Origin of the sequence: Streptomyces sp. NPDC048516 (assembly GCF_043199875.1) — a bacterium.
Taxonomy (GTDB): Bacteria; Actinomycetota; Actinomycetes; order Streptomycetales; family Streptomycetaceae; genus Streptomyces.
The window spans coordinates 112934-153763 of record NZ_JBICWS010000017.1; the positions used below are offsets into that span (position 1 = coordinate 112934).

31 protein-coding genes (1 of these 31 running past the window's edge) are annotated in these 40830 nt (G+C 72.8%); 17 read left to right on the top strand and 14 right to left on the bottom strand.

What is annotated here, in order from left to right; genetic code table 11:
• Positions 1-185 carry the 5' portion of an LCP family protein gene (locus tag ACGFR7_RS29050; protein ID WP_393324983.1) on the bottom strand. 1105 nt of this gene lie to the left of the window's left edge, so only the first 185 of its 1290 coding nucleotides appear in the window; its start codon is at positions 183-185; its stop codon lies off the left edge, out of view.
• A gap of 272 nt (positions 186-457) precedes the next feature.
• Between ACGFR7_RS29050 and ACGFR7_RS29055 the strand changes: the two genes are divergently transcribed.
• Positions 458-1012, top strand: a complete 555-nt coding sequence (locus ACGFR7_RS29055) for an acyl-CoA thioesterase (protein ID WP_350251275.1) — start codon at positions 458-460, stop codon at positions 1010-1012.
• On the opposite strand, the gene ACGFR7_RS29060 is transcribed toward ACGFR7_RS29055, so the two are convergent.
• From ACGFR7_RS29060 to ACGFR7_RS29070, 3 genes are all read right to left on the bottom strand, one after another.
• Positions 963-1544, bottom strand: a complete 582-nt coding sequence (locus ACGFR7_RS29060) for a VanZ family protein (protein ID WP_393324985.1) — start codon at positions 1542-1544, stop codon at positions 963-965. The two genes, ACGFR7_RS29055 and ACGFR7_RS29060, sit on opposite strands and share 50 nt — an antisense overlap.
• Positions 1545-1573: 29 nt before the next feature.
• A complete protein-coding gene (locus ACGFR7_RS29065) occupies positions 1574-2032 on the bottom strand; it encodes a hypothetical protein (RefSeq protein WP_393324986.1) in 459 nt (152 codons plus the stop codon).
• A 73-nt stretch (positions 2033-2105) separates the two neighbouring features.
• Entirely contained in the window at positions 2106-3569 is a 1464-nt protein-coding gene (locus ACGFR7_RS29070) for an LCP family protein (protein WP_393324987.1), read from the bottom strand.
• Positions 3570-3872: 303 nt separating this feature from the next.
• Here ACGFR7_RS29070 and ACGFR7_RS29075 point away from each other — a divergent pair, with 303 nt between their 5' ends.
• Positions 3873-4922 carry a glycosyltransferase family 2 protein gene (locus ACGFR7_RS29075; RefSeq protein ID WP_393324988.1) on the top strand — a complete coding sequence of 350 codons (1050 nt, stop codon included), beginning with the start codon at positions 3873-3875 and terminating at the stop codon, positions 4920-4922.
• 213 nt (positions 4923-5135) lie between these two features.
• Here the strand turns inward: ACGFR7_RS29075 and ACGFR7_RS29080 are convergent, their stop codons facing one another.
• The 4 genes from ACGFR7_RS29080 to ACGFR7_RS29095 all read right to left on the bottom strand — a co-directional run bounded on the left by ACGFR7_RS29080 (position 5136) and on the right by ACGFR7_RS29095 (position 11200).
• A complete protein-coding gene (locus ACGFR7_RS29080; protein WP_393324990.1) occupies positions 5136-6866 on the bottom strand; it encodes an LCP family protein in 1731 nt (576 codons plus the stop codon).
• 71 nt (positions 6867-6937) lie between these two features.
• Positions 6938-8692: an LCP family protein gene (locus ACGFR7_RS29085; RefSeq protein ID WP_393324991.1), complete on the bottom strand. Its 1755-nt coding sequence runs from the start codon at positions 8690-8692 to the stop codon at positions 6938-6940.
• A gap of 227 nt (positions 8693-8919) precedes the next feature.
• The gene (locus tag ACGFR7_RS29090) at positions 8920-10158 is read right to left on the bottom strand and encodes an LCP family protein (protein ID WP_393324993.1); all 1239 of its coding nucleotides are present in this window, start codon (positions 10156-10158) and stop codon (positions 8920-8922) included.
• A gap of 280 nt (positions 10159-10438) precedes the next feature.
• Positions 10439-11200 carry a TIGR03089 family protein gene (locus ACGFR7_RS29095; protein ID WP_393324994.1) on the bottom strand — a complete coding sequence of 254 codons (762 nt, stop codon included), beginning with the start codon at positions 11198-11200 and terminating at the stop codon, positions 10439-10441.
• 128 nt (positions 11201-11328) lie between these two features.
• Between ACGFR7_RS29095 and ACGFR7_RS29100 the strand changes: the two genes are divergently transcribed.
• The 3 genes from ACGFR7_RS29100 (at position 11329) to ACGFR7_RS29110 (ending at position 15381) form a co-directional block, all read left to right on the top strand.
• Positions 11329-12687, top strand: a complete 1359-nt coding sequence (locus ACGFR7_RS29100) for a peptidoglycan recognition protein (RefSeq protein ID WP_393324996.1) — start codon at positions 11329-11331, stop codon at positions 12685-12687.
• Between the two features lie 522 nt (positions 12688-13209).
• Positions 13210-14292, top strand: coding sequence for a sugar phosphate nucleotidyltransferase (locus ACGFR7_RS29105; protein WP_393324998.1), 1083 nt, complete (start codon positions 13210-13212; stop codon positions 14290-14292).
• A gap of 183 nt (positions 14293-14475) precedes the next feature.
• Positions 14476-15381, top strand: a complete 906-nt coding sequence (locus tag ACGFR7_RS29110) for a DNA-3-methyladenine glycosylase family protein (protein ID WP_393325000.1) — start codon at positions 14476-14478, stop codon at positions 15379-15381.
• Positions 15382-15456: 75 nt separating this feature from the next.
• Here ACGFR7_RS29110 and ACGFR7_RS29115 read toward each other — a convergent pair whose 3' ends face one another.
• The 3 genes from ACGFR7_RS29115 to ACGFR7_RS29125 are packed head-to-tail and all read right to left on the bottom strand — an operon-like array spanning position 15457 to position 18284.
• The gene (locus ACGFR7_RS29115; RefSeq protein ID WP_393325001.1) at positions 15457-16788 is read right to left on the bottom strand and encodes a coenzyme F420-0:L-glutamate ligase; all 1332 of its coding nucleotides are present in this window, start codon (positions 16786-16788) and stop codon (positions 15457-15459) included.
• Positions 16785-17741, bottom strand: coding sequence for a 2-phospho-L-lactate transferase (gene cofD / locus ACGFR7_RS29120; protein WP_393325003.1), 957 nt, complete (start codon positions 17739-17741; stop codon positions 16785-16787). The genes ACGFR7_RS29115 and cofD overlap by 4 nt, the downstream gene beginning before the upstream one ends.
• A gap of 33 nt (positions 17742-17774) precedes the next feature.
• On the bottom strand, positions 17775-18284 hold the full coding sequence (locus ACGFR7_RS29125) for a cysteine dioxygenase (RefSeq protein WP_393325005.1): 510 nt from the start codon (positions 18282-18284) through the stop codon (positions 17775-17777).
• Between the two features lie 701 nt (positions 18285-18985).
• Here ACGFR7_RS29125 and ACGFR7_RS29130 point away from each other — a divergent pair.
• From ACGFR7_RS29130 to ACGFR7_RS29140, 3 genes are all read left to right on the top strand, one after another.
• The gene (locus ACGFR7_RS29130) at positions 18986-19249 is read left to right on the top strand and encodes a WhiB family transcriptional regulator (protein WP_003983763.1); all 264 of its coding nucleotides are present in this window, start codon (positions 18986-18988) and stop codon (positions 19247-19249) included.
• 327 nt (positions 19250-19576) lie between these two features.
• On the top strand, positions 19577-23443 hold the full coding sequence (locus ACGFR7_RS29135) for a glycosyltransferase (RefSeq protein WP_393325006.1): 3867 nt from the start codon (positions 19577-19579) through the stop codon (positions 23441-23443).
• Positions 23440-25041: a DUF5719 family protein gene (locus ACGFR7_RS29140; RefSeq protein WP_393325008.1), complete on the top strand. Its 1602-nt coding sequence runs from the start codon at positions 23440-23442 to the stop codon at positions 25039-25041. Before ACGFR7_RS29135 ends, ACGFR7_RS29140 begins: the two co-directional genes overlap by 4 nt.
• Before the next feature lie 33 nt (positions 25042-25074).
• Here the strand turns inward: ACGFR7_RS29140 and ACGFR7_RS29145 are convergent, their stop codons facing one another.
• Positions 25075-25533: a metallopeptidase family protein gene (locus ACGFR7_RS29145; RefSeq protein ID WP_393325010.1), complete on the bottom strand. Its 459-nt coding sequence runs from the start codon at positions 25531-25533 to the stop codon at positions 25075-25077.
• 259 nt (positions 25534-25792) lie between these two features.
• Here ACGFR7_RS29145 and ACGFR7_RS29150 point away from each other — a divergent pair, with 259 nt between their 5' ends.
• From ACGFR7_RS29150 to ACGFR7_RS29175, 6 genes are all read left to right on the top strand, one after another.
• Positions 25793-26239, top strand: coding sequence for a DUF3499 domain-containing protein (locus ACGFR7_RS29150; protein WP_393325011.1), 447 nt, complete (start codon positions 25793-25795; stop codon positions 26237-26239).
• 119 nt (positions 26240-26358) lie between these two features.
• The gene (locus ACGFR7_RS29155; RefSeq protein WP_393325013.1) at positions 26359-27717 is read left to right on the top strand and encodes a phosphomannomutase/phosphoglucomutase; all 1359 of its coding nucleotides are present in this window, start codon (positions 26359-26361) and stop codon (positions 27715-27717) included.
• 256 nt (positions 27718-27973) lie between these two features.
• Positions 27974-28180 (top strand): Trm112 family protein, encoded by a 207-nt coding sequence (locus tag ACGFR7_RS29160; protein WP_393325014.1) that lies wholly within the window; start codon positions 27974-27976, stop codon positions 28178-28180.
• Between the two features lie 76 nt (positions 28181-28256).
• Positions 28257-29393, top strand: a complete 1137-nt coding sequence (locus ACGFR7_RS29165) for an SIS domain-containing protein (RefSeq protein WP_393325015.1) — start codon at positions 28257-28259, stop codon at positions 29391-29393.
• 79 nt (positions 29394-29472) lie between these two features.
• Positions 29473-30690 (top strand): mannose-6-phosphate isomerase, class I, encoded by a 1218-nt coding sequence (manA, locus tag ACGFR7_RS29170; protein WP_393325017.1) that lies wholly within the window; start codon positions 29473-29475, stop codon positions 30688-30690.
• 214 nt (positions 30691-30904) lie between these two features.
• A complete protein-coding gene (locus ACGFR7_RS29175) occupies positions 30905-31864 on the top strand; it encodes a cation diffusion facilitator family transporter (RefSeq protein ID WP_393325019.1) in 960 nt (319 codons plus the stop codon).
• 437 nt (positions 31865-32301) lie between these two features.
• On the opposite strand, the gene ACGFR7_RS29180 is transcribed toward ACGFR7_RS29175, so the two are convergent.
• The gene (locus tag ACGFR7_RS29180; protein ID WP_393325039.1) at positions 32302-34785 is read right to left on the bottom strand and encodes a fructose-specific PTS transporter subunit EIIC; all 2484 of its coding nucleotides are present in this window, start codon (positions 34783-34785) and stop codon (positions 32302-32304) included.
• A 525-nt stretch (positions 34786-35310) separates the two neighbouring features.
• Here ACGFR7_RS29180 and ahcY point away from each other — a divergent pair.
• Together ahcY and ACGFR7_RS29190 are read left to right on the top strand one after the other, a co-directional pair.
• On the top strand, positions 35311-36768 hold the full coding sequence (ahcY, locus tag ACGFR7_RS29185) for an adenosylhomocysteinase (RefSeq protein ID WP_393325021.1): 1458 nt from the start codon (positions 35311-35313) through the stop codon (positions 36766-36768).
• A 178-nt stretch (positions 36769-36946) separates the two neighbouring features.
• Positions 36947-37561, top strand: a complete 615-nt coding sequence (locus ACGFR7_RS29190; RefSeq protein WP_393325023.1) for a hypothetical protein — start codon at positions 36947-36949, stop codon at positions 37559-37561.
• A gap of 270 nt (positions 37562-37831) precedes the next feature.
• Here the strand turns inward: ACGFR7_RS29190 and ACGFR7_RS29195 are convergent, their stop codons facing one another.
• Positions 37832-39103 carry an RDD family protein gene (locus ACGFR7_RS29195; RefSeq protein ID WP_393325025.1) on the bottom strand — a complete coding sequence of 424 codons (1272 nt, stop codon included), beginning with the start codon at positions 39101-39103 and terminating at the stop codon, positions 37832-37834.
• Positions 39104-39215: 112 nt separating this feature from the next.
• Between ACGFR7_RS29195 and ACGFR7_RS29200 the strand changes: the two genes are divergently transcribed.
• The gene (locus ACGFR7_RS29200; RefSeq protein WP_393325026.1) at positions 39216-40223 is read left to right on the top strand and encodes a stage II sporulation protein M; all 1008 of its coding nucleotides are present in this window, start codon (positions 39216-39218) and stop codon (positions 40221-40223) included.
• Positions 40224-40830 lie beyond the last annotated feature (607 nt).

Consider the following 40830-nt stretch of genomic DNA (forward strand, 5'->3'; position numbering starts at 1 on the left):
ACGGCCGCGCCCCGGCGCGGGGACATCGACGGCGGCAGCGGAGGCTCGTGCCGCTGATAGCCGGGGCCCGCGTCGCGACGCACCTGTGGCATCGCGCGCGCACCCTCGGGCTCGGCACTGCCGCTGCCGTGTCCGTACCGGTTGCCGCTCTGGTCGCCGGACCACCCATTGGGCCACTCATTCATACGGGGAAGTGTGCATGCCCCGCGGGGGTCCTCCATAGAGCGGGTGCCGGATCGGGCCAGTGCTGTTGCAGAGCTGATGCAAAGCTACGGCGGCAGTCGGCCGCATACCGCACGGGCCCATGACCATTCCGACCTGCACGAATGGAAGCAACCATTCCGGATGGTTTCCGGCGAGGGCGAGGAGATGCGTGTCACGGACCTGCGCAAAGGGCGAGACCAGTCTCACGATCCGCGTGGGGCGGGGCCGTACGGGCGCCGCTTAGGCTGGCTGTATGACCGAACTCGTCACCGACAGCGCCGAGGACGAGATCGTGGGCAAGCCCACGTCCGTGTCCCGCATCACACTCAGCCACATCATGACGGCCGGCGACACCAACCTCCTCGGAACGGTGCACGGCGGCGTGATCATGAAGCTCGTCGACGACGCGGCGGGCGCCGTGGCAGGGCGCCACTCCGGCGGGCCCGCCGTCACCGCCTCGATGGACGAGATGGCCTTCCTCGAACCGGTCAGGATCGGCGACCTCATCCACGTCCGCGCCCAGGTCAACTGGACCGGCCGCTCCTCGATGGAGGTCGGCGTACGGGTGCTGGCCGAGCGCTGGAACGAATCCAGCCCGCCCCAGCAGGTCGGCTCCGCCTACCTGGTCTTCGCCGCCGTCGACGAGCAGGGCAAGCCGCGCCGGGTGCCGCCGGTGCTCCCCGAGACCGAGCGCGACCGGCGCCGCTACCAGGAGGCACAGATCCGCCGGACGCACCGCCTCGCCCGGCGTCGCGCGATCATGGAGCTGCGCGAACGGCGCGCCGCGGAAGGACTCGACGACGCATAGCGGCGACCGCCAGCTGCCCGAGCAGCGCCAGCCCCGCGCCGGTCACGGTGCCTGCCGCCGCACAGATCACGTCGTCGATATCGGCGATCCGCCCGGCCCGCATCAGCAGCTGCGCCGTCTCGATGACCAGGCACAGCCCCACGCCCAGCAGGAACGCCGCGGCCGCCGAGGTGCGCGGCGCCGCAAACCTCAGCAGCAGCGACGCGGGCACGAACAGCGCGGCAGTGGCGATCTGCCGCCGCACCAGCGTCGTCAGCTCCCCGGGCTCCAGCTGCGCCCCCAGATCGAACAGCCCCTCACCGGGCCGCCACCACACCGTCGCGTCCCCGGAGCCGATCGGCTGGCTCGGCGTGAGCGTCGCCACCAGGAACAGCAGCAGCCAGCCGGCCAGCAGCAGCCGGGCCGTGGTGCGCGGCGCGGTGCTGCCGGGGGTGAGCGCCGTCCACAGGGCGAAAGCCATGGCCCCCGCCAGCGCCAGGACCAGGAAGAGCGTCACCGTGCCGGGGGTGACGTCCAGCACTACCTGCCACACGATGCGCCCCTCTCAGGCCGTCCAGGACATCAGCTGCAGCTCCACTTCGTGACATAGACCGTCTCGCCACGCTCCATGACGCCCCGGATGCATTCGTCCGCGAGCATCTCCACCCGGCCGCTCAGCACGACCGCGCCGCCCTGCGTCCGCCGGGTGCCGAACCACCCGGGGAAGGCGGTGATCCGGTCGTTCTTGCGCTGGTAGCCGAGCCGCACGATGATCTCGTCCCGGCCGCTCGCCGCCCCGAGCCGCCGGTAGGCCGCGGTGTACGTGCCGGCGGCCCCCACCGGACCGCGCAGACACAGCTGGCCGCGCACCAGATCCCCGCAGCCGGTCGGTTCCGGCGGCGCCGACGGCGCCGCGGCGGCGGTGGCCGCGACCAGGCACAGTGCCGCGACGGCCACCACGGTCCGGCGCGCGTCGCGCCGGGCGTCCGGACGGCGCGCGGGCGGCCGGGCGGCGGTGCGGCGGGGCGCGGGGACGCTCATGCCGGCACCTCGCTCCGCTCGGCCCCGCATACGCGTGGCGCGCACCTTTCGGCGAGGGGCTCCCGGCGCTCGCTCATGTGCACACCGCCTCGTCACCGGTGATCGCCGCGATGCCGCCCGGCTTCTGCGGCGGCTCCTCGGCCCGTACCCGCTGCACCGCCGGGTGGTCCCGGCCGACCGTCACCTGCATCACCGGCCCCCGCCCGGCCACCGGGCGCAGCTCGGCGCCCGGCAGCGCGGCGGCCAGCGAGCGGGCCGAGCGGTCCCAGCGCGGGTCGTAGGCGATGACCGTGCGCGGCGCCCTGCCGAGGGGGGAGGCGCCGGGCGCGCCGGTGGTGGCGAACCCGGTGGCATGCAGTTCCCTGGCCACCGCGGCGTCCGGTCCCGGGCGGTCGCTGCCGTCGCCGACCCGCACCTGGACCTGTCCCGGCGGTACGTCCACGACCCTGGCCCGCGGCTCCTTGCGGTCCCGGTGCACCGCGAGCGGCTTGTCCTCGCGGATCGCCTGGAAGAGTCTCGGCGCCTGCACCGGATCCCACCGCACGGTCGAACCGACGCCGGGCACCGGCTGGGCCACATTGCGCAGCGGCACGGAGGTGAACTCCGACGACGAGGGGGTGAAACCGCGCATCGCCTGCCCGAGATCGACCAGGTCGCCCGCCGCGAAGCCCGAGTCGGCGCGTACGGATCCCAGCATCGTGTCCGCGACGTCCCGGAAGCGGATCGGGTTCAACAGCACCCCGGAGGAGGTGATCTTGTGGATGAGGGAGGCCAGGAAGCGCTGCTGGCGCTGCATCCGGCCGAGGTCGGCGGAGCCGTCGACATGCCGGGAGCGCACGTACTGCAGTGCCTGGCCGCCGCTCAGCCGCGACTTTCCGACCGGCAGATCCAGGCCCGTATAGCTGTCGCGCAGCGGCCGTACGGTGCAGATCTCCACCCCGCCGACCGCGTCCACGCTGCGCATGAAGCTGGTGAAGTCGACCTCCAGATAGTGGTCGATGTGCACCCCCGTCATGTGCTCGACGGTCCGCACGGTGAGGCTGGGGCCGCCCTCGGCATAGGCCGCGTTCAGCTTGATGGCGTGCTGGGGGCGCTGCCGGCCGGTGACCGCGTCCGTGTGCGCGGGGACCTCGGCATAGGAGTCACGGGGGAGGCTGACCACGCTGGCGCGGTCCCGGTCGGCGGAGAGATGCACCAGCATCAGGGTGTCGGTGCAGTGGCAGGGCGCGCCGCCGAGGTGGTACTTCCGTTTCTCGCCGGGGGTGAGCTTGTCGCGCCCGTCCGTGCCGACGACCAGGAAGTTCAGCCCGTCGCCGCCGCCGGGCCGGTTGCTCATGCCCGTGAAGGCGTCCACCCGGCCGATGCCGCTCTCCACGCCGGTGACCACGGCGTGCCCGACCCCGCTCGCGGCCAGCAGCAGCACGGACGTGACCGCACCGATCCGCAGCCCCCAGCGCGGGCCGGGCGGGCGCCGGCGCGGGTTCGGCCGGGCGGCCCGGCGCCTGGCCGGACGGGGGGAGCGGAACGGCGCGGTCACGGGGGACACCTCCGCGGCAGGACGGGCGGGGGGAGGAGTGAGGGGAAGAGCGGGGGCGGGGAGGAGGAGCAGAGGGATGAGCGGAGGGAGGAACATAGGGAGGAATGGGGTAAATCCGGCTAGAGCACCGTAGGTCCATATGATCGGATGCGCGGCGCCACACGCCGGGCACCCGCCGCCCGGCCACCCGGCTGCGTCCGGCGCCGTCCCCCATTCGCGGTAACGTGAGGCGCGATACTGCAGTCTCCCGGCGGGCGCTGCCGTCGCTGGCGGCTCCACCGCGGGCCGTACCCCTGAGGAACCATGCCGCAGCAGCAGCCCCCGGCCGTCTCCGTGATCATGCCGGTGCTCAATGAGGAACGTCACCTGCGCAATTCGGTCCGGCACATCCTGGAGCAGGAGTACGCCGGTGAGATGGAGGTGGTGATCGCCCTCGGCCCGTCCACGGACCGTACGGACGAGATCGCCGCCGAGCTCGTCGCCGAAGACCCGCGGGTGCACACCGTGCCGAACCCGACCGGGCGTACCCCCGCCGCGCTGAACGCCGCGATCAAGGCGTCCCGGCACCCGGTCGTGGTCCGCGTCGACGGCCACGGGATGCTCTCGCCGAACTACGTCGCCACCGCCGTGCGCCTCCTGGAGGAGACCGGCGCCGCGAACGTCGGCGGCATCATGCACGCCGAGGGGGAGAACGCCTGGGAGGACGCGGTTGCCGCCGCGATGACCTCCAAGATCGGTGTGGGCAACGCCGCCTTCCACACGGGAGGGCAGGCCGGCCCCGCCGAGACCGTCTTCCTCGGCGTCTTCCGGCGCGAGGTGCTGGAGCAGCAGGGCGGCTACAACGAGGAGTTCATCCGCGCCCAGGACTGGGAGCTGAACTTCCGTATCCGTGAGGCCGGCGGGCAGATCTGGTTCTCGCCCGAGCTGCGGGTGCAGTACCGCCCGCGGCCGAGCGTCAAGGCGCTGGCCAAGCAGTACAAGGACTACGGCAAGTGGCGCCATGTCGTCGCCCGCTACCACGCCGGTTCGATCAATCTGCGCTACCTCGCGCCGCCGACCGCGGTGTGCGCCATCGCGGCGGGCCTGGTGGCCGGCGCGACGGTGACACCCTGGGCGCTGATCGTCCCGGGCGGCTATCTCGCGGCGATCGCCGCGGGGTCGGTGCCCGCCGGCAAGGGGCTGTCGCTCAAGGCGCGCGCCCAGATCCCCCTCGCCCTGGCCACCATGCACATGGCCTGGGGCGTCGGCTTCCTGACCAGCCCCCGCTCGCTCGCCAAGAGGGTCATCGCCAGCCGCCGCCCGGCGGTCATGGCCCCGGCGGCCGGAGCGGCGGGGCCGGCCGGCGCGGAGTAGGCCGGGGCCGGTCCGCCGGGAAGACTTCACACCCGCCTTCGGGAAACCTCCCCTCCACACCCGCCCACCCCCCGAAGGGGGGTGGGCGGCGGGGAAAAACCATAGGTGGGGGGAACGTCCCAGGGTCCGCCCCATAGGTGGGGAAAAAGTCCCAGGGTCCCCCCCATGGGTGGGGGGAAAGCCCCAGGCTCCGCCGGCAGCCCCGGAAGGCGCCTAGAAGCTGTACTGCGGGTTCACCTTCATGCAGGCCTTGGAGTCCTCGCCGTTGAGCGCATCGGCGCTGTCCGGTGCCTTGTCGGCGCCCTTCTCCTCGCCCGACTGCTTCGGGTACGCCGAGCCGCCTCGCCAGTCGCTGCCGATCACCAGCCGCATCCCGGTGGCCGAACTCGACTCCCGGACCGCGCCCTTGGGCAGTCCCAGCGCCTTCGCCAGCGCCAGCGCGTCGCCCCGCTGCCCCTTGTCCCGGTACGTGACGGTGGTGTCGGCCTGGGTGGTGAGCGCGGAGTCGGTGCTTGCCGCGGTGTAGCCGAGGCCGGACAGCCGCTGCTGGATGACCGCCGCGCGGCCGGAGACCGGGCCGTTCACCGTGCTGTTGGTGCCGTTCTGCACCACAACCTTCAGCTGCCCCTTGGGAGTTGACGGCTTCGGGTCCGGCGCCGCCCTCTTCTTCTTGTCCTTGCCGTCCAGCGCGGTGTCGTTGCGCAGCAGCGCGAAGGTCGCGTCCGCGTCGCCGGGCTTGGGCATGACATACGACTCGTCGGGGCTGTACTGCCAGGGCATGGTGACCATCGTCAGGCGCTTGGTCGGCACCCGGTTGAGGTCGCTGCCCAGGTCGTAGAGCTTCTTGACGGTGTCGAGGCTGTCGTCGACGGTCAGCGCCTTGGTCGCGGCCTCGGCCAGGTCACGCAGCTGCCCCGGGTCGGTGAGCTTGGTGCCCTTCTTCAGCTGGCGGACCATCGAGTTCATGTACATGTGCTGGGCCTTGGCCCGGCCGATGTCGGTGTTGTCCTCGAAGCCGTAGCGGGTGCGCAGCCACTGCAGGGCCTGGACGCCCTTGACGGCGTGGGTGCCCTTGGTGAGCCTGAGCCCGCTGCCGTGGCCCTTGCTGTCGTGCGAGTAGACGTTGTTGTCGACACAGACCGGGACGCCGCCGATGGCATCCGCCATGTCCACCACGCCGGAGAAGTCGACCATCATGAAGTGGTCGATGTAGATGCCGGTCAGTTCCTGCCAGGTGGCGAGCGTGCAGCCCGGGCCGCCGTGCTGGAGCGACTGGTTGATGGCCGCGGAGGTCTGCGGATAGACCTTGTGGGTCTTGGGGTCGGTGCACTGCGGGATCGTCACCCGGGTGTCGCGCGGGATGGAGATCACCGACATATTGCTGCGGTCCGCGGAGACATGCAGCAGCATCTGCACATCGGCGAGCGGCTTGCGGTCCGCGTCCTGCCGGGCGCCGCCGAGTTCGATGTTCTTCTTGCTGTTCCGGCCGTCCGAGCCCAGCAGCAGGATGTTCAGCGGACTCTGCCCGAAGGCGTTGGGATCCGGCTTCTTCAGACCGTCCCCGGCCAGGGACCGCGGGGCCTTGCGGAGGTTCGCGTTGAGGTGCTCGTAGTACCAGTACCCGGCGCCCGCGCCGCCCACTATGAGGACGGCGAGGGTCAGGGAGGTCCAGCGCAGCACCTTGCGGCCCTTGCCGCGGCGCGGCCGGCCCCCCTTGCGGTGGCCGCCGTCCTCCGCGGGTCCGTCCCCGTCCCCGTCGCCGAAGGACGCGTCCCCGCCCGAGGAGGGCCCGTCCGCGCCCGCGGAGGGCGTCCAGCCGGGAGCGTCCGGCGGCAGGCCCTTGTCCGCGTACAGCCCGTCGTCCCAGCCCAGCTCCTGTGCATCCGGCGCATCCGGCCGGCGCCGCCGGCGTGATCGGTCACCGCGCACACTGCTCTGCCGCATTGGGCCCTCTCCCCGTTATGAGTCCGATGGTGCGTTCGGCGCCTCGGTGGGGCGGCCGGAGCCCGCTCAGGTCACTTCGCGCAGACGTTCTTGTCATCTGCATTGACGTTCTGCACCCCGTCCGGGGTTTCGGTCGGCGCGTCGATCGGTGTGCCCGGCGCCTTGAAGTCCTTGCCGAGGGTGAGCTTCATCGGCACCCGGTCACCGGCGTTGTGCGACGACTTCTTCAGCGCGCTCTTGGGCAGCCCCATCCAGTCGGCCAGAGTGGCGGCCTGGTCGGCCTGGTTGGGCCCGTATTCGAGGCGGGTGGTGGCCAGCTTCGACGGCGCGTTGCCGGCGTTGGTGGAGAGCTTGGCGGCCTTGGAGTTCTGCAGCCAGTCCACGGTCTCCTGCGCCGAACCGATCGGCCCGCCACCGTTGGTGACGTCGACCCGCACCTGCTCGGGCGGGGCCTTCTTCACCGGAGCGGACTTCTTGCCCTTGCCCTTCTTGCCCTTGGCCAGGGTGTGGTCCGCCCGGACCATCGCGAACAGCGGGTCCGCCGCGGTCTTGTTGAGGATGACGGTGGCCGGGTCGTCGGGGTTGTCCAGCACCGGCACCGTGGCGAAGGTGACCTTGTCGATGTCGACCTTCTTGAGGTCGGTCCCGAAGTCCAGCAGCTTGTTCGCGGTACCGATGCCGGTGTCGACGGTGAGCGCCTTGGTCGCCGCCTGGCTGACGTCGTAGAGCTTGCCGGGGCTGCTGAAGGCGCTCGACTTCAGCTTGCGGATCAGCGAGCTGAGGAACTGCTGCTGCATCTTGATCCGGTCCAGGTCGCTGCCGAACCCGATGGCGTGCCGGGTACGGACGAACGCCAGCGCCTGCTCGCCCTTGACGATGTGCCGGCCGGCCTTCAACTTCAGGTGCGACTTGGGGTCGTTGAGGTCCTTGGCCGCACACACCTCGACGCCGTCGACCGCGGTGGACAGCGACTTGACCGCGTTGAAGTCGGCCATCATGAAGTGATTTATCTTCAGCCCGGTCATCTTCTCGACGGTGCGCCAGGTGCAGCCCGGGTCCCGGCCCTCCTGGCCCAGGCTGGTGTTGAAGCGCACCCCGTGCTCGCCGGGGATGTTCTTCGTCGAGCCGTCCTTCTGCTTCGTCGGGCAGCTCGGGATGTCGGTGATCATGTCGCGCGGAATGCTCAGCGCGGTGGCGTTCGTCCGGTCCTTGGAGATGTGCATCAGGATCGTGGTGTCCGCGTGCCCCACGCTGCCGGCGTCGCCGTAGCCGGAGTTGCCCTTCCCGGAGCGGGCGTCCGTCCCGATGATGAGGACGTTGACCGGGCCTTCGGAGACCGCGTCGTTCTCCACGCCGACGTCGACCTTGGAGATGTTGCCGTTCAGCTGCTGGTAGAGGTAGAACGCACCACCGCAGCCGGCGACGAGGACGAAGCCCACCACACCGGCCGTCCAGTACAGCGCCTTCTTCTTCCCTGATGCCTTCGGCTTGCGTTTGCGGCGGCTCGCCGGGCCCGCCGCGGCCGCGGACGCCGTGCGGCCGCCCGCCGCCCGCCGGGCCGCCCGCCCGCCGCCGGCGGGCTCGTCGCCCCCGGCGTCCTCGCCCCGGCGGCCGCGCTGGGTCGGCAGCGGCCGGGTGTCGGTGTCGCCGCCCGACTTGCCCGCGGCACGTCTCGAGCCGGCCGGCTTGCGGTCGGCGGGCCGAGCGTCGGCTTGACCGGCATGGTCAAGTCGCAGCTCGTAGTTGCCGGTGTTCGGGTCGAACACCCACTGATCGGCGGGATCGACGTTGTTGTCGCCCGCCCGCCCACGGCCTTGCGCGTCCACGGTGCCTTGAGTCCTCCGTCGGTGCCACGCGGCGCCATCCCCTCAAGGCGCTCGGTCGGTCGATCGGTCGTGTATTGCATGGTCATCGGTCAGCTGGTCCTGCGACCGGATCGCTCACACTATCCGCCCAGTTCAGCGCCCCGCGACGCCCGTGACAAATTCCACTTGCCTACAACTGGGCAATCCGCCCAATCCATTCGCGTCACCAGGCGTACTTTGCGGCATCTTTATTCACAGACCCCGTGTCCCGCTGTCGTCCCGGGAAAGAACGTGCCCGGACCCGCCGGCGGCGAGGCGGCTTTGCCCGTCCGGACTGCCGGTGCTCCGGCTCCCGTGCGGACCGGCTTCTCCCCGGTGCCGGGCGGGGGTTTCACGGTCACCGGAAGATCGCTGTGCAGCTGCCCGAAGAGCCGGCCGGCGTCCGGCTGGACCAGCTCGTCGCGATTGGGATCGTAGCGGTACTCCCGGCGCGGCACGGTCATGAACTGGACCCGGCCGGTGGGAATGCTACGGGTACTGCGCACCAATTCGTACAGCCCCTTCAGAGAAGCCAGCGCGGCGTCCGTGGTCAGTGAACTCGTCGCGGCATCCAGCACCGGATACAGCCGGGTCGGATTGAGCAGCACACCATTGCTCTGCACTTTCTTCACGAGAGCGCCAAGAAAGTCTTGTTGTCGCTGCATCCGCTGGGTGTCGCTGCCGTTGCCCAGGCTCTTGCGGGCCCGTACGAATCCGAGCGCGGCCTCACCGTGCAGGGTCTGCCGGCCCGCGGGCAGGGTGAGATGTGCCGCGGGGTCGCGGACCGGCCGGGGCAGACAGATCTCGACGCCGTCCACCGCATCCACCATCTTCTTGAAGCCCACGAAGTCGATGATCAAGTAGTGGTCGATGCGGATACCGGTCAGCTTCTCGACCGTACGGATCATGCAGGCCGGGCCGCCGAGCGCGAACGCCCCGTTGAACTGGGTCTTTTGCGGTGCGGTTTCCGTGCCGTCCGGGCGCTTGCAGTGCGGCATCTCCACCATCAGGTCGCGCGGGATGCTCACCGCGGTGGCGCTCTTCCGGTCCGCCGCCAGGTGCAGCAGCATGGTGGTGTCCGAGCGCTGGCCGCCGTCGCGGCCGTACTGGCGGTTGTCGCCGCTACGGCTGTCGGAGCCGATCAGCAGCACGTTCACGGCGTTCGGCGGACCCGCCGGGGGCCGTTCGGACTCCCACTTCCGCAGCTCCCTCTCGGTGGCGCTGTCGGTGCGGATATTGCTGTTGAGCTTGGCGAAGACCGCCCAGCCGCTGCCGGCCCCGGCCAGCATGACCCCGGTGATCCCCAGCGCGGCCCAGCCCCGCCAGCCCCGCGGGCGGCGCGGGGCGCGCCAGGGCCCCGGCGGGTGTGACCCCAGCCCCCCGGCCGGGCGTTCGTCCCAGCCGGTGAACCGGGGAGGCTCGGGGGTCTCGGTCACCTGTGCGTCCATCCCTCACGGAGTCGGCGTCGCGCCCGCACGAGGGCCCGGACGGAACAAGAGACGGACGAACCCCGCGCATGGTTGTACGTACTCAAGATCCTGGACCGAAACGGGCGAACCGGCCCGTCACGGGCGCCACCGGTCCGCCGGACGGGGGAGGACCGCGAGGTACGGCGACGGGCCTTGCCCTCGGTGCGGTGACGGCGGCGTGGGCCCGGTGCAGGGAACGTGCCCGGTGCTCGGTGCGGTGACGGCGACGTGGGCCCGGTGCAGGCAACGTGGCCGGTGCTCAGTGCGGTGACGGCGCCTTGTGCGTGATCTTCTCGCTGGCCTCCCGGGTGGCCGCGGCCTCCGCGCCCGCCTGGTCAGGGTGCCGGCACAGCACCACGGAACCGCCGGTCGCCAGCGGGGCGTAGAGCCCGTACGACAGGCCCTGCCAGGTGTCGTACGGCAGCCCCGACAGCACCCGCGGCGCCTGCGGCATCCCGGCCGCCGCCGCGTCGGCCAGGGCGCGCGCCCCGATGCCCGCGCCGGTCAGCTCCTCGCCGCCCACCACCAGGGCCACGTCCGCCGGGTCCACCGGCGCGAACGGCGCGAACCGGTCGCCCTGGCCCGGCGCCTCGACGGCGAAGTCCGCGAAGCCCGCGGGCGGCTGCGGGAAACGGCCGCCCAGCGGGCGCAGTGCCAGCGCCACCCGCTCCCCGGAGCAGGCACGCGCGGCCTCCAGGCGGTCGGGCCCGGCGACGACGAGGTCGGCCGCGGCCGGATCGCCGTCCACCTCGGCGACCACACCCACCGAGGAGCAGGCCAGCAGCCAGACGGCGGTCTGCCAGTGCGCGGGCAGCAGCAGCGCGAGCCGGTCGCCGGGCCCGGCGGCCAGATCGCCCTGGAGGTAGTTGGCGGTCTTCGCCACCCAATTGGCGAAGGTCGCGACGGACAGTTCCACGCGCTCGCCGGTGGCGTCGTCGTAGAAGGTCACCAGCGGGCGGGCCGGCTCCGCGGCGAGCGCGGAACTCAGCAGGTCGGCGGGGGTGCGATCGGTGGCGTTCATCGCGGCCAGGGTACGCGCGGCGGCGGCCGGCGGCGGGGCGGGCGCAGCTCTTCCGGCCACCGGATCGGCCGATGCCCCGTCAGGTCACCGTTGGCGCGTTCGGTACGGACATGTCCAGGATTTTATTCATGCGCCCTTTCCTCGTGACCTGCCTCGGCGCCGTGTGCACCGCCGCCCTCGCCCTGTCCTCCGCGCCGGCGGCCGGTGCGCATGCCGTCCCCGCCCCGGCCGCAGCGCCGCGCGCCACGAGCACCCCCGAGCCGCCCGGCAGCACCCAGTCCCTTCCGGTGCCGACGCCCGGCGCGGCAGCCCCCGACGCCACCGACCGTGACGCCGCCACGGTGCCCGCGCCCAGGACGCTCGGCCTGCCGGCCCGCACCGTGCACCCGTTCTCCCTCCTCGGGGTGGTCTGGGAAGACGCCGCCTCCGAACTGCACGGCCGGGTCCAGGTCCGCACCCGCGCCACCGGCACCACCCGGTGGTCCGACTGGCAGGACGTCCAGGTCCACAACGACGACGCCCCCGACCTCGGCTCCGCCGAACGGCACGGCAGCGACGTCAGGGGCAGCACCTCTCCGCTGTGGGTCGGCGACTCCGATGCCGTCCAACTACGGATCACCCCCGAGAGCAGCGACCGCGCACCGGCCACCGTCCCGGCCGGGCTGCGGCTGGAACTCGTCGACCCCGGCAGGACCCCGCGCGGCCTCCGCGGGGCGCACGCCGGCCCGCCGGGCCCGGTCGGCACCGGGGCGGCCACGGCCGCGGCCTCCGCCGCCAACGCCCTGCTCGCCCCGCTCGGCGCCACCGAGATCCCGGCCCTCGACCAGGTCGCCTCCCTGGCCGATATCGCCGCTGCGGGCCTGCTGTCCCCGGAGCGTGCCTACGTCGGAGCGCGCCCCCGGATCGTCACCCGGGCAGGCTGGGGCGCCGACGAGGAACTGCGGGAGAAGGCCTTCATCTATACCGACACCGTCCGCGCCGCCTTCGTCCACCACAGCGGCTCGGGCAACGACTACAGCTGCGACGAGGCCCCCGCGCTGATCCGCGCCATGTACCGCTTCCACGTCAAGAGCAACCACTGGCGGGACATCGGCTACAACTTCCTCATCGACAAGTGCGGCACGGTCTACGAGGGCCGGGCGGGCGGCGTCGCCAAGCCCGTCATGGGGGCCCACACCCTCGGCTTCAACGCCGACAGCACCGGAATCGCCGTCCTCGGCACCTTCACCGACGACGAGCCGCCGCGGCGCGCCGTGGACGCCATCGCCCGTCTGGCGGCCTGGAAGCTCGGCCTGTACGGCGTCGATCCGCGCAAGATGACGAAGCTGCTGTCCGCCGGCGGCAACCGCTTCCCCAAGGGTTCCAAGGTCCCGCTGCACGTCATTTCCGGCCACCGCGACGGCTTCACCACCGACTGCCCGGGCTTGCACCTCTACAACAAGCTCGGTGCCGCCCGGGCCGCCGCCGCGGGGCTCCAGGGCCGCTGACCCGCCGCGGTGAATCGGGTGATCATGCGCGGTTTTGCGGGCGTTCGGCATGGTGTGAAGTGCAGGATCCACTGAACCGTCCCGGCCGTTGACGCGTCCTCACGACCACGGCGTCCGCGCCCCGGCTCCGTGCCGCCCGGTGGCCTGAACAGCACGGGGCCACCCCCACCGCCGGGGGCGGCCGGGACGCCCGTCTGCCTACACTGGTCCGCCGATCGGCCGACCCCAGCAGGAAGCAGAGAAGCCACCGTGAGCGTCGCACGTGCAGCCGCCGGGCTGCGGTCGACGACGAGAGCCGCACCGCTGCGCTGCGCGGGCGGAGATGCGCACAGAGGACACCGTGAGCGTCGCACGTGCAGCCGCCGGGCTGCGGTCGACGACGAGAGCCGCACCGCTGCGCTGCGCGGGCGGAGAAGCGAACAGAGGACACAGTGAGCGTCGCACGTGCAGCCGCCGGGCTGCGGTCGACGACGAGAGCCGCACCGCTGCGCTGCGCGGGCGGAGAAGCGAACAGAGGACACAGTGACTGAAGCGATCCTCCTGGTCGGCGGCAAGGGCACACGGCTGCGGCCGCTGACGGTGCATACGCCCAAGCCCATGGTCCCGGCGGCCGGCGTGCCGTTCCTCACCCATCAGCTGGCCCGCGCCCGGGCCGCCGGCGTCGAGCACATCGTCCTCGCCACCTCCTACCTCGCCGAGGTCTTCGAGCCGTACTTCGGCGACGGGTCGGCGCTGGGCCTGCACCTGGAGTACGTCACCGAGCACGAGCCGCTGGGCACCGGCGGCGCCATCCGCAATGTCGCCGAGCGGCTGCACTCCGCCCCCGACGAGCCGGTACTGATCTTCAACGGCGACATCCTCACCGGCCTGGACATCGCGGCCCTGGTCGGCACCCACCGCACCTCGGGTGCCGATGTCTCGCTGCACCTCACCCGGGTCGAGGACCCGCGCGCCTTCGGCCTGGTCCCCACCGACGACACCGGGCGGGTCACCGCCTTCCTGGAGAAGCCGCAGACCCCCGAAGAGATCGTCACCGACCAGATCAACGCCGGCGCCTATGTCTTCAACCGGTCGGTCATCGACACCATCCCGGCAGGACGCCCGGTCTCCGTCGAACGCGAGACCTTCCCCGGCCTGCTCGCCGAGGGCGCCCACCTCCAGGGCATGGTCGACTCCACGTACTGGCTCGACCTCGGCACCCCGCAGGCCTTCGTCCGAGGCTCCGCCGACCTGGTCCTCGGCCGCGCCCCGTCCCCGGCGGTGCCCGGCCGCCGCGGGGACCGCCTGGTCCTGGAGACCGCCGAGGTCGCCCCGGACGCCAAACTCACCGGCGGCACCGTCGCCGGCGCCCGCACGGTCATCGGCTCCGGCGCCCGGGTCGACGGCAGCGCGGTCCTGGACGGCGCGGTCATCGAGGAGGGCGCCCAGATCCGCGACTCGCTGATCGGTGCCGGTGCGCGCATCGGGGCCCGTACGGTCCTGGACGGTGCGGTCATCGGCGACGGCGCGCGGATCGGCGCCGACAACGAGCTGCGCGGCGGCATCCGCATCTGGTGCGACGCCGACATCCCGGCCGCATCGGTGCGCTTCTCCTCCGACCAGTAGCGGGCCGGACAGGAGCCGGTGGGCCGGAAGGCGGCGGGCCGGTAGACGTGGGCCGGCAGCCCGGCAGCCCGGCAGCCCGGCAGCCCGGCAGCCCGGCAGCCCGGTGGACCGCTCACCGGGGCCCGGCCCGTCGTTGTCCACAGGCCCCGGCGCCGTCCCGGCCGTATCGCCTAGCCTGGCCGCATGCCCGCCCGCACCTGGCTCCCGCCCGGCCCGCTCGACCTGCACCGCACACTGGGTGTGCTGCAGCGCGGCCCCGGCGACCCCGCGTTCGCGGTGCGCGGCGGCGAGCTGTGGCGGGCCTGCCGTACGCCGCAGGGCCCCGGCACGCTGCGGCTCGCGGCCCGCCCGTCCGCCGGCGGCATCGAGGCCGAGGCCTGGGGCCCGGGCGCCGACTGGCTGCTGGACCGGCTGCCCGACCTGCTGGGGGCGGGTGACGACCCGGCGGAACTCACCGCCCGGCACCGCATCGTCCACGAGGCCCGCCGCCGCCACCCCGGCGTCCGGCTCGCGAGGACCGGTCTGGTCCTGGAGTCGCTGATCCCCTCGATCCTGGAGCAGAAGGTCACCAGCGACGAGGCCTACCGCGCCTGGCGGCTCCTGCTCCAGCGGCACGGCGAGGCCGCCCCCGGCCCCTGGGACCGGATGCGGGTGATGCCGGACCCGCGCGGCTGGGCGCTGATCCCCTCCTGGGAGTGGCACCGCGCGGGCGTCGACGCCAAGCGCTCGGCCACGATCCTGCGCGCGGTGCGGGCCGCCCGCCGCATGGAGGAGGCCGCGCGGATGGAGCTCGCGGACGCCACCCGGCGGCTGACGGCCCTGCCGGGCATCGGCCCCTGGACCGCCGCCGAAACCCTCCAGCGCACCCTCGGCGCACCGGACGCGATCACGGTCGGCGACCTGCATCTGCCGAAGATCATCGGCTACGCCCTCACCGGCCGCCGTGGCACCACCGACGAGCAGATGCTCGAACTCCTCGCCCCCTACGAGGGCCAGCGGCACCGCGCGGCCCGGCTGATCCTGCTGTCCGGCCGCGTCCCGCCGCGCCGCGCCCCGCGCTTCCCCGTGGGGGACATCGCCCGGCTCTGACCCCGGAGCGAGCGCGCAGGTCAGCGTATGACGGCATCAGCGCATGACGGCATCAGCGCACGGCGCACGATGACATCAGCGCACGACGACGAAATCGTCGGCGGTCCGCGCCGGACGGGGCGCCGGTGCCGCCGCCGGATGTCCGATGGCCACCGCCCCCATCGGCTCCCAGTTACCGGGGAGCCCCAGCACCTCGCGGACCACGTCCCGGCAGAACATCGTCGACGAGATCCAGGCGGAGCCGAGGCGTTCGCCCGCCAGTGCGACCAGGAAGTTCTGGATGCCCGCGCCATGGGCCACCACGAACATCTCGCGCTCCGCGGCGCTCCGCCGCGCGTCGGGGTAGTCGTGCGCGCCGTCCGTCACCATGCACGGCACCGCCAGATACGGCGCGTTGCGCAGCACATCGCCCCGCCGCACCCGCTTGGCGATGGACTCCTGCGTCTTGCCGTCCGCGCGCAGATCCGCGATCCAGGCGTCCCGCATCGCGTCCAGCAGCCGCTCCCGCGCCTGCGGCGACTCCAGGAGGACGAACCGCCACGGCGTGGTGTGATGCGGCGCCGGGGCGGTGAGCGCCGCCGCCACCGCGCGCCGGACCGCCCCCGGATCGACCGGCTCGTCACGGAAGGCGCGGACCGTACGCCGCGCCGTCACCGCTTCGCGTACGGCCTCCGAGGTGCCCAGCCGGAACATGTCGTCCTCGGTGCCGCGCACCATGGCGCGTGCCCCGGCGCCGTCGTCCGCCTCCTCGACGACATGGGGGAGTCCGCGCACCACCGCGACCGGCAGCCCGGCGGCCTTGCCCTTCACCAGGTCGCCCGCGGCGGCCAGTTCGTCGGCGGTGGCCACCACCGTCGCGCTGAGCGGATTGCCGTACGCGTCGGTGCCGCCGCGCAGATCGTCCAGCACCCGCACCCCGGCGGCCCCGATGGCGACATCGGTGAGGCCGGTGCGCCACGGCCGCCCGAAGGTGTCGCTGATGACGACGCCGACCTCGACGCCGAGCTCGGTACGCAGGCCCGCCCGCAGGGCGCGTGCCGAGGCGTCCGGATCCTCCGGCAGCAACAGCACCGTTCCCGCGGGCGTGTTGGAGGCGTCCACCCCGGCCGCGGCCATCACCAGGCCCTGCCGGTTCTGCACGATCCGCAGGGTGCCGCGACGGGCCACCACCCGCACCGTCTCCCGGTCGATCGCCGCCTCGCGGTCGGTGGCCTCGACCACCCGGCCCTCGGCCTTGCTGACGATCTTCGAGGTCACCAACAGCACGTCGCCGTCGGCGAGTTGCGGCATGCCCTCGGCCGTCGCCGCCGAGGCGATCAGCTTGACGAGATCATCGCCCGGCCGCACCTCGGGCACTCCCGGCAGCGCCCACACCCGGTACCCGGGCACCCCCTCGGGGTCGTTCACGCCCGGACCTCCTCGGCCATGGCCAGCGCCTCGCGCACCATCGCGGCCGTGGCGTCCAGGTCGGTCATCATCAGCGGCACGGCCCGGCAGCGGATCCCGGCCGCCTCGACCCCGGCCACCGCGTCCGCGTCCACGGAGTCCACCAGCCAGCCGTCCAGCAGCCCGGAGCCGTAGTGGCGGGCGACGGCCGCGGCGGTCGACTCCACGCCCACCGCCGCCAGCACCTTGTCGGCCATCCCGCGCACGGGGGCGTCGCCGACGATGGGGGAGAGGCCGATCACCGGCACCCCGGCGTCCGCGATGGCCTCCCGGATGCCCGGCACCGCCAGGATCGTCCCGATGCTGACCACCGGGTTGGACGGCGGGAACAGCACCACATCCGCGTCGGCGATGGCCTCCAGCACGCCCGGTGCGGGCTTGGCCTGGTCCGCGCCGACCGGCACCACGGCATGCGCCGGCACCGAGGCGCGCAGCCGTACCCAGTACTCCTGGAAGTGGATCGCCTTGCGTTCCCCGTCCTCGTCGATCGCGACATGCGTCTCGACCCGGTCGTCGGACATCGGCAGCAGCCGTACGCCGGGCTTCCAGCGCGCGCACAGCGCCTCGGTGACGGCGCTGAGCGGATATCCGGCACCCAGCATCTGGGTCCGCACGATGTGGGTGGCGAAGTCCCGGTCACCGAGCCCGAACCACTCCGGGCCGACGCCGTAGGCGGCCAACTCCTCCTTCACCCGGAAGGTTTCGTCGGTGCGTCCCCAGCCCTGCTCCTCGTTGATGCCACCGCCGAGGGTGTACATCACGGTGTCGAGGTCGGGGCACACCTTGAGCCCGAACAGATGGATGTCGTCACCGGTGTTGCCGATGACGGTGAGGTCCGCGTCCGGAGCCGCTGCCTTCAGTCCCCGCAGAAAGCGGGCGCCGCCGATACCGCCGGCCAGAACCACGATTCGCATGGCCCCAGCATGGCAGGGGCCGGCGGGTGGGTGTCAGGGGGCCAGCACCTCGGACGGGGCGGCCGCGCCACCGACGGCCGTGGCCTGGCTGGGGTGCATCGGCATGTCGGTCAGGCCCGGGAAGTAGACGTGCAGGCTGACCGCGGGGGTCAGGGCGTCGTTGACGACCTCGTGGACGTAGCCCGGGGCGAACACCCGCTGGGCGCCGGCCGCGAGCGTGCGGGGCCCGGTCGCGGTGTGCTCGGTCAACTCGCCTTCCAGGACGGTCAGCACCCCGGAGGACGCCCCGTGGTCGTGCCGGCCACTGCCCTGCCCCGGCACCCAGCTCAGCAGCCAGACCTCGTAACCAGGGGCCGTGCGCAGCCGGTGGTACCAGCGGGTGGTGGTGTCGTAGCGGACGAGCGGCGCCCAGGCGGCGCGGTCGGCGGCGATCGAGCGGGCCAGTCCCGCGAAGCCGGCGACGGTGGTGGGGTGCGAGGGAACGGGCGGCAGCAGGTGGGGGATGGCGAGCGGGTCGCCGGCGATCTGGACGTCGCTGTTCATGGGATTTCGGGTTCCTCGGCAAGGTGCTGGGGTCCCAGCCGTAGCTGGGGGAGGGCTGCGGCACGGCGCGGGCTCTCCCTGTGGGGGGCGCGGCGCGGCGACGCGGAGCAGGGGTGCTGCGGGGTGGTGCGAGCGAAAAGCTGGAGCTCAGTGGCTTCGACAGCTGGAACAGCGACAGCGGGCCTGCGCAGCGCAGAGCGACCCGTAGGCACGGGTCAGTCGGAGCGCGGAGGTCGCTGGCATGCGGTCCAGGAGACCGGGTTCACGCGACGATGTCAACTTGATGACTGGTTTGCCGTAAATCTTTCACCTCATCCGGTTACTCCGCCCGGAGAAAGGTTTGTGCAGTCGTTGGCACGGAGACATCGACCGGCAACCGCACCTTCAAACGCCGCTGCGGCCCCGTGATCCGTCTGTGATCTCCCCCGCTTCGGCGCGCGGGGTGCAACGTGAATGCCGCCTGATCGCGTCTTGGTGAGTGACTGAGGATGTGCCGGGTGGCACGCCCGGGGAAGTGTCCTGGTTTTTACTGATTTGAACACTTTCCGCATACGCTTGGTTCCGCCGAGTGAATAAGAGGCCCAATAGCAGATCTCGGCTTGACTGGCCCGGATCACCACACTTGTAATTTCACTCGTGTCGTTCAGCCGAAATCGATCACGGCTTGATCACGGGGACGTAAAGACAGACGAGGGGCGCACATGACCGAGCTGTTCCAGGAATTGCTGGTCGAGGAGGCGGACGAGGAGCTCGGCTGGCAGGAGCGCGCACTGTGCGCCCAGACCGACCCCGAGTCCTTCTTCCCGGAGAAGGGTGGCTCCACCCGCGAGGCCAAGAAGGTCTGTCTCGCCTGCGAAGTCCGATCCGAATGCCTGGAGTACGCGCTCGCCAATGACGAGCGCTTCGGCATTTGGGGCGGCCTGTCCGAGCGCGAGCGGCGCCGGCTGAAGAAGGCCGCCGTCTGACGATGACAGCGCAGCCGGCCGGACCGACCGGGCGCGGCCTCACGGACCACGCCGCCCTGCCACCTCAACTCCCCATATCCCCCTATAGCGAACACTCCGCCTCCAGCGACTCGTGCGCCGGGGGCGGACTGCTGTGTGCTGCTTCGTACGCGCCCGGTCGGGGTACCGGCGCGAACCATTAGTGTGGGGCCCCGTCCGAGATGCGCCGCCGCCCTGCCGGGCGCGCGCGTCGCCTCGTAGTCCGTCGCAGTGTCTTCCGGGGGCGGGGCCTTAGCGCGACTTCGCCGCGGGCCTTCGAACTCCCGGGTCCGGAGGGCCCGTACCTCGATGTCCGTGCACAGCCAGCCGGCGGCCCAGGCCGCCTCATACGCAGCCGCCACCCCAGAGTTCCCGAGGCACGTCGTCACCGCCGTGATCGTCTCCCATGACGGTGCCCGCTGGCTGCCCGACGCGCTCACCGGCCTGCTCGGCCAGGAGCGCCCGGTGCAGAACGTCATCGGCGCCGACACCGGCAGCGCGGACCACTCCGCCCAGCTGCTCGCCGAGGCCATCGGGGACCAGCGGGTGCTGCACCTCGCCCGCCGCTCCGGATTCGGCACCGCCGTCGACGAAGCCGTCCGCACGGCCCCCGAACTCACCCCCGACGACCTGCCGTACCTGCGCCGCCCCAGCGGCTGGGACCCGGTCAGCCGCACCTGGCGCGACGAGGCGTACGACATGCCGGAGCTGCCGCACGGCGAACCGGTCCAGTGGCTGTGGCTGCTGCACGACGACTGCGCGCCCGAGCCGGACGCGCTCGCGGAGCTGCTGCGGGTCGCCGACGCCAGCCCCTCCACCGTGATCGTCGGCCCCAAGCTGCGCAGCTGGTACGACCGCCGGCAGCTGCTCGAAGCGGGCGTCAGCATCGCCCGCAGCGGTCGCCGTTGGACCGGCCTGGACCGCCGCGAACAGGACCAGGGCCAGCACGACCAGGTGCGCCCCGTGCTCTCCGTCTCCACCGCCGGCATGCTCATCCGCCGTGACGTCTACGAGGAGTTGGGCGGCTTCGACCGCCGGCTGCCCCTGATGCGCGACGACGTCGACCTGTGCTGGCGCGCCCAGGCCGCGGGACACCAGGTCCTGGTCGCACCGGACGCGATCCTGCGGCACGCCGAGGCCGCGGCCCGCGAGCGCCGCCCCATCGACTGCGTCGGCCGCTTCGTCGCCAACCCGCACCGCGTCGACAAGGCCGGCGCCGTCTACACCCTGCTCTCCAACACCCGCGGCGCGATCCTCCCGTACGTCCTGCTGCGGCTGCTGATCGGCACCTTCCTGCGGGTGATCGCCTACCTCGTCGGCAAGGTCCCGGGCCAGGCGCTCGACGAACTCGCCGGACTCTTCGGCACCCTGCTGCGGCCCGGCAAGATCCTCGCCGCACGGAAGAAGAGAGGCCGCCCCGCGGTCGATACCGGCGAACTGCGGCCGCTCTTCCCGCCACCCGGCGCGACCGTGCGGGCCACCGTCGAACAGGTCGCCGGCAACCTCGCCGGGCGGGCCGCACCGGATGTGGCCTCGGCCGGCCGGCACGGTGCGGTCGAGTCCGGGCCCGGCGGCGACGACGCCGACTTCCTGGAGGTCGAGCAGTTCGCCCGGCTCAAGCGGATCGCCCGCAAGCCCGCACCGGTCCTCTTCCTCGTCCTGCTGCTGGTCTCGCTGATCGCCTGCCGCGACCTGCTCGGCTCCGGCGCGCTGACCGGCGGAGCGATGCTGCCCGCACCCGGCAGCGTGTCCGATCTGTGGTCGGCGTACCTCGACAGCTGGCATGCGGTCGGGGTCGGCGGCAGCGCCTCCGCGCCGCCCTACCTGGCCGTCGTCGCCCTGGTGTCGAGCATCTTCCTCGGCAGCACCGGCTTCGCCGTCACCCTGCTGCTGGTCTGCTCCGTCCCGCTGGCCGGCCTCACCGCCTACTTCGCCTCCCGCCCGCTGGTCGCCTCCCGGCTGCTGCGGGCCTGGGCGAGCATCGCGTACGCCTTCCTGCCCGCGGCCGCCGGTGCGCTGGCCGGTGGCCGGCTGGGGACCGCGGTGCTCGCCATCCTGCTGCCGCTGATGGCGCGAGCCGCCGTCGCGGCGAGCGGACTGCGGCTGCCCGCGGGCACCCGGCCCAGCTGGCGCGCCACCTGGGCGTATGCGCTGCTGATCACCTTCACCATGGCCTTCACCCCGGTCGTCTGGCCGATCGCGGTGCTGCTCGGCACCGGGCTGCTGGTGCTGCGCTTCCTCGGTGGCCACCGCGACCACCTGGGCGCCTACGGGCTGCGCTTCCTGGTCGTGCTCCTCGCGCCGCTCGTCGTGCTCGCCCCCTGGTCCCTGTCGCTGCTGACCCAGCCGTCCCGCTTCTTCCAGGAGGCCGGCCTCGGCTACGGCGCGGGATCCGCCTCCGTGCTCGACCTCATCGGGCTCAGCCCCGGCGGCCCCAAGGCCGTCGGCGGGGTGCTGCTCTTCGGCATCGTGGCGGCCGCGCTCGCCGCGACGCTGCGCGACGAGCGGCAGCGCGCGATCCGCATCGCCTGGGCGGTGGCCCTGGCCGGCCTGCTGTTCGCGGCGCTGGGCAACGGCTCCGGATGGACCGGGCCCGCGATGCTCGTCTACGGGCTGGCGCTGCTGTGCGCCGCCGCGATCGGCGCCGAGGGCATCCGCACCCGGATGGCCAGCCTCGGCTTCGGCTGGAAGCAGCCGGTCGCCGTGCTGATCGCGCTGGCGTCCGTGCTCGCCCCGCTCTACGCCGCGGTCAGCTGGATGATCACCGGTGCCGCCGGTCCGCTGGAGCGGCGCAACCCGGAGCAGGTCCCGGCCTTCGTCGCCGAGGAGGCCGGCACCTCCGACCGGGCCCGCACCCTGGTCCTCGACGGCACGCCGGGCCATGTCGACTACTCCCTCGTCCGCGGCTCCGGAGCCGCGCTCGGTGACGCCGACCTGGCCGCCGCGGCGGGCGAGGACAAGCGGCTCGGCGGCATCGTCGCCCACCTGGTGGCCGGCTCCGGCGCCGACCAGACCAACCAGCTCGGCGGCTACGCGGTCCGCTACATCCTGGTCAGGGGCGGGGCACCGCGCGAGATGGGCCGGGTGCTGGACTCGACGCCGGGGCTGACCCGGCTCAGCCAGGACGACGGCAGCGCCCTGTGGCGCGTCGACCGCCGGGTCTCGCGGCTCTCGATCGTCGCGGGCGAGGCCAAGGACGGCACCAGCGCCGGCGAGGCCGCCGCGCCCATCCCCGTCCCCTCCGGCCCCGTCGAGGCGCACACCAAGGTGCCCGGCGGCGCCGACGGCCGGGTGCTGCGTCTCGCGGACGCCGCCGACGAGGGCTGGCAGGCCACGCTCAACGGCGCTCCGCTCAAGCCGCGGACCGTCGACGGCTGGGCCCAGGGCTTCGCGCTCCCCGCGGGCGGCGGCACCCTCGACCTCACCCACGAGAACCCCGTCGGCCACACCCTCTGGCTGTGGGCGCAGGGCCTGCTCGCCGTCGTCCTTGTGGTCCTGGCGCTGCCGGGCCGCCGCCGGGAGATCGACGACGACCTGCCCGAGGACACGGCCGCCGAGCTGGCCGCCGCGGCGACCGGCGACGGCCGCCGGGCCCGGCGCCTGCGGGCCCAGGCCGAGGCCGCCGGCGCCCCCGAGGCGGCCGGTCCCGGCGTCCCCGGGGCCCGGGCGGGAGAGGCGGGGGAGCAGCCGCTCGACCCGGCCGCCGACCCGATGGCCGCCGCCGCCCCGATGGACCCGATGGCTGACCCGATGGCCGCCGCGGCCGCCGCCCAGGCCGCGGACGGCATGCCAGGGGCCGCTGGTCCCATGGGGGACGCCGGCCCGTACGGCGCCGTGCCGCAGCAGCAGTCGTACGACGCCTGGCAGGCCGCCCAGCAGGGCGAGCCCGGCATGCCGGGCCACCCCGGCGAACAGCAGCCCTACGCCCCCGCCGACCCCTACCAGGCCGGGCAGTACGGCCGGCCGCCCTACCCGCCGGGCGACCCCTACCAGGACGCAGGCCCGTACGCCGCGGACCCCTACCAGGCGGGCGCCTACGACCCGTACGGGTACGGGCAGCAGCAGTACGGCGACGGCGGGCCGCAGCACCAGCAGCCCTACGACGACGGCACCGAGTACCCGGGGTACTCCGGCTCCTACCCCGAGCCGCGCCGTGACGGGAGCGACCAGCAGTGAAGCGCACCATGATGTCCCTGATCGGCGTGACCGTGGCGCTGGCCGCCGTCACCGGCGTCGCCGCCGTGGCCGGGCCGGGCGGCGGCGCCCCCGACGCACCCCGCGGCGGCACCCGGCTGCCCGTCCAGCGCTCCGCGCTGCTGTGCCCGGCCCCGACCTCCTCCGAGGTCGGCGAGACCGCCTACACCGCCTTCGCGCCCCGGGGAGCCGCCACCGGCGCGGACGGCAAGAAGGGCACCGCCCAGCTGCTGCCCGCCGGCACCGTCAAGGACACCGGCGGCGCGGACGACGGCAAGACCAAGGGCAAGGACAAGGGCAAGAAGAACACCAAGGGGGGCGCGGGCGGCGCCGCGGACCCCGCCGCCGGGCAGGCCGTCCCGCCCCGCGACACCAAGCCCGTGGTGCCCCTCCGGCAGGCAGGCCGGCCGGTCACCACGACCACCGACCGCCCCGACGCCCCCGCCCTCGTGGGCACGGCGGACGGCACCCTCGCCCCCGGCTGGACCGTCCAGCAGACCACCTCGGTCGCCGCCGGCTCCGGCCGCGGCCTCCTGGGCCTGGGCTGCACCACCCCCGACACCACGTTCTGGTTCCCCGGCGTCAGCACCGCCACCGACCGCCAGGACTACGTCCACCTCACCAACCCCGACTCGACCCCGGCCGTCGTCGACCTCGAACTGCACGGCAAGGACGGGGCGTTGGCGGGCTCGGCCGGCGAGGACATCTCCGTCCCGCCGCACACCACGGTCCCCGTCCTGCTCTCCACCCTCACCAACACCCCCACCACCAACGCGACCCTGCATGTCGTCGCCCGCGAGGGCCGGGTCGGGGCCGCCGTCCAGGCGAGCGACAGCAAGCTCGGCAGCGACTGGCTGCCGCCCGCCGCCGACCCCTCGCCGAGCGTGGTGCTGCCCGGCGTCCCCAAGGACGCCACCTCCGTCCGGCTGGTCGCCCTCGCCCCCGGTGAGTCCGACGCCGACCTGAAGGTGCAACTGGCCACCCCGACCGGAATGATCACCCCCGCCGGAGTGGAGACCCTGCACCTCAAGAGCGGGATGACCACGGCGGTGGACCTCAAGGACCTGACCAAGGGCGAAGCCGGCTCGCTGGTGCTCACGCCCTCCGACCGCGGCTCCAAGGTCCCGGTCGCGGCCGCGCTGCGGGTGACCCGCGGCAAGGGCGCCAAGCAGGAGATGGCGTTCATCCCCGCGACCCGGCCCATCGAGAAGCGCGCCACCGCCGTCGACAACCGCGGCAAGGACGCCACCCTCTCGCTGGTCGCCCCCGAGAAGGGCAAGGACGCCAAGGTGAAGGTCACCGCGTCGGCCGGCAGCGGCGGCGGGACCCCGGTCACCAAGACGTACACGGTCAAGGGCGGCACCAGCCTCGATGCCGCCCCGCCCCGCCCGACGGGCCTGAAGGGGAGCTACGCCCTGACGGTGGAGCCGGAGTCCGGCAGCGGCCCCGTCTACGCGTCCCGCATGCTCGCCCGGCCCCAGGGCGGGGTGCCCGCCTTCACCGTCCAGCCGATGCCCGACGACCGCGGCTCGGTCCTCGTCCCGACCGCGGGCCAGAACCTGTCGGTTCTCACCGACTGACCGCAGCCGCTCCCGCGGACCCGCGCGACGGCCTCAGTCCTGGCCGTAGCGCGGGTCCACCGACTCCGGGGCCAGCCCCAGCAGTTCGGCGACCTGCTCGACCACGACCTCGTGCACCAGCAGCGCCCGCTCGTCACGGCTCTTGGTCCGGATCTCCACCGGCCTGCGGTAGATCACGATCCGGTCGCGATATCCGCCCGCGGCCGGCGCCACCCGCCCCAGCGGCACGGTCTCCTCGTCGGCGGCCGCATCCGGCCCGTCGTCCGGCCCGAACCCGGGCACCTCCAGGACGAGGAAGTCGACCTGGGAGAGCTGCGGCCAGCGTCGCTCCAGCCGGTCCCGGGAGTCATAGACAAGATCCACGAACGCGTCGGCACGGGTCACCGACAGCGGCACCTGGGGCGGCGCGATCGGGCCGCGCATGCCGCGGCCGTGGCGGTCGCGGCGGCGGAGCCGCGGCTGTGCCGGTCGGGGAGGTACAGGACTGTCCATCAGCATCGAGCGTAGCCGTCCGGCGCCGCCTCACACCGGGGAGCGCGGCAAGACGTGGCATGTCGCCGGCTGACCGGAGCTGTCCGCATCGAGTTCGTTTGCCTTCCCTCATGAGATCGCGGACCGACCCCGGAATGGCGGGAAATGTCTGGAGTCGCCACGAGATTCCGTGCCGCGCGGCGCCCGCCCCGGCGTGCCCGTCCCAGGTCAGGTCGAGCGGGTGCAGGTCAGACGCATCGGACGAAGCGGGACGACACGGTTGGGTGAGCCGGGGGAGAGTCGTCGCGGCCCGCTCAAGAGTGCGGTACCGTCCAACGTCGTGAGCCCTGTACGTCGCTGTTCGCGCACTGCGTGCGGCCGCCCCGCCGTCGCAACGCTGACGTACGTCTATGCGGATTCGACCGCCGTGCTCGGACCGCTCGCCACCTACGCCGAACCGCACTGCTATGACCTGTGCGCCGAGCACTCCGAGCGCCTGACCGCGCCCCGCGGCTGGGAAGTTGTCCGCCTCGCCCTCGACTCGGGTCCGCCCCGCCCCAGCGGCGACGACCTCGAAGCCCTCGCGAACGCCGTACGCGAGGCGGCCCGCCCCCAGGAGCGCGCGGCCGGCGCCGGCGGCGCCCCCGGCCCGGGTGCCCGCGACACCCATCCCATGGAAGTCGCCCGCCGCGGCCATCTCCGGGTGCTGCGCTCGCCGGATTCCTGAGCACGGCGGGCCGTTGCGCCTCCCGGCCGGGCCCGCAGCGATCAGGACGTACCGGCCCGCGGGCCGTGCCGCCGCCCGGTAGGTTGGGAGTCCGTCAAGACTCTCCAGGAGGGCTGGCTGTGACTGATCTGTCGCAGATCGTGAAGGCGTATGACGTACGCGGCGTCGTCCCCACCCAGTGGGACGAGACGCTGGCCGAGCTGTTCGGGGCCGCCTTCGCCGAGATCACCGGCGCGGACGCGATCGTGACCGGACACGACATGCGGCCCTCCTCGCCCGGCTTGTCCCGCGCCTTCGCCCGCGGCGCTGCGGCCCGCGGCGCGGACGTCACGGAGATCGGTCTCTGCTCGACCGACGAGCTGTACTTCGCCAGCGGCGCACTGGGCCTGCCCGGCGCCATGTTCACCGCCTCGCACAACCCCGCCCGGTACAACGGCATCAAGATGTGCCGGGCGGGCGCGGCGCCGGTCGGCCAGGACACCGGTCTCGCCGAGATCCGCGCGCTGGTCGAGCGCTGGTCACACGAGGGCGCCCCGGAGCCGGTCGCCGAGTCGGGCAGCGTCACCCAGCGCGACGTCCTGGGCGACTACGCCGCCCACTTGCGCGGCCTGGTGGACCTCAGCGGCATCCGCCCGCTGAAGGTCGTGGTGGACGCGGGCAACGGCATGGGCGGGCACACCGTCCCGACCGTCTTCGAGGGTCTGCCGCTCGAACTGGACGCGATGTACTTCGAGTTGGACGGCTCGTTCCCGAACCACGAGGCCAACCCACTGGATCCCAAGAACATCGTCGACCTCCAGGCGCGCGTGCGCGAGACCGGCGCCGACCTCGGCCTCGCCTTCGACGGCGACGCCGACCGCTGCTTCGTCGTCGACGAGAACGGCGACCCGGTCTCCCCGTCCGCGATCACCGCCCTGGTCGCCGCCCGCGAGCTGGCCAAGCACCCCGGCGGCACGGTCATCCACAACCTGATCACCTCCTGGTCGGTGCCGGAGGTCGTCAAGGAGAACGGCGGCGAACCGGTCCGCACCCGCGTCGGACACTCCTTCATCAAGGAGGAGATGGCCAAGACCGGCGCGATCTTCGGCGGTGAGCACTCCGCGCACTACTACTTCCGCGACTTCTGGAACGCCGACACCGGCATGCTCGCCGCGATGCACGTCCTGGCGGCCCTCGGCGGCCAGCAGGGCCCGCTGTCGCAGCTGGTCGCGCAGTACGACCGGTACGCGGCCTCCGGCGAGATCAACAGCACCGTCGACGACCAGACCGGCCGGCTCGCCGCGATCAAGTCGGCCTACGAGGGCCGGGCGGGCGTCACCCTCGACGAGCTGGACGGACTGACCATCACCGCCGACGACTGGTGGTTCAACGTGCGCGCCTCCAACACCGAGCCGCTGCTGCGGCTGAACGTCGAGGCCCGCGACAGGGCGACCGCCGACCGGGTCCGCGACGAGGCCCTGGGGATCATCCGCGCCTGAGCTCCCGCGTCCCGCACCCTGCGCCGCCGGGGCCGCCCGCGCCGCCCGCGCCGCCGGGGCCGGGCCCCGGCGGCGGCCCCTCGGTGGTGCCGGACCCTGGGTGGTGGCGGCCCCTGGGGGTGGGCCCCCTGGGCCTGGGGGGCGGGCGACCGCCGCACCCTCGCCGCCCGCCACCCCAAAACCCCTCCGAGCACGCCCCCGCCCCCCGCCCGGCGGTAGGCTGGCCACGCCGCAACCGCCCCGAAGGAGCACGTCCATGCCGGTCGACGCCAGCTTGATCCAGATCCTCGCCTGCCCGGCGTGCCACGCCCCGCTCGACGACCGGACGGCCGGCGACCCCGCCGAACTGCTGTGCACCTCCGGCGACTGCGGCCTCGCCTACCCCGTGCGGGACGGCATCCCCGTACTCCTCGTCGACGAGGCCCGCTCCCAGGGCACGGGAGACACCCCCAGCCCCGCCTGACCGGGCGCCGCCGGGCCCGCCCCGGCCCCGCCCCGTGTTCCCCCGCCCGTACCGGCGATCGGAGGCCGCGCCCACCATGCTCGACGAGTCACTCCTCGACACCCCTGACGCACTGGCGGGCGCCGACCGTTTCGGTCTGCTGCGCGGCGTCGCCGAATCCGGCGCCCGGGTCCGCACCGCCGCCCGCAGCGCCGCCGAATCCGGCATCCCCGAGCTCACCCCCGACGGGCGGCCGCGCGCCGTCCTCGTCGCCGGGCCAGGACCCGCCGCGGCCGGAGTCGCGGACCTCCTGCGGGCGCTCGGCGGCGGCAGCTGCCCGGTCACCCTGATCGCGCCCACCGGAGTCGCCCCGCTGCCCGGCGCGCTGCGCTGGACGCTGCCCGGCTGGGCCGGGCCCCTGGACCTGCTGCTGCTCCCCGGCCCGGACGCCGCCGACCCCGGCCTCGCCGAGCTGGTCGAGCAGGCCTACCGCCGCGGCTGCGCCGTCGTCGCCGTCACCCCGGCCGGCGGTCCGCTCGCCGACGCCGTCGTCCAGGCCCGCGGCCTGTGCGTCCCGCTGGCGACCACCCCCTACGACGCCGAGTTCGACGTCGAGGGCGCCCCGCCGGCCGCCCCCGGCACCCTCTGGTCGGTGCTCATCCCGCTGCTCGCACTCGCCGACCGGATCGGCCTGCTCAGCGCCCCGCCGGAGGACCTGGGCAAGCTCGCCGACCGCCTCGACCAGCTCGCCGAACGCTGCGGCCCGGCCATCCCGACGTACACCAACCCCGGCAAGACCCTCGCCGCCGACCTCGCCGACTCCTTCCCGCTGATCTGGACCGAGGGCACCATCGCCGGCGCCATCGGCCGGCACTTCGCCACCGAGCTGGCCGGGCTCGCCGGCCGCCCCGCGCTCGCCGCCGAGCTGCCCGAAGCGCTCGCCACCCACCGCACCCTGCTCGCCGGTGCGCTGGCCGCCGGCGCCGACCCCGACGACTTCTTCCGCGACCGGGTCGAGCAGCCCGCCGCGATGCACGCCAGGGTCGTGCTGCTGCGCGAGCAGGAGCCGGGCCCGCTGTCCGCCACCCGCGCCGCCCAGGCGCTCGCCGAGGAGCGCGACACCGCCGTCAGCGAACTGGAACCGGAGGCCGGCAGCGACCTGGAGAAAGCCGCGGAACTACTCGCCATCGTGGATTTCGCCGCCGTTTACCTGGCGCTCGCCGGCACCGAGTGATCTTTGAGGATCGGCCCGCACCCGCCGGCCGGCCGCATGACTGCGCAGCCACGTACGCCCCTCAGGAAGCAGTAGTCCCATGGATCGCCTCGCCAATACCGTGCGCCCCTACGCCTGGGGTTCCACCACCGCCCTCCCGGAGCTCCTCGGCACCGCACCGACCGGCGAACCGCAGGCCGAGATGTGGATGGGCGCCCACCCCGGCGCCCCCTCCCGCATCGACCGCGGCGCGGGCCCCGTCTCCCTGGCCGAGGTGATCGACGCCGCCCCCGGGACCGAACTGGGCGCCGACACCGTCCGCGCCTTCGGCCCCCGGCTGCCCTTCCTGCTCAAGCTGCTCGCGGCCGGCTCCCCGCTCTCCCTCCAGGTCCATCCCGACCTGGCGCAGGCCGGGGAGGGCTTCGCCGGCGAGGAGCGGCGCGGCGTCCCGATCGACGCCGCCCATCGCAACTACAAGGACGCCAACCACAAGCCCGAACTGATCGTCGCGCTCACCCCCTTCGACGGGCTGTGCGGCTTCCGGCACCCGGCGCAGGCCGCCGACCTCCTCGCGGGCCTGGACGTCGACGACCTCACGCCGTACGTCGACATCCTGCGGGCCACCCCGGAGGAGGACGCGCTGCGCGAGGTGTTCACCGCCGTCCTGAGCGCCGAGCACCACGCGATCGCCGGCACCGTCGAGCGGGCGGCCCTCGCGGCCGACCGGCTGGCGGACAAGGGCGGCCCGTACGCCGAGGACTACGCCGCCTACGCCGGCATCGCCCACCACTACCCGGGCGACCCCGGCGTGCTGGCCGCCATGCTGCTCCACCACGTCCAACTCCAGCCCGGCGAGGCGCTGTTCCTCGGCGCCGGCATCCCGCACGCCTACCTGAGCGGCCTCGGCGTCGAGCTGATGGCCAACTCGGACAACGTGCTGCGCTGCGGCCTGACCCCCAAGCACGTCGACGTGCCGGAGCTGCTGCGGGTGGTCCGCTTCGAGGCCGGCGACGCGGGAGTGCTGCGCCCCGAAGAGGTGGACGGGGAGGAGATCTACGAAACCCCCGTCGACGAGTTCCGGCTCTCCCGCTTCGCCCTGGCCCCCGGCGCCGCCCCGCGCCCGCTCGTCTCCCGCACGCCGCAGATCCTGCTGTGCACGGCGGGGACGGCCCGGCTGCGGGGCGGCGAGGCTGACGGGGGGACCGGGGCCGGGTGCGAATTGACCTTGTCACCCGGTGAATCCGCATTCGTACCGGCCGGCGAACACCTCACACTCTCCGGAGAGGGCACGCTCTTCCGCGCGACGGTGGCGGCCTAGACGCCTTCGGCGGGGCCGCCCGGGGACCGGCGGGCGTCGGAAGCCGCCGCCGGGCGTCGCAACCCGCTGCCGGGCGTCGCAACCCGTCCGCCGGGCGCCGCGACCGTCTGCCAGGTGGCCTCCTGGCAGACGCCCGCCGCGGGGCTGCAACAATGACCGCCGCAGCATTAAAGCGGCGGTAAAGGCCGGACGACGGAAGGGACATGCGGCACTTATGAGCGCATCAGGCGGGACAAAGGCGATCGTTGCGGCGCTGGGCGCCAACCTGGCGATCGCCGCGGCGAAGTTCGTGGCCTTCGCCTTCAGCGGCTCGTCCTCGATGCTGGCCGAAGGTGTGCACTCCATCGCGGACTCCGGCAACCAGGGCCTGCTGCTGCTCGGCGGCAAGAAGGCCAAGCGCGCGGCAACCGCCGAGCACCCCTTCGGCTACGGCCGCGAGCGGTACATCTACGGCTTCCTCGTCTCCATCGTCCTGTTCACCATCGGCGGCGTCTTCGCGCTCTACGAGGGCTACGAGAAGATCCACGAGCCGCACGCGCTGGACAACTGGTACTGGCCGGTCGGCGTCCTGGTCTTCGCGGTCATCGCCGAGGGCTTCTCCTTCCGTACGGCGATCAAGGAGTCCAACGAGCTGCGCGGCAAGCAGACCTGGGCCCAGTTCGTCCGCCGCGCCAAGGCCCCCGAGCTGCCGGTCGTGCTGCTGGAGGACTTCGGCGCGCTGGTCGGTCTGGTCCTCGCGCTGGGCGGCGTCGGCCTCACCCTCGCCACCGGCGACGGCATCTGGGACGGCATCGGCACCATGTGCATCGGTGCGCTGCTGGTGGTGATTGCCCTGGTCCTGGCCGCCGAGACCAAGTCCCTGCTGCTGGGCGAGGCGGCCGGTCCCGAGCAGCTTGCCAAGATCCGCGAGGCGGTCGTCGACGGTGAGGTCGTCACCCGCGTCATTCACATGCGCACGCTCCACCTCGGCCCCGAGGAGCTGCTGGTCGCCGCCAAGATCGCGGTCCAGCACGACGACACCGCCACCCAGATCGCCCAGGCCATCAACGCCGCCGAGGCCCGCATCCGCGAGGCCGTGCCGATCGCCCGGGTCATCTACCTGGAGCCGGACATCTACAACGAGGCCACAGCCGCCGCGGGCGCCGACCCGTCAAAGACACCGGGCGGCGCCTGAGCCCCGTATAGGCACCGGCGCCGGGCCCGGCGCCGCCTGTGACCAAAGGCCCCCGCACTCCTGGCGAGTGCGGGGGCCTTCTCCGTACGGCGCCCGGCTTATCGGCCTCGGGCCTGTCGGCCTCGGGCTTATCGGCTTCGGGCTTATCGGCCTCGGGCCTGTCGACCACGGCCGTCGGCCACGGTCTAACGGCCACGGTCTTATGACCACGGCCGTCGGTCGCGGTCCAAGACCACGGCCGTTTGCCGCTGCCTTACGGCCACGGCCCGTCGACTATGTGCTCAGCCACCGGAATACCGCCCCCGACCGCCGCGTTCCAGGCCCGAGGGGGCCCTCGCACCCCCTACGGGATCTGTTCGCCCACGCCCTACTGGTGCCCCTGAGGGCCACCAGGTCCCCTCAAGGCCCCAGGGCGGGTCGGCCGCGCACCAGCCTCCCTAACCGATCTCGCCGAGGACGCGCAGAATCGCCGCCTCGTCCTCCGCCCCTTGCAGCCTGGTCCGGAACTCCGCGTCCATCAGCTTCCGCGACAGCAGCGCCAGAATGCGCAGATGCTCGTCGCCGGCCGCCGCCTCCGGCACCGAGATCATGAAGACCAGCCTGGCGGGCGTGGCGTCCGGCGAGCCCCAGTCGATGCCGTCCGCCGACCGCGCGAAGCCGACGACCGGAGCGGTCACCGCATCCGTCTTGGCGTGCGGAATGGCGATCTCCTCGCCGAGCCCGGTAGTGCCCTGCGCTTCACGCGCCAGCGCCACCCGGACCAGTTCGTCGACGTCCGCCACCCTGCCGGTGCCGGCCGCCAGCTCGGCCATCTCGCGGATCGCCGCTTCCTTCTCGCCGGCGTCGAGCTGCGTCTTGACGGTCTGCACGGTCAGATAGCCGGAGAGCACCTGGGCAACGCCGGCCGGACCGCTGCCGTCCCCGTCACCGTCGCTGCCGTCCCCGTCACCGTCGGTGCCGCCTTCGGCACCGTCCCCGCGGGCATCGTCGCCACCGGCCTGGGCGGCATCGCCGAACGAGGCTTCGCCCTTTGTCACCCACCCGGGTTCGGTGGCCATCCCAGGGGCATGGCCGGCAACCGCCGCGCCTGTACGGGACGCACCACCCGCCCCGGCAGCAGACCCGGCGCCCCCTCCGCCGGCAACGACCACGGGCTCCGCCGCCGACTCCTCATCCGACACAACCGCCCCCGACTCCACCGACGTCACCGACGTCACACCGGCAGCCGCCACACCGGGCGCCGCCACACCAGCGGCCGCCGCCTCGGCAGCCGCCACCCCGGAACCCGCCACACCGGCACCCGCCACACCGGCACCCGCCGTGCCGACCGCATCGACGCCGACCCGAACGCCACCGGCCATCCCCCCACCGGCAGTTGTGACACCGGCGCCACCCGGGGCCTGCGCCCGCACGCCCCCGGCAGCCCGAGCCTGCGCCCGCACGCCCCCGGCCGCCCGAGCCCGCACGGCCGCTTCCTTCCTCCGCTCCGAAACATCCACCAGCATCACCGTCGTCAGCGCCGTGACCACCGTTCCGATCACCACGGCGACGAAGAACACCGGCACCCCGTCGACCGCACCCAGCACCGCCACGATCGGCCCGCCGTGCGGCACCGCGTCCGCCACCCCGGCCATCCCCGCCAGGGCTCCGGCCACCGCGCCGCCGAGCATGTTCGCCGGAATGACCTGCGCGGGCCGGGCCGCGGCGAACGGGATCGCGCCCTCCGAGATCCCGAAGAGCCCCATGAACAGCGCCGCCATCCCCGTCTCCCGCTCCTGCTCGGAGTACAGGCGTCGGCGGATCAGCGTGGCCAGCCCCTGCCCGAGCGGCATCACCGGGATCGCGGCGGCGCACATGCCCATGACCGTCTGGTTTCCGGAGGCGATCAGGCCCGAACCGAAGAGGAACGCCGTCTTGTTGACCGGTCCGCCCATGTCGAACGCGATCATCAGGCCGAGGATCGCCCCCAGCACGATCGCGCTGGTCCCGGTCATGCCACTGAGCCAGCCGGTGAGATGCGTGAACACCCACGAGATCGGCTTGCCGAGCACATAGATGAAGAAGAGTCCGAGTGCGGTCGTGGCCACGATCGGGATCACGATGATCGGCATGATCGGCCGGGCGAACCTGGGGACCTCGACCTTCTTGATCCACACGACCAGGTACCCGGCCAGGAAGCCCGTGACGATACCGCCGATGAAGCCGGCGCTCGCGTCCTTCATCCCGTACAACTCGCCGTGGGTGGCGATCCACCCGCCGATCATGCCCGGTACCAGCGCGGGCCGGTCACCGATCGCATAGGCGATATACCCGGAGAGGATGGGCACCATCAGCTGGAAGCCGATGGTGCCGATGTGGTTGACGTCCTCCCAGAACGAGCCCGGGACGATCTTCAGCCCCTCGGGCGTCGGGTGACCTCCCACCGCCAGCGAGATCGCGATCAGCAGACCGCCGACCACCACGAACGGGATCATGTAACTGACGCCGTTCATCAGCGCTCTGTACGCAACGCTGCGCTCCCGGCCGCCACCGGTGCCCGCGGAACCCGGCGCCGCACCGCCCCCGGCTCCGGCCCCGTCCTCGGCTCCGGCCCCGTCCTCGGCTCCGGCCTCGCCGCCCTCCGCGCCCCCGTACACCGGCGCGCTCTGCACGCGCTCGATCAGTCGCTCGGGATGACGGATGCCCTCGGCCACCCCGACGGCCAGGACCCTCTTGCCAACGAACCGGCTGCGGTCCACCTCCTTGTCCGCGGCGATGATGACGCCGTCCGCCTCTCTGACATCGTTGTCAGACAGGACATTCTCGGCTCCGATGGACCCCTGTGTCTCCACCTTGATCTCGTGCCCGAGGGCCCGGGCGGTCCGGGTCAGCTTCTCCGCGGCCATGTACGTGTGGGCGATCCCGGTCGGGCAGGCGGTCACTGCGAGCAGTTTCAGCCCCTGCCCGCTCTTCCCCGCGCCCTCGGGGGGATCAGCTGGAGTGGTGGTCACGCGACTCTCCTTACGAACGTGCGCGCGGGGGTGCATCCGTTCCCGCGCTGCCAGGCATCCTGCATGACGTCACAGCACGCGCCAACCCCTCCGGGACCGCGGCCCCCAGGGGCGGAAGACGGGTAGGCGGTGCCCCGGGACGCGGGAACCAACGCCCGCCCCGCCGCCCCTCCCCGGACCGGCACCGCACCCGCCCCGGCCCCTCCTGGCTGGGGTTCACCGGGCCGATCGGTGTAGATTCGTGACCAGTGCCAGACGTCGCTGCTGATGGCGGTCGGGCGGCCCGCACCGCGGACCGGCCGAGGGAGAGAGGGCCTCCGACGGACTGCGCTGCGGCCAACGGGAGAGGTGCGTCCGCTTCCGCGTACGCTCGTATGCGCCCCGGTCACCACTGGGGCCCCGGCCCGCGCCGCAGACTGCCAGCCCATCCACCTCGACGCTCGAGGAGCAGCCCGCATGACGACAGCAGCCACCGGCCAGGACTTCAAGGTCGCCGACCTGTCCCTCGCCGCCTTCGGCCGCAAGGAGATCACCCTCGCCGAGCACGAGATGCCCGGCCTGATGGCGATCCGCAAGGAGTACGCCGCCGCCCAGCCGCTGGCCGGCGCCCGGGTCACCGGTTCCCTGCACATGACCGTGCAGACCGCCGTCCTGATCGAGACCCTGGCCGCCCTGGGCGCCGAGGTCCGCTGGGCGTCCTGCAACATCTTCTCCACCCAGGACCACGCCGCCGCGGCCATCGCGGTCGGCCCCAACGGCACCCCGGACGACCCCCAGGGCATCCCGGTCTTCGCCTGGAAGGGCGAGTCGCTGGAGGAGTACTGGTGGTGCACGGAGCAGGCACTGACCTGGCCGAACTCGCCCACCGGCGGCCCGAACATGATCCTCGACGACGGTGGTGACGCCACCCTCCTCGTTCACAAGGGCGTCGAGTACGAGAAGGCCGGCAAGGTCCCGGCCCTGGAGACCGCGGAGAGCGACGAGCACCGCGCGATCCTGGAGCTGCTGACCCGCACGCTGGACGAGGCCCCGCAGAAGTGGACGAACCTGGCCTCCGAGATCCGCGGGGTCACCGAGGAGACCACGACCGGCGTCCACCGTCTGTACGAGATGCACCGGGACGGGGAACTGCTCTTCCCGGCGATCAACGTGAACGACGCCGTGACGAAGTCGAAGTTCGACAACAAGTACGGCTGCCGTCACTCCCTCATCGATGGCATCAACCGTGCCACCGATGTCCTGATCGGCGGCAAGACGGCCGTGGTCTGCGGCTACGGCGACGTCGGCAAGGGCTGCGCGGAGTCCCTGCGCGGCCAGGGCGCCCGCGTCATCATCACCGAGGTCGACCCGATCTGTGCCCTGCAGGCCGCGATGGACGGCTACCAGGTCACCACCCTCGAGGACGTCGTCGAGACCGCCGACATCTTCGTCACCACGACCGGCAACAAGGACATCATCATGGCGTCGCACATGGCGCGGATGAAGCACCAGGCGATCGTGGGCAACATCGGCCACTTCGACAACGAGATCGACATGGCCGGCCTGGCGAAGCTCGAGGGCATCGTCAAGGAGGAGGTCAAGCCCCAGGTCCACACCTGGACCCACCCGGACGGCAAGGTCCTGATCGTGCTGTCCGAGGGCCGCCTGCTCAACCTGGGCAACGCCACCGGTCACCCCTCCTTCGTCATGTCCAACTCGTTCGCGGACCAGACGCTGGCCCAGATCGAGCTGTTCACCAAGCCCGAGGAGTACCCCACCGACGTCTACGTGCTGCCCAAGCACCTGGACGAGAAGGTGGCCCGTCTCCACCTCGACGCGCTGGGCGTCAAGCTCACCGAGCTGCGTCCCGAGCAGGCCGCCTACATCGGCGTCCAGGTCGAGGGCCCGTACAAGCCCGACCACTACCGCTACTGAGCCGGCTCCAGCGGGCGATCACCAACCGGTCGGCCCCGCTGACCGCTGGTGCTCCCCACAGCAGCCGGTGATCCCAGGCCCTCGCCCCTCACGGCGGGGGCCTGGCCCATGAGGACCCCGGACAGACCCGCCGCCCCCGACCCACCGGCACGTCGCCGCCCGAAGGACTCGACCCCCTATGCCCCGCGGCCACTACTCCCTCCACGACCCGCACGATCACACCCCCCTCGGCGAAGAGCACTTCCACTGCGCCACCGGCCCCTCGGGCTGGCGCTATGTCTCCCAGATCGTCAACCCCTCCGGCGACCACGCCGGCTCCGTCGACCTCACCCTCGACGAACTCGGCCGGCCCATCCGCCTCGAACTCCACGCCTCCGCCTGGCAGGTCCGCGGCGCCGCCCTGGAGGGCGTCACCTGGGTACGCACCGACCCGACCGGTGAACACGCCACCGAGGGCAACGTCCCCGCCCACGCCTTCACCGGCGCGTCCCCCGCATTCCTCATCGCCACCGCACGGCTCCTGCGCCCCGCCCTCGGTGCCGGCGCCGTCCGCACCCGCCTCGTGGCCTTCACACCCCCCGTCCTCGCCCCCCGCACGCTCGACCAGTCCTGGGCCCTGCTGAAAAGCACACCACACGCCACTGACAACGCCCCGCTCATCGCCGACGAATACCAGGTCAACGACCTGGAGACCGGCGAACAGCACACCGTCCACATCGCCGGCGACGTCGTCCTCTCCGCCCCCGGCATCGAACTCGAATCCCTCGAATCCCCGCCGTCGACGTTCCCCTGACACGCCTGCCCGGCGATCCCCGCCCTTCCCCCGTCGCGGCGGGCCCGTCCCCGCAGTCCCGGTGACGGCAGTCCCCGTGGCGGCAGGCTCCCTCACTCATGCTCGTGGCAGGCCCTGTGCGCGACCTGCCACGGCACGCCATGGGCCGACGCGGAGCGCGCCCTGCCCCGACCACCGCATACGCCAGGCCCGCCCCGGCGTACCAACCGCCGAGCACCCGGCGGGCCCACCCGCCGGCCGTCACTCACATCCCACCTCTCACGGGCGGCATCACACCGGCGGCGCGAACCCCGTACGCGGCAGCCTCCCCGCTCCGCCACTCTCCTCATCACCCCGATGCTCGCGCTGCTCCGGCACCCCGAGCGCCCCCGCACCGTCCTGGCGCACCGACTCGCCCCGGGCCGCGGCACCACCCCTGCCGCCGTGCGCCCCCGCCCCACCCCCGGGCGACGCCCAGCCGCCTGCCGAAGCAGACGACACCGCATTCCCTGCCGTCACCGGGCCCTCTGACGGCACCGGGTGCCCTGCCCTACCCGACGACGCAGACGCGTCATCCCCCGCAACGCCCGCGGGCCGAACCGACGCCTCCGGCTCACCGCACCAAGACTCCCCACCGCCGACAACGCCCGCTGCCCCGCCGTCCGCCGCCCTACCGCTGGCCGCCGCCGGCGGCGTACCGCCCGCCGCCGTACCGCCGGCCGTCGCCGTCGCCGTACCGCCCGCCCTCGCCGTACCACTGGCGGTCACCGTGCCACTGGTGGTCGCCGTAGCCGTCCCGCCCGCCGCCACCGACGCCCCGAACACCCGCCGCGACTCCCGCGCCTGCCGTTCCCCGACCACCGCCGCCAGATACACCGCCGGATGCACCCCCACCGGCCCCGGCACCCCGGTGAACTCGCGCAGATCCTCCGCCAGCCGCCGCGCCATCGCCCCGCCGGCCTCCGGATCGAGCTGCCCCATCCGCGTCAGGTACTGCCGCACCGTCAGCCACCACCCATCGGGCACCCGCGACAGATCCAGTGCCCCGAGTTCCGCCACCAGCCACGGAGGCGGAGGCGGCAGCGCCGTCCCCGCCTCCGCCACAGGCATCCGCTCGCGTATGACCAATGTCCCCGCGAACACATCCCCCACCCGGCGCCCCCGAGCCGACAGCAGGGAGGCGATGGCCGCCACCACCCCCATCGTCATCACGATCTCGATGGCCCCCATCGCCCCGCGCACCAGCGCGTGCCGGAACCGGATCGGCCCGCCGTCCTCCCGTACGACCCGCAGCCCGCAGACCAGCTTCCCCAGCGACCGGCCATGGCTCAGCGTCTCGATGACGATCGGTATCCCCACCTGCACCAGCACGAACGTCGCCACCGACACGGCCGCCACCGCCGCACTGTCCATCGACGACGTCGCGCTCAACAGCAGCAGCGAGGCGCCGAGGTAGACCCCCCAGGCCACCGCCACGTCGACGGCCACCGCCAGACCCCGGCTCGGGAGCCTGGCCGGCCGCAGCCCCAGCACCACCGCTTCACCCGTGACGAGTCCACTCACGCCGCGCTCACTCCCTCTCGCTCCCGGATGTCCCGCCCACCCCGCGCCGGACACGGCCAGTCTGCCAAGCTGATCCGGCCCCCACCCACGGCGCTGCGAGGAGCGACACCACATGGACCTCGATGTCTTCGTCACGGCCCATGGCGCCGAATGGGACCGCCTCGACACCCTGCTCCACCGCAAGCGCCGCCTCACCGGGGCCGAGGCCGACGAACTGGTCGCCCTCTACCAGCGCACCACCACCCATCTCTCCCTCCTCCTCTCCAGCGCCCCGGACCCGGTGCTGACCAGCCGCCTCACCTCTCTTGTGGCCCGCGCCCGCAGTACGGTCACCGGCGCACGCAAGGCCTCCTGGCGCGACACGGCCCACTTCTTCACCACGGCCTTCCCCGCGGCGGTCTACCGCCTGCGCCACTGGTGGATCCCGACCGCGATCCTCTCCACGGCGGTCGCCGCCCTCCTCGGCTGGTGGATCGCCGCCCACCCCGACGTCCAGGCGGCGATCGGCGCCCAGGAGGACCTGCGCAACATGACCCGCCCCGGCGGCGAGTACGAGACGTACTACTCCAGCCATCCCGCCGCGTCCTTCGCCGCCCAGGTATGGACGAACAATGCCCAGGCCGTCGCCCTGTGCCTCGTCCTCGGAGCCTTCGCCGGCCTCCCCGTCCTGTGGATCCTCTTCCAGAACATGCTCAATCTGGGCGTCGGCATCGGCCTGATGTCCTCGGCCGGCCGCCTCGACACCTTCCTCGGGCTGATCCTTCCGCACGGCCTCCTCGAACTGACCGCCGTCTTCATCGCGGCCGGCATCGGCCTTCGCCTGGGCTGGACCCTCATCGACCCGGGTCCCCGCACCCGCCGAACCGCCCTCGCCCAGGAAGGCCGCTCCGCCCTCGGCGTCGCCATCGGACTCGCCGCGGTGCTCTTCATATCCGGCGCCCTCGAAGGCTTCGTCACCCCTTCCGGCCTGCCCACATGGGCCCGCATCGGCATCGGCATCGCCGCCGAACTCGCCTTCCTCCTCTACGTCTACGTCCTGGGCGGCCGCGCCGTACGCGCCGGAGCCACCGGCGACGTGGACCTCACCGACCGCGAAGCCACCGTCCCGACCGCCGCGTGATGTGCATCGAGCCCCGCTGGCCTGCTAATCTCCTCTTCGCCCCAGGAGCCCGTTGACACGAGCACCAGGGGGAGGTAGATTCGAACGGTTGCAACGAACTGGACAAGTTCATCCGCGACAGTTAGCATCTACTCCGCTTCGGCCGGAATTTCTCTTCGGCGAGGCGCAACCGACCACTTACCGGAAGCCCCGGTCGATCAATTCGACCAAATCCCTTCTGATAAAGTCGGAAAAGCCAAAAGGCACTCCCGCTCCGACGGGAATCGGAAACGAATTCGGACCGGCAGCGGAACGAAATCGGATCTGATAGAGTCGGAAAGGCCGGAAAGCGAAAGCAGGACGGCCGACCCGCTCCAACACGGGGCCAGACACGGAAACGGATCTGGTAAGGTTGGAAACGCGAAGAAGCCGAAAGGCGGAAACGCACCGGCGAAAATCAGGCCCGCAAGGATCTGATAGAGTCGGAAACGCAAGACCGAAGGGAAGCGCCCGGAGAGCCTGGTGAAACAGGTACAAAGGAAGCGTCCGTTCCTTGAGAACTCAACAGCGTGCCAAAAGTCAACGCCAGATATGTTGATACCCCGTCCACCGGAAACATCCGGGGGAT

Bases quoted from the DNA above. Each gene is read 5' to 3' on its own strand.
- ACGFR7_RS29055 (WP_350251275.1), top strand. From the start codon at position 458: ATGACCGAACTCGTCACCGACAGCGCCGAGGACGAGATCGTGGGCAAG.
- ACGFR7_RS29065 (WP_393324986.1), bottom strand. From the start codon at position 2,032: ATGAGCGTCCCCGCGCCCCGCCGCACCGCCGCCCGGCCGCCCGCGCGC.
- ACGFR7_RS29075 (WP_393324988.1), top strand. From the start codon at position 3,873: ATGCCGCAGCAGCAGCCCCCGGCCGTCTCCGTGATCATGCCGGTGCTC.
- ACGFR7_RS29080 (WP_393324990.1), bottom strand. From the start codon at position 6,866: ATGCGGCAGAGCAGTGTGCGCGGTGACCGATCACGCCGGCGGCGCCGG.
- ACGFR7_RS29090 (WP_393324993.1), bottom strand. From the start codon at position 10,158: ATGGACGCACAGGTGACCGAGACCCCCGAGCCTCCCCGGTTCACCGGC.
- ACGFR7_RS29095 (WP_393324994.1), bottom strand. From the start codon at position 11,200: ATGAACGCCACCGATCGCACCCCCGCCGACCTGCTGAGTTCCGCGCTC.
- ACGFR7_RS29100 (WP_393324996.1), top strand. From the start codon at position 11,329: ATGCGCCCTTTCCTCGTGACCTGCCTCGGCGCCGTGTGCACCGCCGCC.
- ACGFR7_RS29110 (WP_393325000.1), top strand. From the start codon at position 14,476: ATGCCCGCCCGCACCTGGCTCCCGCCCGGCCCGCTCGACCTGCACCGC.
- cofD (WP_393325003.1), bottom strand. From the start codon at position 17,741: ATGCGAATCGTGGTTCTGGCCGGCGGTATCGGCGGCGCCCGCTTTCTG.
- ACGFR7_RS29125 (WP_393325005.1), bottom strand. From the start codon at position 18,284: ATGAACAGCGACGTCCAGATCGCCGGCGACCCGCTCGCCATCCCCCAC.
- ACGFR7_RS29130 (WP_003983763.1), top strand. From the start codon at position 18,986: ATGACCGAGCTGTTCCAGGAATTGCTGGTCGAGGAGGCGGACGAGGAG.
- ACGFR7_RS29135 (WP_393325006.1), top strand. From the start codon at position 19,577: ATGTCCGTGCACAGCCAGCCGGCGGCCCAGGCCGCCTCATACGCAGCC.
- ACGFR7_RS29145 (WP_393325010.1), bottom strand. From the start codon at position 25,533: ATGGACAGTCCTGTACCTCCCCGACCGGCACAGCCGCGGCTCCGCCGC.
- ACGFR7_RS29160 (WP_393325014.1), top strand. From the start codon at position 27,974: ATGCCGGTCGACGCCAGCTTGATCCAGATCCTCGCCTGCCCGGCGTGC.
- ACGFR7_RS29165 (WP_393325015.1), top strand. From the start codon at position 28,257: ATGCTCGACGAGTCACTCCTCGACACCCCTGACGCACTGGCGGGCGCC.
- manA (WP_393325017.1), top strand. From the start codon at position 29,473: ATGGATCGCCTCGCCAATACCGTGCGCCCCTACGCCTGGGGTTCCACC.
- ACGFR7_RS29175 (WP_393325019.1), top strand. From the start codon at position 30,905: ATGAGCGCATCAGGCGGGACAAAGGCGATCGTTGCGGCGCTGGGCGCC.
- ahcY (WP_393325021.1), top strand. From the start codon at position 35,311: ATGACGACAGCAGCCACCGGCCAGGACTTCAAGGTCGCCGACCTGTCC.
- ACGFR7_RS29190 (WP_393325023.1), top strand. From the start codon at position 36,947: ATGCCCCGCGGCCACTACTCCCTCCACGACCCGCACGATCACACCCCC.
- ACGFR7_RS29200 (WP_393325026.1), top strand. From the start codon at position 39,216: ATGGACCTCGATGTCTTCGTCACGGCCCATGGCGCCGAATGGGACCGC.